General features: G+C 40.9%; 46 protein-coding genes, 1 rRNA gene and 3 pseudogenes. 10 read left to right on the top strand and 40 right to left on the bottom strand.

Features of this window, described 5'->3' with window-relative positions:
* From AB1L08_RS09645 to AB1L08_RS09610, 8 genes are all read right to left on the bottom strand, one after another.
* A 16S ribosomal RNA gene (locus AB1L08_RS09645) occupies nucleotides 1-261 on the bottom strand; the annotation flags it as partial.
* 388 nt (nucleotides 262-649) lie between these two features.
* A complete protein-coding gene (locus AB1L08_RS09640; RefSeq protein ID WP_413064443.1) occupies nucleotides 650-1,498 on the bottom strand; it encodes an ABC transporter ATP-binding protein in 849 nt (282 codons plus the stop codon).
* A 152-nt stretch (nucleotides 1,499-1,650) separates the two neighbouring features.
* The gene (locus AB1L08_RS09635) at nucleotides 1,651-2,697 is read right to left on the bottom strand and encodes a FecCD family ABC transporter permease (RefSeq protein WP_413064440.1); all 1,047 of its coding nucleotides are present in this window, start codon (nucleotides 2,695-2,697) and stop codon (nucleotides 1,651-1,653) included.
* 52 nt (nucleotides 2,698-2,749) lie between these two features.
* The gene (locus AB1L08_RS09630; RefSeq protein ID WP_413064439.1) at nucleotides 2,750-3,820 is read right to left on the bottom strand and encodes a FecCD family ABC transporter permease; all 1,071 of its coding nucleotides are present in this window, start codon (nucleotides 3,818-3,820) and stop codon (nucleotides 2,750-2,752) included.
* Between the two features lie 4 nt (nucleotides 3,821-3,824).
* Complete coding sequence (locus AB1L08_RS09625) at nucleotides 3,825-4,832, bottom strand: iron-siderophore ABC transporter substrate-binding protein (protein ID WP_413064438.1); 1,008 nt, start codon at nucleotides 4,830-4,832, stop codon at nucleotides 3,825-3,827.
* Between the two features lie 273 nt (nucleotides 4,833-5,105).
* Nucleotides 5,106-5,255, bottom strand: coding sequence for a hypothetical protein (locus AB1L08_RS09620; RefSeq protein WP_413064437.1), 150 nt, complete (start codon nucleotides 5,253-5,255; stop codon nucleotides 5,106-5,108).
* A 14-nt stretch (nucleotides 5,256-5,269) separates the two neighbouring features.
* The gene (locus tag AB1L08_RS09615; protein ID WP_413064436.1) at nucleotides 5,270-5,515 is read right to left on the bottom strand and encodes a tyrosine-type recombinase/integrase; all 246 of its coding nucleotides are present in this window, start codon (nucleotides 5,513-5,515) and stop codon (nucleotides 5,270-5,272) included.
* Between the two features lie 3 nt (nucleotides 5,516-5,518).
* Nucleotides 5,519-5,656 (bottom strand): hypothetical protein, encoded by a 138-nt coding sequence (locus tag AB1L08_RS09610; RefSeq protein ID WP_413064435.1) that lies wholly within the window; start codon nucleotides 5,654-5,656, stop codon nucleotides 5,519-5,521.
* Between the two features lie 195 nt (nucleotides 5,657-5,851).
* Between AB1L08_RS09610 and AB1L08_RS09605 the strand changes: the two genes are divergently transcribed.
* Complete coding sequence (locus tag AB1L08_RS09605; RefSeq protein ID WP_413064434.1) at nucleotides 5,852-6,292, top strand: LysE family translocator; 441 nt, start codon at nucleotides 5,852-5,854, stop codon at nucleotides 6,290-6,292.
* A gap of 294 nt (nucleotides 6,293-6,586) precedes the next feature.
* Here AB1L08_RS09605 and AB1L08_RS09600 read toward each other — a convergent pair whose 3' ends face one another.
* The 5 genes from AB1L08_RS09600 to AB1L08_RS09580 form a co-directional block, all read right to left on the bottom strand.
* Nucleotides 6,587-7,327 (bottom strand): ABC transporter permease, encoded by a 741-nt coding sequence (locus AB1L08_RS09600; protein WP_413064433.1) that lies wholly within the window; start codon nucleotides 7,325-7,327, stop codon nucleotides 6,587-6,589.
* Nucleotides 7,324-8,238: an ABC transporter ATP-binding protein gene (locus AB1L08_RS09595; protein WP_413064432.1), complete on the bottom strand. Its 915-nt coding sequence runs from the start codon at nucleotides 8,236-8,238 to the stop codon at nucleotides 7,324-7,326. The genes AB1L08_RS09600 and AB1L08_RS09595 overlap by 4 nt, the downstream gene beginning before the upstream one ends.
* A gap of 67 nt (nucleotides 8,239-8,305) precedes the next feature.
* Nucleotides 8,306-8,911: a response regulator transcription factor gene (locus tag AB1L08_RS09590; protein WP_413064431.1), complete on the bottom strand. Its 606-nt coding sequence runs from the start codon at nucleotides 8,909-8,911 to the stop codon at nucleotides 8,306-8,308.
* A complete protein-coding gene (locus AB1L08_RS09585; protein ID WP_413064430.1) occupies nucleotides 8,908-10,011 on the bottom strand; it encodes a sensor histidine kinase in 1,104 nt (367 codons plus the stop codon). The genes AB1L08_RS09590 and AB1L08_RS09585 overlap by 4 nt, the downstream gene beginning before the upstream one ends.
* A 57-nt stretch (nucleotides 10,012-10,068) precedes the next feature.
* Entirely contained in the window at nucleotides 10,069-10,479 is a 411-nt protein-coding gene (locus AB1L08_RS09580) for a hypothetical protein (RefSeq protein ID WP_144463655.1), read from the bottom strand.
* 487 nt (nucleotides 10,480-10,966) lie between these two features.
* On the opposite strand from AB1L08_RS09580, the gene AB1L08_RS09575 reads away from it, so the two are divergent.
* Complete coding sequence (locus tag AB1L08_RS09575; RefSeq protein WP_413064429.1) at nucleotides 10,967-11,098, top strand: hypothetical protein; 132 nt, start codon at nucleotides 10,967-10,969, stop codon at nucleotides 11,096-11,098.
* A 140-nt stretch (nucleotides 11,099-11,238) separates the two neighbouring features.
* Nucleotides 11,239-11,874 carry a LysE family translocator gene (locus AB1L08_RS09570; protein WP_413064428.1) on the top strand — a complete coding sequence of 212 codons (636 nt, stop codon included), beginning with the start codon at nucleotides 11,239-11,241 and terminating at the stop codon, nucleotides 11,872-11,874.
* 199 nt (nucleotides 11,875-12,073) lie between these two features.
* On the opposite strand, the gene AB1L08_RS09565 is transcribed toward AB1L08_RS09570, so the two are convergent.
* On the bottom strand, nucleotides 12,074-12,649 hold the full coding sequence (locus AB1L08_RS09565) for a hypothetical protein (protein ID WP_413064427.1): 576 nt from the start codon (nucleotides 12,647-12,649) through the stop codon (nucleotides 12,074-12,076).
* A gap of 175 nt (nucleotides 12,650-12,824) precedes the next feature.
* Between AB1L08_RS09565 and AB1L08_RS09560 the strand changes: the two genes are divergently transcribed.
* A complete protein-coding gene (locus tag AB1L08_RS09560; protein WP_413064442.1) occupies nucleotides 12,825-13,427 on the top strand; it encodes a TetR/AcrR family transcriptional regulator in 603 nt (200 codons plus the stop codon).
* A 534-nt stretch (nucleotides 13,428-13,961) separates the two neighbouring features.
* A complete protein-coding gene (locus AB1L08_RS09555) occupies nucleotides 13,962-14,285 on the top strand; it encodes a hypothetical protein (RefSeq protein WP_413064426.1) in 324 nt (107 codons plus the stop codon).
* Between the two features lie 198 nt (nucleotides 14,286-14,483).
* Here the strand turns inward: AB1L08_RS09555 and AB1L08_RS09550 are convergent, their stop codons facing one another.
* The 8 genes from AB1L08_RS09550 to AB1L08_RS09515 all read right to left on the bottom strand — a co-directional run bounded on the left by AB1L08_RS09550 (nucleotide 14,484) and on the right by AB1L08_RS09515 (nucleotide 22,567).
* On the bottom strand, nucleotides 14,484-15,059 hold the full coding sequence (locus tag AB1L08_RS09550; RefSeq protein WP_413064425.1) for a PadR family transcriptional regulator: 576 nt from the start codon (nucleotides 15,057-15,059) through the stop codon (nucleotides 14,484-14,486).
* A gap of 150 nt (nucleotides 15,060-15,209) precedes the next feature.
* Nucleotides 15,210-16,604 carry an MDR family MFS transporter gene (locus tag AB1L08_RS09545; RefSeq protein WP_413064424.1) on the bottom strand — a complete coding sequence of 465 codons (1,395 nt, stop codon included), beginning with the start codon at nucleotides 16,602-16,604 and terminating at the stop codon, nucleotides 15,210-15,212.
* 43 nt (nucleotides 16,605-16,647) lie between these two features.
* Entirely contained in the window at nucleotides 16,648-16,998 is a 351-nt protein-coding gene (locus tag AB1L08_RS09540) for a VOC family protein (protein WP_413064423.1), read from the bottom strand.
* Nucleotides 16,999-17,528: 530 nt separating this feature from the next.
* A complete protein-coding gene (locus AB1L08_RS09535; RefSeq protein WP_413064422.1) occupies nucleotides 17,529-17,960 on the bottom strand; it encodes a LysE family translocator in 432 nt (143 codons plus the stop codon).
* Nucleotides 17,961-17,983: 23 nt separating this feature from the next.
* Nucleotides 17,984-18,586 (bottom strand): hypothetical protein, encoded by a 603-nt coding sequence (locus tag AB1L08_RS09530; protein ID WP_413064421.1) that lies wholly within the window; start codon nucleotides 18,584-18,586, stop codon nucleotides 17,984-17,986.
* Nucleotides 18,587-18,734: 148 nt separating this feature from the next.
* On the bottom strand, nucleotides 18,735-19,496 hold the full coding sequence (locus AB1L08_RS09525; RefSeq protein ID WP_413064420.1) for an ABC transporter permease: 762 nt from the start codon (nucleotides 19,494-19,496) through the stop codon (nucleotides 18,735-18,737).
* Nucleotides 19,493-20,464, bottom strand: coding sequence for an ATP-binding cassette domain-containing protein (locus AB1L08_RS09520; protein WP_413064419.1), 972 nt, complete (start codon nucleotides 20,462-20,464; stop codon nucleotides 19,493-19,495). Before AB1L08_RS09520 ends, AB1L08_RS09525 begins: the two co-directional genes overlap by 4 nt.
* A gap of 69 nt (nucleotides 20,465-20,533) precedes the next feature.
* Nucleotides 20,534-22,567, bottom strand: coding sequence for a multicopper oxidase family protein (locus tag AB1L08_RS09515; RefSeq protein WP_413064418.1), 2,034 nt, complete (start codon nucleotides 22,565-22,567; stop codon nucleotides 20,534-20,536).
* Nucleotides 22,568-22,803: 236 nt separating this feature from the next.
* On the opposite strand from AB1L08_RS09515, the gene AB1L08_RS09510 reads away from it, so the two are divergent.
* Nucleotides 22,804-23,274: a MarR family winged helix-turn-helix transcriptional regulator gene (locus tag AB1L08_RS09510; protein ID WP_413064417.1), complete on the top strand. Its 471-nt coding sequence runs from the start codon at nucleotides 22,804-22,806 to the stop codon at nucleotides 23,272-23,274.
* Between the two features lie 249 nt (nucleotides 23,275-23,523).
* On the opposite strand, the gene AB1L08_RS09505 is transcribed toward AB1L08_RS09510, so the two are convergent.
* The 4 genes from AB1L08_RS09505 to AB1L08_RS09490 form a co-directional block, all read right to left on the bottom strand.
* The gene (locus AB1L08_RS09505) at nucleotides 23,524-23,955 is read right to left on the bottom strand and encodes an SRPBCC family protein (protein ID WP_413064416.1); all 432 of its coding nucleotides are present in this window, start codon (nucleotides 23,953-23,955) and stop codon (nucleotides 23,524-23,526) included.
* Nucleotides 23,956-23,991: 36 nt separating this feature from the next.
* A complete protein-coding gene (locus tag AB1L08_RS09500) occupies nucleotides 23,992-25,629 on the bottom strand; it encodes an FAD-dependent monooxygenase (RefSeq protein WP_413064415.1) in 1,638 nt (545 codons plus the stop codon).
* Nucleotides 25,630-25,655: 26 nt separating this feature from the next.
* Complete coding sequence (locus AB1L08_RS09495; protein WP_413064414.1) at nucleotides 25,656-26,291, bottom strand: PadR family transcriptional regulator; 636 nt, start codon at nucleotides 26,289-26,291, stop codon at nucleotides 25,656-25,658.
* Nucleotides 26,292-26,971: 680 nt separating this feature from the next.
* Nucleotides 26,972-27,511 (bottom strand): dihydrofolate reductase family protein, encoded by a 540-nt coding sequence (locus AB1L08_RS09490; protein WP_413064413.1) that lies wholly within the window; start codon nucleotides 27,509-27,511, stop codon nucleotides 26,972-26,974.
* 218 nt (nucleotides 27,512-27,729) lie between these two features.
* On the opposite strand from AB1L08_RS09490, the gene AB1L08_RS09485 reads away from it, so the two are divergent.
* Nucleotides 27,730-27,801 carry a hypothetical protein gene (locus AB1L08_RS09485; RefSeq protein WP_235870412.1) on the top strand — a complete coding sequence of 24 codons (72 nt, stop codon included), beginning with the start codon at nucleotides 27,730-27,732 and terminating at the stop codon, nucleotides 27,799-27,801.
* 533 nt (nucleotides 27,802-28,334) lie between these two features.
* Here AB1L08_RS09485 and AB1L08_RS09480 read toward each other — a convergent pair.
* From AB1L08_RS09480 to AB1L08_RS09465, 4 genes and pseudogenes are all read right to left on the bottom strand, one after another.
* Entirely contained in the window at nucleotides 28,335-28,598 is a 264-nt protein-coding gene (locus tag AB1L08_RS09480; protein ID WP_283903081.1) for a GNAT family N-acetyltransferase, read from the bottom strand.
* A gap of 174 nt (nucleotides 28,599-28,772) precedes the next feature.
* Nucleotides 28,773-31,384 (bottom strand): annotated as a pseudogene (ppsA, locus tag AB1L08_RS09475) (phosphoenolpyruvate synthase).
* A 212-nt stretch (nucleotides 31,385-31,596) separates the two neighbouring features.
* Nucleotides 31,597-31,716 (bottom strand): annotated as a pseudogene (locus tag AB1L08_RS09470) (TnsA endonuclease N-terminal domain-containing protein); the annotation flags it as partial.
* A 317-nt stretch (nucleotides 31,717-32,033) separates the two neighbouring features.
* Nucleotides 32,034-32,627, bottom strand: a complete 594-nt coding sequence (locus tag AB1L08_RS09465; protein ID WP_120075554.1) for a TetR/AcrR family transcriptional regulator — start codon at nucleotides 32,625-32,627, stop codon at nucleotides 32,034-32,036.
* A 321-nt stretch (nucleotides 32,628-32,948) separates the two neighbouring features.
* Between AB1L08_RS09465 and AB1L08_RS09460 the strand changes: the two genes are divergently transcribed.
* The gene (locus AB1L08_RS09460) at nucleotides 32,949-33,701 is read left to right on the top strand and encodes an alpha/beta fold hydrolase (protein WP_413064412.1); all 753 of its coding nucleotides are present in this window, start codon (nucleotides 32,949-32,951) and stop codon (nucleotides 33,699-33,701) included.
* Here the strand turns inward: AB1L08_RS09460 and AB1L08_RS09455 are convergent.
* Complete coding sequence (locus AB1L08_RS09455) at nucleotides 33,670-33,882, bottom strand: hypothetical protein (protein WP_158323961.1); 213 nt, start codon at nucleotides 33,880-33,882, stop codon at nucleotides 33,670-33,672. The genes AB1L08_RS09460 and AB1L08_RS09455 overlap by 32 nt on opposite strands.
* A gap of 686 nt (nucleotides 33,883-34,568) precedes the next feature.
* Here AB1L08_RS09455 and AB1L08_RS09450 point away from each other — a divergent pair.
* Nucleotides 34,569-35,171 carry a hypothetical protein gene (locus tag AB1L08_RS09450; protein WP_413064411.1) on the top strand — a complete coding sequence of 201 codons (603 nt, stop codon included), beginning with the start codon at nucleotides 34,569-34,571 and terminating at the stop codon, nucleotides 35,169-35,171.
* A gap of 351 nt (nucleotides 35,172-35,522) precedes the next feature.
* On the opposite strand, the pseudogene AB1L08_RS09445 reads toward AB1L08_RS09450, so the two are convergent.
* The 4 genes and pseudogenes from AB1L08_RS09445 to AB1L08_RS09430 all read right to left on the bottom strand — a co-directional run.
* Nucleotides 35,523-35,750, bottom strand: a pseudogene (locus tag AB1L08_RS09445) (LOG family protein); the annotation flags it as partial.
* 657 nt (nucleotides 35,751-36,407) lie between these two features.
* The gene (locus tag AB1L08_RS09440; protein ID WP_413064410.1) at nucleotides 36,408-36,854 is read right to left on the bottom strand and encodes a GNAT family N-acetyltransferase; all 447 of its coding nucleotides are present in this window, start codon (nucleotides 36,852-36,854) and stop codon (nucleotides 36,408-36,410) included.
* A 115-nt stretch (nucleotides 36,855-36,969) separates the two neighbouring features.
* A complete protein-coding gene (locus AB1L08_RS09435) occupies nucleotides 36,970-37,617 on the bottom strand; it encodes a DUF2306 domain-containing protein (RefSeq protein WP_413064409.1) in 648 nt (215 codons plus the stop codon).
* A gap of 703 nt (nucleotides 37,618-38,320) precedes the next feature.
* A complete protein-coding gene (locus AB1L08_RS09430; RefSeq protein WP_120075926.1) occupies nucleotides 38,321-38,776 on the bottom strand; it encodes a VOC family protein in 456 nt (151 codons plus the stop codon).
* Nucleotides 38,777-38,853: 77 nt separating this feature from the next.
* Here AB1L08_RS09430 and AB1L08_RS09425 point away from each other — a divergent pair, with 77 nt between their 5' ends.
* The gene (locus tag AB1L08_RS09425; protein WP_120075918.1) at nucleotides 38,854-39,762 is read left to right on the top strand and encodes a helix-turn-helix transcriptional regulator; all 909 of its coding nucleotides are present in this window, start codon (nucleotides 38,854-38,856) and stop codon (nucleotides 39,760-39,762) included.
* Nucleotides 39,763-39,831: 69 nt separating this feature from the next.
* On the opposite strand, the gene AB1L08_RS09420 is transcribed toward AB1L08_RS09425, so the two are convergent.
* The 5 genes from AB1L08_RS09420 to AB1L08_RS09400 form a co-directional block, all read right to left on the bottom strand.
* Nucleotides 39,832-41,559: a multicopper oxidase family protein gene (locus AB1L08_RS09420; RefSeq protein ID WP_120075920.1), complete on the bottom strand. Its 1,728-nt coding sequence runs from the start codon at nucleotides 41,557-41,559 to the stop codon at nucleotides 39,832-39,834.
* 83 nt (nucleotides 41,560-41,642) lie between these two features.
* Nucleotides 41,643-41,732 carry a hypothetical protein gene (locus AB1L08_RS09415; RefSeq protein ID WP_373284649.1) on the bottom strand — a complete coding sequence of 30 codons (90 nt, stop codon included), beginning with the start codon at nucleotides 41,730-41,732 and terminating at the stop codon, nucleotides 41,643-41,645.
* 212 nt (nucleotides 41,733-41,944) lie between these two features.
* Nucleotides 41,945-43,018: an MFS transporter gene (locus AB1L08_RS09410; protein WP_413064441.1), complete on the bottom strand. Its 1,074-nt coding sequence runs from the start codon at nucleotides 43,016-43,018 to the stop codon at nucleotides 41,945-41,947.
* Nucleotides 43,019-43,253: 235 nt separating this feature from the next.
* On the bottom strand, nucleotides 43,254-43,838 hold the full coding sequence (locus AB1L08_RS09405; protein ID WP_120075924.1) for a TetR/AcrR family transcriptional regulator: 585 nt from the start codon (nucleotides 43,836-43,838) through the stop codon (nucleotides 43,254-43,256).
* Nucleotides 43,839-44,313: 475 nt separating this feature from the next.
* Nucleotides 44,314-44,919 (bottom strand): TetR/AcrR family transcriptional regulator, encoded by a 606-nt coding sequence (locus AB1L08_RS09400; protein WP_221835865.1) that lies wholly within the window; start codon nucleotides 44,917-44,919, stop codon nucleotides 44,314-44,316.
* Nucleotides 44,920-45,070 lie beyond the last annotated feature (151 nt).

Here is a 45,070-nt window from a genome sequence, read left to right as displayed (position 1 = left end):
TCCGGTATTAGCTCACGTTTCCGCAAGTTATCCCGGTCTTACAGGCAGGTTGCCCACGTGTTACTCACCCGTCCGCCACTCCGGATGTCAGGTATCGGAAGCCGGAAGCCTGATGAAAGCAGTTCACTGATGCTTTCAGCTTCCCCGAGAGGTCTTTCTCTCCGACCTCTGGCCTCTGATACCCGACATCCGGCGTTCGACTTGCATGTATTAGGCACGCCGCCAGCGTTCGTCCTGAGCCAGGATCAAACTCTCATATAAAGTAGTTTGTTTAGCTCATTATTTAAAGCTGGCAATGGTCTTAAACCATTATCAAAGTATTATTGACGTTTCGTTTCGTTCAGTTTTCAAAGATCAAACATTAGCCCGCCGCTTTAGAGGCGACTTTATTAATATAACACGCAAATTAGATACTGTCAACTAATTTTGAAATTCTTTTCCTGAGATCACTGGATTGTTCCCAACAGGATTATACTATCACCGTTGTCGGTCTTGGTCAATATATTTTTTATTAAATTTATGTTTTTTGGTCTTTAAATCAGGAAAAACACTTATCCACACTTGTGCATTTTTGCCAGTCATTTTTTCTATGATTAGTCAAAAATCTCCGGGGCTTTTTATGTTTCGCCCCCTAAATGGTTGTCTTTTTTCACTGCCGGACCTTTTTAGAACGGTCTCGACCTAGTGGGACGATAAGCGGCGTTTGGGTTACCGGGTCATTGATGACCTTGCACTTTAGTCCGAAAACCTCTTCGATAAGTTCTTCCGTCACGATGTTGGCTGGATTCCCTTGGGCGATAACCTTGCCAGCTTTCATGGCGATCAGATGAGTGGCATAGCGGGCAGCATGATTTAAATCATGGAGCACTGCCACTAAGGTCTTTCCTTGTTCATTGAGCTCTGTAAATAATTCGAGTAACTCAATTTGGTGTGCGATATCCAAGTAAGTGGTTGGCTCATCCAAAAGAAGCAATGGGGTTTGTTGGGCAAGCACCATCGCGACCCAGACACGTTGGCGTTGACCTCCGGAAAGCTCATCTACCAATCGGTTGCCAAGCTCGGTTGTATTGGTCAGCTCCATCGCCGTCATAACGGCTTGTTCATCTGCCTCAGTCCATTGCTGAATGAAGTTTTGATATGGATAACGTCCATGTGCCACCAAATTGGCGACGGTGATTCCATCAGGTGCAGTTGATGATTGTGGCAGAAGACCAAGTTTTTTTGCCACCTCCTTTGATTTATATGTACTAATTTTTTTCCCATCCAATAACACATGACCTGCTGAAGGTTTTATCATATTCGAAAGGGTGCGTAAAAGGGTGGATTTCCCACATGCATTAGGACCGATAATGACCGTAAAAGATTGGTCAGGAATCTCAATCTTGAGATTTTGGTAAATCACTCGATGATCGTATTGGATGGTAACATCTTCTGCTCCCAGTCGCGAACGTATAGGCGAAATCGTTTGGCTTTGAATATCTGCTTTTGTAATGGCCATAATCAATGACAACCTCTTTCAAGTCTATCGGTATATTTTATTGCTTTAAAAAGATGTTTATTTGCGCTTCCTATACTAAAAAAACCTGTCCTGGACCAATAGAATGATTTTATGCGCGTGGTTCTGCTTGTTTAAACGCCGCAGTTTTCTCCTTACGCGGCAGAACGTGCTTGGTGAAATAATAACCAAACTAAATACAACCCCCCAAGGGATAAGGTTAGTACCCCTACAGGAAGAATCGTTCCGGGAATCATTCTCTGTGCTAACACATCGGCACTTAATAAAATAAATGCACCGACTGCTGCTGTTGGAGCCAGACTTTCTTTCGTATTTGTTATGCGAAAGGCAATTTGCGGAGCAGCTAATGCCACAAAGGTAACCGGTCCCATAACAGCTGTCGCAGATGCTGTTAGAGCCACGGCAATCATAATCAATAAGAATTGCGACCATTCAACATGGACACCATGGGACTTAGCAGCATCCTTTCCCAACTCCATTTCGCGGAGAGGTCTATTCATGATTAGCGCTAATATAAGTAGAACCAATACGAACAGGGTTGCCGGCAACACATAGTACCAATTAACTCCGTTTAAAGACCCTACTCCCCAAGCACCCGCTGTTAATGCAACCTCAGCCTGACTTTGAAGAAGCAGCATTGAATTGAAACTGCCCAAAACGGTTGAAATGGCAATCCCGACAATAATTAATCGGAAGCCCTGTGTTCCTTTGCGAAAGGCAAATAAGTAAATGACAAATGCCGTTGCAAAACCGCCAATAAGCGAACCGATTGCGATAGAAGTATAGGACATCGACTTGATTACGAGCATCACGACCAAGGCTCCTGTATACGAGCCTGTAGTAAAACCAAGAATGTCAGGCGATCCTAAAGGATTTCGGGTAATCGATTGAAAAATCGATCCACTTACCGCCAGACCCGCACCAAAAACAATGGCAGCTAACACTCGCGGCAACCGCCAATCGATCACAACCGTCCTTTTAAATCCCGACATTTCACCAAAAAGTGAAGAAAACACCTCAGCAACACTTAATTTAAGTGTGCCAACCATGAGGGAAAACAAGGCAAGAGCTATTACAGCTATTAGGAAAATCCCAGTAACACTCATACTTCTTACATCTATTCGCAGTTTCACCGGTCCTTTTAGCTGTATATATTTCCGGCCAAAATCAACTCGACCCACGAAGTTCACTCCTTTTATCGTTAAATCTGATATCAAGGTTCTTGTCCCCACATCATAAACTACTCACTTTACGTCTCCTCATAAGGATAATAAGAATGGGGGCACCGACAAATCCCGTGATAATACCGACCGGAACTTCTGCTGGAGATATGACAACTCTTCCAATAATATCAGATAGAAGCAAAATCAATGGGGCTATGACCAAGGAATATAGAAAAATCCATGGTTGATCCGGGCCAATAAACCATCTCACACAATGGGGAACCATTAAACCGAGAAAAACAATTGGACCTGCAATTGCCGTTGCTCCACCCGCTAATAGCGTGACGGAAATCAAACCAAGAATTCGAATCATCTTCAGATTCACACCAAGAGAAGCGGCACGATCGTCACCATAGGCAATAGGATTTAACGCCGGGGCAATGGCCAAGGCTATTAAGATGCCGACAAGGAGAAACGGAATAATCGGCCAAAGATCTTCAAGACCTTTTCTTGCCAATGAACCAACTCTCCAGTTCAGCATCCCTGCAAATGCTCGGCTATTCATCAAAGATAGCGAAGTAGTGATTCCACCCAATGCTGCGCCCATTGCCACTCCTGCAAGGGTAATTTGTTCAGGCGATGGAGATTTTTTACCTGCACCACCACCAATGAAATATATGGCAACAGTTGTGGTTAGCGCCCCAGCAAGTGCAAACCATATATAAATTGACATCGATGTAATTGAAAAAACACCAACTGCCAATGCAACAGCAAAGGCTGCCCCTGCATTTACGCCAAGAATGCCGGGGTCAGCCAGTGGATTTCGTGTTAAAGCCTGAATCACAGCTCCTGCAAGACCAAAGGCTGGTCCAACCGCAAGGGCGATGATGGTACGCGGTATGCGAGACTCATGAACGACCGTATAGTCATAGCTGTTGGCGGAAGAAAACAGTGCTTCCCAAACGAAACCAAAGGAAAGCGGCTTTGCTCCAATCATGAGACTTAGAAAAATCGCCACCGATAAAAGGAATAGTGCGACGACTAATCCTATCATCCGTTGCAACCGTAAGGCAGTAATTGGCTTCATTTTCTTTTCAACTACTTTTTTTGGTTTACCTATTGGCTGCTTACTTGCTGTCACTATTTCACTCCCCGCCTTCTAAAGCTTGATGAAACATGGGTGGTAATTTTTCAATTGCCCAAAGTAAGGCAGGTGCCGTACCTGATGAAAAGGCATTTGCATAATCGCTATCAATAATAATCGATCGTCCATCAACAACTGAAGGGATTTTTTTATAAAGAGCATTGCCAGTTACCTCTTTTGTGTCTACCCAAATTGGTAAAACAACTGTTAAATCAGCATCTAAAAGCTCTAATTGCTCGTCTGCTATTTTAATATAGAAATCATCGTTTGCTTTTTCTTCAATTTCTTTTTTATTTGTAAAACCAAGCTTAGTCATAAAATCAACACGGGAATCTCCCGTGACATACGCCCCCCAGCCTTCAGACGTGTATGCGCCTACTGCAACAGTCTTGCCAGTAAATTGCGGGTATTTCTCCTTTGCTTTTTCAAAAGCAGCGTCAACATCCTTCAATAATTTTTCGCCTTCTGCTTCCTTTCCCAAGGCTTTCGCGATCATTTGAACTTGTTGTTGATAGGAGGTCAAGTAATTATCGCCGCCTTCAGGAACACCTACGGTTGGGGCAATCTCGGAAAGACGATTGTAACGTTCCTGATCACCGGAGGATCTTACATCGAGTATTAAGTCCGGCTCAAGTGAAGCAATTTGCTCATAATCAAGTTCCGTAGTTCCGAGAATAGTTGGGGGAGTTTTATAGGCTCCTTCTAACCAAGGCCCTACACCTTCACCGCCAAAAGCAAGCCAATCACTGGCACCAACAGGCTCTACTCCAAGGGCTAGAGCGGTTTCTGCATCACCCCAGCCAAGCGCAACAATACGTTCGGGCTGTTCTTTAATCTCTGCTTTGCCAAACTTTGTTTCAATTGTAACAGCTGAAAAGCCATTTGTTTCGTTATCTGATTTTTTCTCAGGCTGTTCACTTGTTTTAGAGCCACATGCAGCTAATCCAATCGCTACAAAAGCAACCATCACAAAGCTTAACAAATGAGTGAAGCGCAATTTTTTTCTCATTGACACATTTTCTCCCTTAACTCTTTTTTATAATTGCAAGCATTCATTGATAATGATTATCATTTTCTTTAATTATTGCCAGAACCTAAATATTTTGTCAAGAGTTGTTTATAGAGCCTAGGCATTTCCCGACAAGGAAAATACTGGTTTTCCCAGTTTGCAATTTTAATTTGAAGTGGATATTAGCAGCAAAATACTTCGTAAAGTGAATCAAAATGGAGTCATCCAATAAATAAAAGGCTATAAACCATTGGGTTTTATAGCCTTTCTTCATTATTCCCACTCAAAGATCTTTATAAAAGGATCCAGACAAATAGCCGAAATAATCTTCTCAAATTCTGTTTTTGTCCAATAAGGAACAACTGCTTTTCCTTTGGCGATTGCTTTCACCTTTTTAGAAACATTCACTTCAAAATATTGCATATCAACTGCCCTATCTAGACTTTTACAAAACATACAAATACCAAACTTGCATATGCCTGAGAATATCCGGCTCCTTTATCTGAAAGTAACCAGGTCCGATAACGTTGGACATCTTCTACAGCCAAAGAATGAAGGTCAATGTTTGAAAAGCGATCTCTCATACTTTCTATGGTTCGTTTGCGAACAGAAAAAGTACTTTCTTCTACCTCCGTTTCATAAGCAGGAATGTATACAATATCCATGAATTGACCATACGTCATATGTTAATTTCCATAACCATCTGCTTTATGATATTCATTTTTCACCTGTACCCATTCTTTAAAAGCTTGTAAAGCAGAAGCAACTTTTTTTCCTTGTTGATTTGTACGCTCTTTTTTCGAAGTCGCTTGCCAGTAATGCAATCTGTTCCCCGTTCCGTTTCATAGAAGTATCGTCCCGAGCTATATATACACCAGCATATTTTTAGCCATGACTGTCTTCCTCCAATTCTAGTTCACAACCTAGAATCGACTCGTGGGTACACGCCCTAAGCGTTTATTATGATCAAATTTGATTCGTATAGAATTATACTTGGGGTATCCAAGCTGGATTAAATCATGCTTTCTGAAACCTCTCCCCATTTCAATGGGGAGAGGTTTCAATTAGGGATTCAAATGTTACTTACAAAGACTAAACAAGAAGAAAAATCTAACCTTGAACAAACGTCTGTGAGTATAGATAAAAGCTCGAGTTGGAAATCAGTCAAACAAGGCTTTTTAGCGGAAATATTGAATCCTAAAACAGCATTATTCTTTTTAGCATTTTTACCTCAATTTATCCAAAATGACGGAAGTAGTGTGACATTACAACTTTTTGTTTTAGGGATTGTATTTGTGCTAATGAGTATTGTATATACCACTTTTTTGGCTTATTGTACAAGTTTCATAGGAGCAAAAATTTTCAAAACATCAGGTGTTTTTTCTAATAAAATCGAAAAAATTGTTGGTTTGATTTATATTGGATTAGGCATACGTTTAGCCCTTCAAACTCAAGAATAGATGGCGAATACAAACTATTCGTTTTCCAAAACCTAACCTGCTTTATGATTCTTATAAAATTATAGAATGAAAGAAAACACTTGTTTTTAAACAACCTTAGTAACCATCTATCAGTGTAACAGATAGATGGTTACTTTACTTCCGGGCACAAAATCAACAAACCTCATTTTCGGGGTAGTACCAGCGAAGCTGACACCACCCGCAATAAGAAAATGTCAAGGCTTGCCATCACAGCCCATGATATTTACCGAATAAAAAACGTATTTTTGTAAAGATTTCTCAAACATGATCATCTTATTCTACGCTCCAGCGGAAAAACCATGAGGACAAAATGATCGACACGATGGCGACACCAATGAGGACCGCGACATCCACGCCATTCTCCCAAATCGGTGTGAAATTCCATGTTTGCCTTATTAAATGAATGACGTAGTAAAGCGGAAGGATGTGGGCGATAACACGTAATACGTTTGGCATCCATTCAATCGGAAAGGTGGCTCCCGATAGAAAAATCATCAAATTCAAGGCAAGTGAACTGATGGCTGAGGCCGTTCGCACGGTTTTGGCAATTGAATTGATCAACAGGCCGAACGGGAAGAAGGCAACCAGGCTTAATAGGATGGCCAACAAGGTACTTCCCAAATATTTCGGTACATGTAAATTGAAGACGAGGAATCCAAAAATGAGAATAATTCCGGCGCTGATGGCAAAAATGACGGTTCCCTGCACGGTTTGCGCCGTTAACACCATCCAGGGCCTTACTGTTGTGACCTGATAGCGTCGCAAAATGCCTTTTTCACGATAGTTGGCCATCACCGTTCCGATTCCGAAAAACGCAGTGGTCAAGATATTCACGGCAATCCAGGACGGGATGTAAGCATTGCTGTAAGTCATCCCGCCGATTTCTGCGCTTCCGAACATCGCCCCGAATAGCCAGATCATCAGTACCGGAAACAGAAAGGTCCAGAACACGGCCATTTTTTCTCGAAAAAATAACTTGGTTTCCATTACCGACAGTTTCACAATTTTATTCACACTGATCGCTCCTTTAACAGGTGGACAAACAAATCATCCAGCGTGCCCCTCTCGAAACGGAATGCAGCCACTTTCCAACCGCGTTCTTCACATTCTTTTAAAACCAGGTAGGCAGAACGCTGGAGATTTTCCGTTTGAATTCTCACCCGATCCGCGGATTTTTCCACATGAATCACGCTGGGCAGGGCGATCAATACATCGGGATCCACATCAAAACTCTCAAACGCCAGGTAGTTTGTCGCCAGGTCTTCAAGCAACACATTCGGTTTTCCAAGTGCCCTGATTTTGCCATCGTACACCATGGCGATCCGGTCGCAAAGTTTTTCTGCTTCTTCCATATAATGCGTTGTGACCAGGATGGTGGTTCCTTGTTTCTTCAGGGTATGGATGACTTCCCACAATTCGCGGCGTGCTTGCGGATCAAGCCCCATGCTCGGTTCATCCAAAAACACGATTTCGGGTTGATGCAAAACGGATAAAGCGAGCGTTACCCGTTGTTTCCAGCCACCGGAAAGATCCTTGAAATACGAATTGAGTTTGTCTTTCAAATGTAATTGTTCAATAATGTCCATCAGGTTATGATGTGTGTCATAAAAAGAGGAAAACAGATTCAGCGCTTCTTTGACCTTCATTAACTCCTGTATGGATGTGGCCTGGAACTGCACCCCGATTTTTTTATTTAATTGATAGCGGTCGGATTCCTTGGCGGGGTCAAAGCCGAGTACGTGCACGTTTCCGGAATCTCTTTTCCGCAGTCCTTCCAGAATCTCAATGGTGGTGGTCTTACCGGCTCCGTTCGGACCGATAATCCCGAAAATTTCGCCTCTTTCGACTGTAAACGAAACCCCCTGTACGGCTCGAGTTTCCCCGTACTGTTTGGTCAAGCCTTCAACTTCAATGACAGGTTTCATCTTTTTTCTCCTTCTTTCAAAAAAAATGAATGGATTTTTGCTCTTCAGTCTTGCATGACAAAAAAGGTTATTCCGGCAGCCACCCTTTGTTTTCGGCAATTGAGACGGCATCCATCCTGTTTCTCGCTTCAAGCTTCTGAATAATTTCGGAAATGTAGTTGCGGATCGTAGCTGGAGAGATATATAGAGCCTTACTGATTTCTTTGACGGAGTCGCCCTTCTTCAAGTGCAACAAAATCTCGGATTCTCGTTTCGTGAGTGGATTGATTTCTTCCATCATGGAAAAAGTAAGGTGCGGGCTAAAGACACGCTTGCCCGCGTGAATTTTTCGCAGTGCTTCCGCCAATTCGGACACGGGCGTATCTTTTAGCAAATAACCCATCACTCCGGCCTTCACGGCACGTTGCAGGTACCCGCTTCGGGCGAAGGTGGTCACGATGGCGACCCGGCATTCACTGACTTCATCCCTCAACTTTTCCGCTGCCTCCAGTCCGCTTAACAATGGCATCTCTATATCGAGCACGGCAATATCGGCGTTTTTTTCCTGGACCAGCCGGAGAGCCTGTTCACCGTTGTCGGCTTCCCCGACAATTTCAATATCTTCTTCCAGGGCCAACAACTGGCTGACCGCGGATCGAAGCATTCCCTGATCTTCCGCAATGACGATTCTCATTGGATTCCCTCCTTCTTGATCGCCGGTTTCTTGACTTTCGGCACGATAATCGTGATTTTCGTCCCTTTTGTTTCCCCGGTTTCCACTTCAAGTTTCCCTTCGATCAGCAACAACCGTTCTTTCATGCCCAACAAGCCGCTGCCGAACCGGTCGTGATTTTCCTTCCCAATACCAACTCCGTCATCCTCCACCTGAAGAATGTATTTTCCTGGTCCTTCTTCGAGGCGGATTGTGCATTTGTGCGCGCCGCTGTGTTTCACGACATTGGTGACACATTCGCGGAGACACAGGCTCAGGATATTTCGAATAATCGGCGGGGCCCCACCAAGTTCATCATTGCGTTCCAATTTGAATGAAATTCCGGCGGACTCGCACATTTGGGCCGCCTGCTGGCACTCCTCGCCGAGATCGATGGACTGCATATCACTGATCAGTTCCCGAACCTGCAACAAAACGGATCTTGAAATATTCTGGACCTCACGTGCTTCTTTTGAGGCTTGGTCGGGATTCCTGGGAATCAGCCGCTCCACCAATTCACCTTTCAACGTAATTAGAGACAGGGTATGGCCCAGCGTGTCATGAAGATCACGGGCGATTCGCTGGCGCTCTTCATTTTTAATCAGTCGGGAAATTTCATCATTGGCATGTTGTAACCCCAATTTCATTTCATGTGATTTCCGGATCATTCTCACCATGTAGGGCAACAAGAAAAGAATGAGGAGAATCGAATACCAGCCAAGGTACAATGGATTCGACTCTTTCCAGAAATAGAACCCAACCGCCCCGGCAAAGAGCACAGCCATGAGTACGGTCATCCCGGTAATTTTACGGTAGGATGGGTACTTGCCGATCACCAAAGCCGGATAAAAGCCGAAGCTCAATTCCCACGGGCTCAAGAAAGCCCCCCATAAAGCAATCGCGACCAGTTGAACAATGATGAAAAAGGTTCGGTGTTTCGCATTCATAATGCTGATCAAATGAGCTGTTGCGATTATAAAAAACAAAAGATAGTTGTACCCAGTCGGTTGCGGAAAAATAATCATAGAAATCAATGGAGGAAGCAACATCATTGTTTCCCACGGCAGTCTGGCGTGAGCCATTTCTTACCACCTTCCTCATTTTGCTCTATCATACCATATGGCTTTGAGCCATTGACCTTAACCTTTTTCGTTGGTAATCGAGGCCCCGGGAATTTGGGTCTGCTTCCAGTGTTTCAGCCACATCGGAACCAACCAGATCGAAAGTAAGAAGACCACGACATGCACCGGCTGTGCAATAACCCAGAATTTATCTGCGGGCGGATTGGCCCAAACATTCAGTGAAGACAACAGAGTGACACCCCCGGCCAGCAGAACATAATAGAGTGAAGGTTTGGCAGTTTTTTGAAACCACTTTACGAAAATCATTGCCCCGGCGATATTTGCGATGATCGAAGCAACCGCAATGGAGATCCAATTTAACTGGGAGAACCACAGGCCTGTCACAGCACCTAACAGGTAAGCCGCAGCAATACCTGCCGCTCCTGAAATAACCCCTGCATATAAACCGACTAATATACCTTTTCTCATTGTTCTTTGTGCCTCCTTCATTTAATTTATTAAAAGCATATCGAAAAGCCGACAGGGGCCGGTAGTTATGTATATCACTTTTTTGAAATGATAAATATCATTTTTTAAAGGTTTTTCGGATCGGTTCATGTTATTAAAAATGACTTTTTAAGGAAAAATGGCGGCAACATCTACGGACTGGCCCGATTACATTTCTAATTTTCTTCCTTATTGCTGGTACCCCCCATTTAACCTATATAAATCCGGACAGTTTTATTTGTTGACAAATTCTAATTATTAAAGATACCATTTAAACATAAATATTTAAAAAATTGAGATGAATCACTTTGGAAGGAAAACCTTCCGTGAGCAACTCGCACAGTTCCTATCGTAATGTCGATATTAGGCAGTGATGAACGTTATGATCATATTCTTATGTATAAACAAGTGCCCACCTTTATTTGGAAGCTATACATGCTAAACCAAATAAAGGAGGATGCTTATTATTATGAACATGAATCGATCGATGGTTATGATCTTTATCTTTGTCGCTACCTTTTTAGCGGCTGCAGAGTCATCGATTGTTACGACGGCTATGCCGAAAATTGTATATAATTTAATATTGGGTAGATATTCATAAGCTGTAGAATGTTTGTTTTTACAACTAATTAATAAAAAAGAGTATTCCGATATTCATTCAGTTTAAATTGGGTAGAAAATCAGCATATCATAATAATGAAAATGTTATGATTTTTTATGGAAGAAAGGTGGAGTGACAACATGTTTTCATTTATTGTCGTTGTGTTTCTTTTATTTTTAGTCCCGGGTCCTGCAGTGATTATTACAATTTCTCAAACGATAAAAAGCGGGAGAAAAAATGGTATTATGACTGCTTGTGGAATCGCCTTAGGGGATAGTATTCACGTGTTGTTCGCTGTTTTAGGGTTATCAGCGATATTATTAAGTTCTGCTCTAGCATTTGAAATCGTCAAATATATCGGAGCTCTTTATTTATTTTACTTAGGAATTCAAATATTACTGACAAAGGCTAAACAAGAAGAAAAATCAAACCTTGAACAAACGTCTGTGAGTACAGATAAAAGCTCGAGCTGGAAATCAATTAAACAAGGCTTTTTAGCGGAAATATTGAATCCCAAAACAGCATTATTCTTTTTAGCATTTTTACCTCAATTTATCCAAAATGACGGAAGTGGTGTGACATTACAACTTTTTGTTTTAGGTATTGTATTTGTGCTAATGAGTATTGTATATACCACTTTTTTGGCTTATTGTACAAGTTTCATTGGAGCAAAGATGTTCAAAACATCAGGTGTTTTTGCTAATAAAATCGAGAAAATTGTTGGTTTGATTTATATTGGATTAGGCATACGTTTAGCGCTTCAAACTCAAGAATAGATGGCGAATACAAACTATTCGTTTCCCAAAACTTAACCTACTTCATGATTCCTATAAAATTATAGAATGAAAGAAAACGCTTATTTTTAAACAACCTCAGTAACCATCTATCAGTGTAACAGATAGATGGTTACTTTACTTCCAAGCACAAAATCAACAAACCCCATTTTCTCTGAGCAATGATCTCGAAATATTAATTCTAGCCGGGGTATTCTTTTTTAGTACTATGTTTGGTATTTCCATAATGATCGACTGCGAAGCTAAACAACACTTTCATCAAAAACAGTAAGCTAATGGTCAACATATATGGAGTTATTCCTGGCAGCATCGGCACGACCCCCAGACCAACAGACAAAAGCAAGCCCGCTACAAATAATTGCACATGCTTCCCAATAAGGGAGTTTACGATAAAAGCCCCGATGATCGTATAAGCCCATATCCCTACTGAATACCCAATATTTGTATTGAGAAGCAGGGCAATAAGCACGATATGGACGTGGATCGCGATGAATACGATCCGATTTTTTTTCCGCACCGCATAAAAATTGCTAGTTGATGCTGTAAAATTCGCTATAACGCCCGCAAAAACATCGAAAATCAATAATAATGCCAGGGCGCTGCGCCACACCGGCAAATCGTTGGCCAATTCAGGGAATCGGTAATATAACGCAGCCGCCAATATACCGCCAAAAAGCAGTATCGCTAAAATAGATCCAACAGACTGTTTCTCACCAAATACATCATGCAAAAAAGAAGGAATTCGAAGCTTTCTCATTTCACGCCACTCCCATCATCAATAAATAACACCTTTTTATAAAGTTATGTATTATGTATAGCATTTATCTCTAAAACTATTATATCTACATGAACTTCATTGTTCAATATGTTTTGTACTGTTTTTATTGAATCAGTCTAAAACTTTGGTTACACTACATATGAGGTGAACGATGATGAACGGTTACGAACGACGGAAACAGAAAAAAATGGAGCAAATATTCAGCGCATCGATTGAATTATTTTTCAAATACGGCTTTCAGAAGGTTAGCATGAATGAGATTGCGCATAAAGCGAATGTTTCTCCTGCAACCATATATAATTACTTCGGGACAAAAGAACAGCTTTATACTGATTCTCTGATGAATTGGCTGGACAAGCAGTTGGCACAGTACGAGGACATACTGAATTCCGAGTTATCTTTTCTTGAAATAACTAAAAAAATCATGCTGTTGGAGGCTAAAAATTTGAAAATTTTAGCAGATGAGTTTCCGAAATTCCCATCTTCTGATTTAAGAGGGTTGATACAAATGATGGACGGTTATAGCGAGCAGAAGGTCGTACCTTTTTTTAAGAAGTTTGTCGCACTTGGAAAACAAGAGGGGTATATTCGAAAAGATCAATCTGAAGAGATGATGATGCGTTATTTTACAATGTTCCAAAATGAACTGGTCCGGAATTGGGAGGGATCGAATCAAAAGTGGACAACCGAGAATATGGATCAATTGATGGAATTGTTCTTTTATGGGGTAGCTGGACGGGCACAGCCTCAGGAATAGTACAAACCGAATCCCTTTTTTGCGAAATTAACAATACTTTTATTAGTGATCGTCTTGTAGTTGTGTGTCAGTATTTCCGTCAAACAATACTGCTTGTAGAGTGATAAGGGTCTCGCCTTCACCAAAGAAGTCTAACACTTTTTCGTTAATGGTAGAGACAATATTATATCGCGCAGTATCCAAGAGTGAAATAATCGGTAAAGAAGCTTTGGCTATTATCCGCCACCATTGACCTAGCTTTTGTCCGTGTTGTGAAACGTAACGCAGGATGGCTAAAAATAAAGCCTAGAGACTCATCCTGCATTTGATGGTAACACGGACAAATCGATTCTAAGTATTCGCTGATGGGGCCCCGACCCCTTCCACCGCATACTAAGAATCGGGCACTACGGTCAATGGCAAGCAGCTATCGCTGTGGCTTTGAGCAAACATTAAATTTGATACTTCTATTTACAGCCGAAGTTAACGCAAATATTTAATTGTCAAAGATCAAATTTTTGTTTTTGAATTATATAATACAAGGGAGTGTTGAAAATGATAAAACAGGAAGAACTACTTGCCCGCCAACTGCAGCTGCAAGCTGAAGCAGATGCAATTGTTGAAGAAATGCACCTTAAGCAATTGCTGGAAGAAGCCGGTACACCACTAAAGGTAGGGAGTGCGGCTCTAGGTTTAATGGTTTGGAGAGACCTCGATATGACAGTCGTTTGTTCTAAGTTAAACATCGCTACAATTTCTGGAATAGCTTCGCAATTGATGTCCAATCCTCAAGTCCGCGATTTGAAATTCATCAATGGATCCAGCCTATCCCGACGGTTATTTTCTAGGTATCATCGCCCCTTCCGTAACCTTCAATAGCGAGTAGATCACTGACAAGTCATCGACAGAAAACCATATATTCCGATTTTAGATCACTATGTTATATTGAATGACTTTCAACCAAATTTTCCGAAGAGACAGAAAATAAAAGCCGCGTGAGGAATAAGCAAAGGGGCCAAGCCTTTTTAGCTCGCCCCCCATCCTATTAATGATCTGCTATCCTTAAGCCTTTCAATTTCACTCCCGCTCAATCCCTTGTCCATCCACGCGATGGCTCTCGATTAACTGCATAACCCACGTTTCATCAAATCGAAGCTTTTCCAGCCGATGCCGGAAAAAGATCTGAATATATTTCTGCTCCCCGCCGGGAATCCGTTCGTCTTTGCTCGCATATTCCAACCGTTCTTCCTCGTGGCGGATTTCATAACGCAGGTAATCTTTGTATTGATGCAAAATTAAAAACTGCAATTCCTTGCTGATCAGTTCAAAATTTTTCAGTTTCGTATAAAAATGCAGCTCGTAATCCGGCGAATATGGAATCGGTTCTTCCATCAATCGAAAAAAACGTATTCTGCCTTCGTCCGTAAGTTTATAAGTCTTTATTTTTTTTCCTCTTCCTTTTTTGGCACCCTCCGGTTGCTCATCGGGAACCTGTTCGATCAGCCCGTCCGCAAGCATGCCGTGGATCAGCGGATAAATCGCCCCCCAGCTGACTTTTCGCGTAGGACCAACGATCCCGTTCAAAATCTGATGCAGCAAATAGCCATGCATTGGGTTATTCATCAATTCGCCGAGTATGAACAATTCGTACAAACGAAAGCCCCCCTTGTAGGTTTACTGCTTTTAAGCAAACAACAGTATAACATACGGCTGCCTGAAAAAACAGAAAATCCGCAGGTCGCGACTTTTCCAGGCCGCATCCGTTTGCGGCCGGTTCCGGTATTTCGCTTTATTACCCTGCCGTTACGCCGAATGCTGCTGCGCCATCACTTGGCGGTGTTTCGGCAGGAATGATACGGCGAGCAGGTTCGCAATCGCGATCCCCAACATGAGTAGAAAAACGGCATGCATTCCGGCAGTCAGCTCCGTTTTGGAGCCGATTATGGTTACATACTGGTTGTAAATCGTGCCGAATACCGCGATGCCGACCGTTTGGCCCAGCGCACGGGCCAGCATGCTGGAAGCGTTGGCGACGCCGCGTTTTTCCCAGCCGACGACCGATTGCACGACAACGGTGGAGGGCGTCGCAACGAACCCCATTCCCAATCCGATTAGCACGAGGATACCGATCCAAAATACGTAGGGCGAGTTCATCTGAAGCGCAATCAACCAGATGGAGCCTGCCATGACCAGCGAAGAGCCGAATACGATCGATGCCTTCACCCCGACCCGGTACATGAGCCGGCCGGCGATGTTGGAGGCGAGCGGCCAGGCCAGCGACATCGGCATAGCGATCAGGCCCGAGCTTGTCGCGGAATTACCGAGCACGGATTGAATCCAGATCGGCGAGTACACCGTCAACCCCGACGTAATGCTGAACGTCAGAAAACCGCTGATATTGGTGACGTTCAATACGCGGATCCGGAAAATCGATAACGGGATCATCGGTTCCTCCGCCCGTTTTTCAATCCAGAGGAACAACATAAAACATACGGCCGATGCCGCGAACAGCCCCATGATCACCGGGGAATCCCAGGTATGCCGTGACCCGCCGCTCAGCAGCGCATACAACAGCGCGGAGAAGGCAATGGTAAACATAATCGCGCCGAGGTAATCGATTTTTTTCGCCTGACGTTCGATCGGCTGGTGCAAAAATACGACGACCAGCAGCAGGGCGATGATGCCGATCGGCACGTTAATGTAGAAAATCCATCGCCAGGAAACTTGATCGACGAAGTAACCTCCGATTAGCGGGCCGAGAAGGCCAGCCACGGACCAAACGGACGAAAAGACACCCATCATTTTGCCGTGCTGCTTGCCCGAGAACAAATCGCCGATGACGGTAAAGCACACGGGCGCAAGCGCCCCGGCACCAAATCCTTGCAAAGCCCGGAACCAAATGAGCCCCGTCATCGATTGCGCGGCTCCGCACAAGATGGAACCGAGCACGAATAAACCGATGCTGGAGGCGAACACAAGTTTGCGCCCGAACAAATCGGCGAGCTTGCCGAAAATGGGCGTCGCCACGCAGGTGGTCAACGTATAAATCGCAAACACCCAACTGAACAGCGTCTCGCCGTGCAAATCCTTGATCATATGCGGGGTAGCGGTGGCGACGACGGTCGCATCCAAAGCGCCAATAAACATCGCCGCCAGCAGTCCGGCGACAACCATGTTGACGTTGGTTTTCGAGGCCATGCAGAAAACGCCTCCTTACATTTTCTTTATGCCGCCCTTTGGTTTAACGATTGCAAACCAAGTAAAGGGTATTGCCTTCAGGATCGTTGAAATGCACGACATTGGCCGCCTTGCCTTCCACGGAATCTTGGAATTGAACGCCGCGGGATTTCAGCGTTTCGATGGCTGACTCCATGTCCTCCACCTCAAACCCTATGGACATGCTGCCCGATTTTTCCGGAAGGGAACCTTGTTCTCCGGCAAGATGCAGGAGACCGATCGTCAATCCAGGTGCCGCGATTTGCGCAAAATGCCCGTCACCGTGCTGCAGCTCCAATCCCAAGGTTTCGGCGTAAAATTTTACCGCCTTTTTCATATCCGCTACCATTACAGTCACATTGCCGCTTTTGAACATCTTATATTTCCTCCTTATTCGTTTGATCTATTTTATTATATCAAATTAATATAATAAGTAAACATATCTTATTGATATATTTTTATAAAAAATGGTGAGGAGCTACGTAAAAAAGAGAACGCCAAAGGGCGCTCTCTCTATCCGGGCAGCCTTGCGTCGCCCTCGATCCTGCCGCACGTGATGTGCCTTTCTCAATGATGGGTGAAGTATGCTAGACTAAAACAGCCTTAGCCCGATGAGAAGCTCGAGCTAAGGCGGCTTAGACATTTTGTTTTATTCCACCGTCTACTTGACGATATCACTAAAGGGCGGCTTTCAATCTTGACGTTATTGCATCATTACTGTCTTTGGAATGCAACCTTTAGGCCTAGTCCGGTATAGATTGTTCCGACGAATTTGCTACCTAGGCGGCTTAAACGGCTTATCCATGTCCTCCGTTTAACCAGTTTTCCAAGTGCAGAGATACCTAGTACAATCGAGGTTGTATACAATGCACTTAAAATCACAAAGACGACACCAAGGATCAAAAACTACATGGTGACTTGACCTCGTTCGTGATGAACAAATTGAGGCAAAAAAGCCAGAAAAAACAGCGCTGTCTTTGGATTAAGAACTTCTGCAACAGTTGCCGAAAAGAATGACTTTAAAGCTCCTCCCGATTTAACCTTTGGAAGTTGCGGTTCTGATGGCTTACTCATCATTTCGCGAACTCCTAAATATAGTAAGTATACCGCTACTAAATTGAAAGCTAGAGCAGAGGTCATCAATATAGTGGAGAGCCCGACAGTAGCAAATAAGGTGTGAAGAAAATCCCCGATTGCGATGCCAAGCCCTGCCATAATGCCTCCTTTTCGCCCGTTTTGAACGGTACGAGTAATGGTAAGAAGAATGGCTGGTTCTGGAATTAAAAATAGAAGAATGACAACGATCACATACGCTAGTAAAGTTGAAAAATCCGACATCAGGCTTCCCCCTTCAAAAGCATTCAAGATGATATATTGTTGTTACGGTTTTGCAGCCATTGTTCAAATTCAGCGGGTGTGCTCACTTTATGATCTAATACAGCCGTATAGATATCAAAGCTTTTCACCTGTTTACCATACTCGGCTCTCGATGCCCAGACAGTTTTGATCCGCAGGATAGAGAGAACCGCCTCTTCATGAAGACGACCGGGCAACGTACGAATATGCCGCAGATCAGGTTGTTTCTCAGGATCATCAACGAACCAAATATCTAGCGACCATTGGTTCTCGCTTTTAGATAAGTAATCCAATCCAATAAAATACCCGTCCGTGTAAGCCGGATCGGTGTTCCAGCTACCGGTATCGTTCATAAATTTCATCTGCCGAATCTTGGGATTCAATATCAATTGCGAAGCAATTCGAGAGATTACAGCAATGTCCAACTTGGAACAAACGACCGTCATATCAAGGTCTCTCCAAGTCATTAAACCGAGTGCCGCACTTCCAACTTTGACGGGCATGCCGGCTGCTTTTAGCGATTGGATAAGGTTCAATTCTTCCACCACTGCAGCGGCCTCCGCTTGCAGCTGAAATTGACAAGCAAGCAGATCTTCACGTTTTATCATTTGTTCGCTCCCCTCTTGACGCGCTCATGCCAATTGTTCCTATAGTTTTTTCTATAGTGGTCAACCGCAAAGCCAAAGATGACTTTCAACATAAATAATGGAAAAAAGAATTATTCAATTCATTTACTTTTGCCACTCCATTAAAATCTTATGCAATGGCCTTGTTATAAACGCGAGTTGACCAAATCAATGTGATAATTGTAATAACCGCAATGACAATAAATCCTGCGAAAACTGATTGGTTTATAATTGATCCTTCCGCTAATTTTTTGGATGCTTCTACTCCATAATATAGCGGATTGAAATGGGCGAGTACTTGTAACCACTTTGGTCCAAATGACATTGGTAATAAAATTCCGGAAAGTAAGGTTAACGGTAATTGTAAACTTGTTACTACGGCAGCAACCCCACCCACATCTTGGAAAATTAAACCCAGACTTCCAGACCATGCTGAAACCATCATCGTAAGAACCGAGAGTAATATTAATTGTAATAAAATACCAACAAAGTGCATTTCATAACCAAATAAACTTGAGATTACTAAAACGATAATTGCTGGAATAAGGAACGCTACGACATCTTTTAATACCCCTCCCATTAACATAGCGAACCGACTGGCTGGGGTTACACGTAAACGTTCAATAATCCCACTTTTTAGGTCAAAAACCATTGACCATCCAGCACCCATTCCTGAACTAAACGCTAAGAGAACTAAAATTCCCGGCACAAACATATCTAAAACCTGAGCTGTAGTCATAGCAGGATGGGTAATGTTTTTCAATAATGGACTAAATAATAAGATATATAACAAGGGAGTCATCAAACCTGAGATTACCCAAACAATTTGGCGAGCTGACTCTTTTAATTTACGAACAAAGAAAATATTCGTTTCCCGTACAACCTGCATCATTGTTCTTCTTCCTTTCCGCCATCACGCAATTCTTTACCAGTTAATGTTAAAAAGACATCATTTAAGGAAGGCATTGATAACGATAAATTGGCTAATTCAATCTGATGTTCTTTTGTGAAGTTAATAATATCAGTAATTAATTCTTCACCTATGTCAGTGTAAATGGAAAATTTCATATTTGCTTCTGTCACTTTATCAAGTTCTAATTGTTTAAAAAATAGTTTCATTTTTTCGCTGTCATGCAGATGTTTCATTTCCATTGAAACAACTTCACTCGAAATCTTTTTCTTTAATTCTGTAGGTGTTCCTTCAGCGATAATATTGCCGTGGTCTATGATAATTAAACGGTCACATAACGCGTCCGCTTCTTCTAAATAGTGAGTCGTTAGGAAAATGGTCATTCCATTGTCACGTAATTTTTTAATGTGCTGCCATAAATTAGCGCGGTTTTGTGGATCAAGTCCTGTCGTTGGTTCATCAAGAAATAAAACTTTTGGTTCATGTAAAATTCCTTGAGCAATCTCTACACGACGTTTTTGCCCGCCAGACAATGTACGAACAAAGCGCGGAAGTAATTCATGAAAATCTAGCAATTTACTCAATTGCTCAATTCTTTGCACTGTAACATCATTTGATAGCCCATATAATTTTCCTGATAGTTCCAGATTTTCCCGTACTGTGGCGTTTGGATCAGCACCACCAAGCTGACTAACATAGCCTATATTTGCACGGACTTTTTTGGCTTCGGTTAACACATTATATCCAGCTATATAAGCTGTTCCGCTACTAATGGGCAACAATGTTGTCAGTATTCTTTGTGTAGTAGTTTTACCTGCTCCGCTCGGTCCAAGAAAACCAAAAATTTCTCCTTGATCGACTGTAAAGCTAATATTATCAACGGCAATAATTTTTTCCTTTTTGCTCACATAAGTCTTACTTAAACTTTCAACACTTATTAATTTGAACATAATGTTTATCCCCTTCTTTCTTTGTTTTTCAGCTTCTTTTAATACCCAAGCTTTACGATAGCATCAAGCCTATTCCGGACTATTACCCGTCTCACTTCCTATCGCGAAAGGAGTGTATACATTTTCATAAGCCACATGCATCGTCATCCCTCTTAACGCATGATCCAAATTGTGGCAGTGATCCATCCATAGACCAGGATTATTTGCCAGGAAAGCAACTTCAAACGTCTCGCCGGGTTCAATATTTACAGTATCTAGGACAAGTGGGCTACCACTAATCGGTTTTCCATTTTTACTAATGACTTGGACATGGTGTCCATGAAGGTGCATCGGATGATCGGCAAAACTCCGGTTTACAAATGTTGTCTTCACAAGATCTCCCTCCTTGACCATAAGGGTCGGAGTATCAGGGAACGTTTTTCCGTTAATAACCCACTGTTGTCCTGCCTCACCGTTATAGACACCAAAATAGGTCTGATCAAGAATGAGTGTAAACGTTCTGTCGAACACGGTCGAGGTATTGAATGGAGCCTGTGCCGGTGATCCATATTTAGTGATATCTAAAATCTCTCCCTCATCGAGCACATTTCGTTCCCCATGTCCGTCTGGGCTATACACTATTCCTATTGGTTTGCCTTCCATTAGCATTGCCAGCGTAACGGCAGTGTCAGGCATGATGAATTCGATATCGTAACGCCCCCCTCCTCCGATTCGTAATAAACTAGTCGTCAGAGTACCTGGCTCATTCAACTCATACCCATCGATGGCTACAACCTTGAAAGGCACGCCGTTCAAGGAAAACGTACGAGTTAAATTACCCGCATTTACGAGACGGAGACGTACGGGTGTTCCCGGATTAACCATTTTCCTTTGGAATGTATCTGCCGTATCCAGGGCTGGAATATTCCTGCCGTCCGGAGTGATCCAATCATGGGCCACAATCGTCGTATCCATCGTTTTTGTTTCACGTTGACTGGATGGATGTATGATAAAGGCCCCGAATAGCCCCTTTTGCACTTGGATGGAGGACTGCTGGTGGGAATGGTACCAATGAGTTCCCGCCTCTTTTACAACAAAACGATAGGTATACGACTCTCCAGGCATTACGGCATCCTGCGTCATCCCGGCAACTCCATCCTCACCATTAGGGACATCTACTCCGTGCCAGTGAATGGTAACCCCACTATCGATATTTTTATTCACCAATCTTACTTCCACCAAATCCCCTTCGTTGGCGACAAGCTCTGGGCCTGGGCTCTGACCATTAAACGTCCACGCTTCAATGGTTTCACCGGAAGCAAGACGAATCTTCTTTGTCTCTGCGTAGAGGACGTATTTTTTGTCAGGAACGTCTGTTTGAGGTCCTTTCAACTCCACAACACTAATCGGCTTACTGTCTGAATTGGAATCATGACCGTCATGGTGGGCATTTGTATTTTTATCTAAGCTGTAATCTCCACCCCCAAAATCGGCAGTATGGTGATGGACCATATTCATCCTGCCAGGAAATTCACTCATCTGTTGAGAAACGACTAATCCTGTTATGGCTACTACAAACACCAAAACGAAATATACAGCTCCTCTTATGATTCTTATGCTAAATCGTGGAAGCCGATTTTCAAGTATCCTTATCCTTCTTCCATGGTAAAGCCATAGCAGACCTGCTGAAATGATCAGTGCCCCACCATAAATCAAAAGATCTTTTGTATTAGGAATTGCAGGTATGTCTATCGTTACTAAAAAAAAGGCAAGTACTGCTCCCACAGTCATTACATGTACAGACACAATAAAGAACAGTAAAGACTTTTTATTGGTTTCCCTCGATAAGTTAGGCAGCGCAAAGATCAACACAATTGCCGCTGGCAAGCTTAACAGAGGCAATAGGTTCAAGACCCGGTCCATGATAAATAGCCATCCGTAATTTACGAAAATTATCATGATGTCCAGTGCCCAAACCATGATTAGGGCGGTACCGATATAGACGCCAACTTTGGCTGCTTTTAGCCATAATCGGAAGCTCGATTCACTCTCTCCCACATATTTGAGGTGATTCGCGGCATAGCCAGTAGCCCCTGAGACACCCACTAGTACCAGTAATAACAAAAATTCTACTCCCATAAGGAATTCGAACACGACTGTTCCCTCTTTTCCTGAAATTTATCTTAATTATTAAGATAAATGGATGAATCATGTTTATGTCATAATATCAATCAGTCGTTACCTTTACCTCAGTCTTAAGGCTGATTAAGAGTTCTGACTGCCCCAACATATATCGCTCAGTGAATGGATCCCTTATGTTATACTTTATGAATCGAGATAAATTAAAGGTAGTATGTATTATGCGACCGACACAAACAGACCTTCATCTGTCACTTTTAGAAGCTTCCAAACAGTTATCCACTCAAACTATCATGTTTCATCAGGCGATAGCCGGGCATCTTGGCCTTAACATTACAGATCATAAGTGCTTAGATTTGATTCTAAGCAGAGGAAGAGCCACTGCAGGACAGCTAGCAGAGTGGACCGGACTAACCACGGGTGCTATTACAAGCGTGCTAAATCGCTTAGAAAAAGCGGGCTATATCCGCCGGACGAAGGATCCTAACGATCTCAGAGTGGTCTATGCCGAGCCGCTCTATTCACAATTGCATACGATTAAAAAGGCATTCGCTCCGTTAAACGATGCCATGCTCGAACTCTACTCGAAGTACAGTCAAGAGGAGTTAGAGACCATACTCGATTACTTGATTCTCTCCTGTCACTCTCTTCGAAAGCTTACCGACGACCTTCGTAAACCGACTATAGAGTAATCAGTTAAGCCGATGTTGTTAGAACATCGGCCACCTGTACTAGCATGGTTGGGGCAAGTGTAATATTCTGGATTGAACGAATCCCCGCCTTCAATCGTGACAGTCCAATCCCATTTATCTTAATTATTAAGATAAATGGCGAAAAAATGACGTATTACCGTTACAAATTTAGAACTAGTTTTAGTCCTGGACTTGGCAGGCTATGCTGAAACCTATACCACTCTCGCACTGCAGCAAACTGTACGGAGGTTAACCCTTAAGGACAGCCTTCAAGCCAGCAGCTGTTTGCGGCTGCTCTTTCTTCATCGATTGACGCATGAAAAATTCAGCTACCTTCGGAACGTTGTCAACTTGAATGGAGAAATGAACACGGCAAGATTGATCCGAGATCGGCTCAATACGATAGCTTTCGCGAAACGATTGTTTTTCATCAGGAACTGTCTCCAGCGTCAACAATTGATCCTGAACAAGCTCGGTCACGATCATGTTTTTTTCGCTCTTGAAGCCTGAGTATTTTCCACTTTCGAAATACTTGGTCCCCAACTGAGCCGGTCCTTCAGGAGTAACTCGAGCCTCCATAATGCCTTTAATCCAGGAAGGTCGCCCTTTTAGATCAATGAGGCGTGAAAAAACGATAGATGCGGGATAATCATAGATTTCGGTATATTCAAATGTAAGCATAATTCTTATTTTCCTTTCCTTTTTGATGTAGTTGATTTAACGAAAAAGGATGGTCGACAGAGCATTGGTCAACACTTTTTCCATTTCTTCCTTATTCTCCTCAGTACCCGGTTTTCGCCATCCGATATACCCGTCAGGCCTCACGATGATAGCCCCTGTGGAAGTAATTCCGTATGCGTCAAGAAAATCGTTCCCGGGATTGTTGAAATCAGCATTATGCCCGCCAATCTGATAAATATCGATCGGGAGATGGAGTGTATCTTTAACATGTTGAGCAGCCTCCACCCAGTTTTGTCCGTTTGATCCAACGAGTAAGACGAATCGAGAACCAAATAGATCTAATGAAGAAATGCTATTGCCATCACGTTCGAGAACGATGTGCGCTGCGCGGGTTCCCGGCTGTCCCTTCCATAACTCGGGCGACTGTACAATCGGAAGGTTCTTTCCGTCCGCTTCCGGTACAAATGCGCCATCTTGATAACGATATCCCATATTGACATGCAGGGTGCTTACTGTAATCCCATCCGACCCTTCATGTTCGCGCTGCTGGGAAAGCGTGACTATCTGCTCTACCGTGTAATCTGCTACGGGGCGCCGTTCAGCATCGTATGTGGCAAGCAAATCCGAACCGGCTTCACCACGTAAGACAGCGGCCAGCTTCCAGGCAAGATTCTGCGCTTCAGCGATGCCGGTATTTCCTCCCAAACCGCCGCTTGGAGGTTGAACCCTTGCAGAATCGCCAACTAAAAAAATCCGTCCTTCTTGGAAACGATCAGCAACGCGACCGGCCATTTCCCAGGTTAGTACCTTTTTAATCGTAACAGGAATGTCAGGAATTCCGATTGCTGCTCGAACTAATGACATACAACGTTCTTCTGGATAATCCTCAATGGTTTCCTCTTCGGGATCATATATAACATCCAACCGATATATATGCGGTCTTCTGAGAGTTCCAGGGTACAGAACAAGACTTCCGCTTACAGTATCATTGGCGAAAAAACACATATGCGCGTTTTGGCTTCTGAACAACTCGTGAATTTCTGCATCAAAAACTATGCTGATCAGATGGAAGAGCGTACCTTCTCCGTGTTGGCCAATACCTAATTGTGTACGGATCCCGCTCTTACTCCCATCCGCGCCTACCATATACTTGGTTCGAACACGGTGCGTTTTGCCGCTGACTCGATCACGAATCATGGCCGAGATGCCATCCTCATCAGTTTCAAACTCGATCAACTCCGTATTGTAGCGCAAATCAACACCGGCTTTCTCGGCCTGTGCCCGTAGAACCGGTTCAAGCAGATCTTGTGCAATGCCGTTTCCTTCAACAGGACTAGTATCCGTAAAGTAGGCACTCATGTCTTCCATCAAGTTGTCAAATAATTGCCCAGCCAAGCTCTCTACAAACATGATGCCAAACTCCCGGGGAAAAGGGGGTTCTTCACGGCGAATCTCCTCCTCGATCCCTGCTGAACGGAATATTTCCATCGTTCGGGCGGTTAGACTCGAAACGCGCGGGTGAATAGCTGTTCCTGGATGACGCTCTACCACTAATGGCTTAATTCCCTGGCGAGCCAGGAAAATGGAAAATGACAGGCCCACCAGACTTCCTCCCACAACGAGGACAGGCACCGTTTCATCAAGTGATGAGGATTGATTTAATTGTTTATCCATTAAAAATACAACCTTTCGTATATAGGTTAGTTTTCTTTCTCGCGCAGCTCTTCCATGCTCCATTTCAATTTTTTAGCATCGATATCTGCGATGATGGATTGGATCCATTCCATTTCAGCCGCAAGCACTTTTTGTTGATATTCGGACTCAAGTAAAAATAAGCGCGGCAGGCCCAATGATGCTCCTTTCTGAAACTGATCTTCAAGATGTGCGAGTGTATTTTCAAGAGCGCTTAATCTTTGTTTGAAAAGCAATGCAACATCTTCAGGCGTTAATAATGCCAGAAAAGAAACGGCAGCAGGGAACTCTAAAAACTCCTGAGCCGGTGTAGAAATCATTTCCCGGATCCATGAATAGGCAGCATTTCGACCCAGGTCCGTGATTTCATAAACAATTAAATCGGGTCTCCCTTCATTCTTTTTCTTTTCTTGGATGGCAATGGCCTTGTCTCGATGCAAACGATCAATCGTTTGGTAAATACTCGTTCGATGACGAACGTTAATAACCTCATCTTTCCCCCTCTCTTTAATAAGCTGTTGCATACGATAAGGATGCATAGGCTCCTCAATAAGAAAACAAAGTATGGCTAAAGCGACAGGTGACTTTTTAATCATGTTGTTTTTCATAGTAATAATATTACTATTAATAATATGACGTGTCAAGATGGACACCACATATTTTTTGATAAGCGGAGCAGTAAGGATTTCGAGCAGCCGCGATATCAGCCAAGCACATGGTGCTCCGCGAGGGGGACCTGGTGTATTAGGACGCATTGAATCGGCTCGGCCGGGATTACGATGGGATCATTAGCGAATGGAAATAATCACGCGAGGGATCGGGGCAGACATTGTATGCCTGGATATCGAAACATTATCCGATTTCCGGAAGTTCAAAACGATCCAGCGACTTTGGGAAAGTCATGGAGGACCAGTTTTTAAATTTGCTTGCGCATGAGATAGAACAGAAGCGGAAGAAGAACCGACAGCGGTAAGCGGAAGGGATCGAGGTTGCCCGTATGGAAGGCCTCACAGCAGATCTTGACGTCAGGAGATTGGCTACCAAACATGAGTAAATAATCTACCGTACAAATCGAATAGCTTACCGAAAATCAATACAGTAACGTTAGAAGCCACCTTGTATGACGGAGCCAAAACGAATAAACAGCTGACAATAGCCTAATCCTTTCTGTACAATGACGGCGGATTAGGCTATTGTTGTTTGCAAAAAGGAATGATCCCAGCCCTTTGTGAGGACCTCGGGAGCATCTGCACTACCTATGTTAAAAGTACTTTATTTCGGTCTTGCAAGGCTTACTTGCATATTATTTTATCTGTCAGACGTTTTACCTCTTAACCTCATAATGCAATTCTACAAATTGATTAAACTTCCTTGTCCCTTGTAATAACAATTCTAAGTGATAATCCCCATTCTTAAACAAAGGAATCCCACTTCCAATGAGCGTTGGTGCGATAGTTATGATGAGCTCATCAACAGCATTCTCTTTTAGGAAGGAATATAGCAGTTCTCCTCCTCCAACCATCCAAATATTTTTCCCTTCCTGTTTTTTTAATTCATCTACAAAGTCCGGAATACTGGGACAAATAAATTTCACCTGCTCCGTATCATCAGCAATCGAAGACCTTGTAAACACATAAAAATTTTTATCAGAATACAGCCAGCTATTGTCACCCTCATGTTCCATAATCCAATCGTAAGTTGTTTTCCCCATTAAAACGGTATCAATCGTGTCAAAAAACTCAGAAGTGCCATTATCTCCTTCTCCCTCTACTTTAAACAACCATTCAAGTGACTCCTCTTTTGTCGCAATATACCCGTCTAAACTTGTTGCAATAAATAATACCACTTTCCGACTTTCAGTCATCAATCATTCTCCTTTCCGTTTCTACAGATTAAGTATAAAACATTAATATGACATCTCTTGTCATATAAAAAATAAATTTGCACTTCGAAAGAAGGTTAAAAGATTATGCGGGCTGATCGGTTACTCAACATAATGATATTGCTGCAAAATAGAGGGAAAATGACAGCCAAGGAGTTGCAAACAAACTTGAGGTTTCAGAAAGAACAATTCTAAGGGATATGGACGCCTTAAGTCATGCGAGAATACCGATTATTCGGATCGAGGGAAAGACGGAGATTGGCGTCTGTTAGATAATTTTCGCACTCACTTAAGCGGGTTGAACATTGGCGATGTCAAATCGCTCTTTCTTTTCCCTTCGGAAGAATTGCTGAAAGACTTAGGATTCAATAAACAAACATTGGATACGAGACAAAAAATTATTAGCCCATCCCAGAAACTTTTCAAGAAGAGGCACAAGTGAGCTGGGAAAGAATTCATATCTACTCAGGTACTTGGCGACAAACTAAGGAAAGCGTTCATGCACTTAAAACAGTCCAGCAAGCAGTGTGGGAAGGCAAAAGGCTAACAATCGTCTATAAACAGGCGAATGGAGAACTGCGTAATTACAGGGTATCACGCATACACACAGCAAAGATTGAAGATGAAACTTTTAGAGGGCCGCTGAAATGAACCTCCCCTCCTTAACCGATTAAAGATTGAATCAGCTAAGGAGGGGTTTCCGCTGGCGTGCACGGAATCCAGCTTTCGCCGGCGGTTCTGAGATAACGGCCGTTGCCCGGAGGGCTATCGCCGTTTGAAGTGGGGGACTTCTTTTAGAAGTTCGTTAAAGATTAAAATGAAACTGGCGTGTTTTAAAAGATTCGCCTCCCAATTTCTGATAAAATTGAACTGCATGTGCGTCAGCTTCCTCCGCTTGGACAAATAGTTCCTTTATTCCTTTTTGCCTGCAATCCACTAATAACTCAGAAACCAATCTACTGCCAATGCCGCTTCGCTGATGGATATTTTGAACTGCTAAATCATAAACATACATCACGGACCCAGCCTTATCATACGACATGAGCTCATAAGCAGTTATTCCCCCAATTACTTTAATTTTTGGGGCAATTGCTGGTAACAGTCTACAGATGGTTACAATAAAGTCGTTACATTAGGTTGTTCAACAATCGCGCCCATTAATGGAATAGTCTTTTCTGATATTAGCTGGTATAGTCGAACAAAAATCCTTAAAACATCTTTCTTACTGTAAGGTATTTAGCAATTATAATATTTCGATATACCCTTCAGTTCCATTTACTCTGATCCTTTGTCCATCCTTGATCAGCTTGGTGGCATTTTCTACACCGACAACTGAGGGCAAACCGTATTCACGTGCAATAACTGCTCCATGGGTCATCAATCCACCAACTTCAGTGACTAGGCCTTTTATGGATACAAACAATGGTGTCCAACTAGGATCAGTAAAAGAGGTAACTAATATATCTCCATCTTCTAAATCAGCATCTTCCATGTTTAAGATGACACGTGCTTTTCCCTCTATAACTCCGGAAGACACAGGTAGACCCACAATCGCATCAGCTGGGAGATTTTCTCGCTTGTACTGACCTGCAATGATTTCACCATCGGACGTGATCACACGCGGCGGAGTTAGTTTTTCAAATAATTTGTACTCGTCTTTTCGTTTGCTGATGATCCGGTCATCCAGTTTCTTTGTGAGGACGACTTCGCGAAGTTCTTCAAAAGTGAGATAGTAGATATCTTCTTTCTCATGAATCACGCCTGCTTGTACGAGTTGTTCGGCTTCTGTCAGCAAAGCCTGCTTATAAACGAAGTAGCGATTGACCATGGCGTATTTCGGATATTCCCTAAACCCGCTGAAATTCCGGATGAAGTCGATCCTTTGTTTGGTTTCTTTGGCTTTTTGTTCACCATCCGATAATAGCTTCAATCGATCCAATAACTCTTGTTCTTTTTTCAAAGCTTCCCGTCGCCCTTGCTCAAATTTCCGCTTGCCGGCATTCGGCTCAAAGTTTTTGATATTACTGAGAATAATGGGGACAAGTGTAGTCGGATTTTCGCTCCATCGGGTTCTCGTAATATCGATTTCTCCGGCACATCGCATTCCATATTTGTCGAGATAAGCACAGATCGCGTCTCGGGTTTCCTGTCCACCATCAAACTTCACCAGTTCATCCAAAAAGCGTTCGTCTTTTACATGTTGTAAATAATCAATGACTTTCGGATAAGGGCGAATCACATCTGCGACATCCAATAGCGCCAGACCCATCTCCGAAGTAATATTGTTTGGTACCGATTGAGACAGCGTGTCTGCTGCGTTTTTTTCACCTAACCACTCGTTCATCTTTTCATTAATCCATGATGATGCATCCATAGCAGCTATAATAACACCCAAACTTTGTGGGTCGGATAACATCTTCGTTAATTGCTGGATATCTTCTTGAATAAAATCGAATAAATCCGATCCCGATTTCGTTTGGATATTTTGTTTTAATGCCTCGATCGATGTTTGACTACGCTGAATCAAATCAGAAACGATTGTCGGATCGATTTCTGTGCTTGAGAACCCGCAGGCGGTATAGCTTCTTTGCTTTTAACGGCACTCTGTTCTTTTTTGTCATTTGGTAATGATTTTATAAAATCTCCTCGCTCGATGACGGTCATCAGTGCGTCTTTGATTAGCGGATCGGATTGTCCTAGGTTATTTAATACCATTTCTCTGCTAGCAGGTGAAGCCAGCATAGGTGTTACATCAACAAACAACCTTCCGCCAGCGTTACGCATGGGGGCACGAGTCGTTAACAGCCAAAAAGATAATCCCAATGGTTTCATGGGGTCGATCATCATTTGTTGATGACCAACAGATACATAGACGTGATTTTCCTGATCATTATCTTCAGGGATGGGGTATAAAGTCGTGATTGGCCGACTCTGGACAATGTAGAATGTATCTTGGGCCAAACACCATTCGATATCTTGCGGCTGGCCGAAATAAGCTTCGATCTGTCTGCCGATGCGTGCCAGTTGCAAAATTTGTTGGTCAGTCAAGGTCTGAGTCTTTTGCTGATCTGGATCGATCTCGTGTGTCTCTGTTCCGCCTTCTTTTCGTCCATAGATAGCCAATGTTTTAGTTGCGATTCTCTTCTCGACGATTTCCCCATCACGCACTTTATAACAATCGGGAGATACCAAGCCAGAGACGAGTGCTTCTCCAAGTCCAAAGCTAGCATCGATGGATAGCAGCTTTCGGTTAGAAGTAATCGGATCAGCGGTAAATAAAATCCCTGAAGACTGTGGAAAAACCATCCTTTGAATGACAACGGATAAATATACTTGACTATGGTCGAATCCATTTTGAATGCGGTAAATGACAGCACGATCCGTAAATAGGGATGCCCAACATTTGCTGATATGCTTCAATATTGCTTCTTTGCCAATGATATTTAAATAGGTGTTTTGCTGACCGGCAAAAGAAGCATGAGGTAAATCTTCAGCCGTTGCACTGGAACGCACTGCATATGCATGTTCATCGCCAAGTTGGGAGAGATAGTGAGCAACTCCGCCCGCAACATCAGAAGGAATTTCTGTTTCGATAATGGTTTGTCGAATCCTTCTGCTGATTTCACCAATTTGATCTCGATCTGTTGCATTTAGCATTGTCAGTTGGTCTAACAATGCATGGAAGGCTACATTTTGTTCAAGGGCTTTTTGATAGGCTTCTGTCGTAACACAAAAACCTTCTGGCACTTGTATTCCTTGAATTTTCAATAACTCCCCTAAGTTAACCCCTTTTCCCCCAACCACCATTTGTCTCGTTTTATCAATCTCTTGAAACTCTAGCACATATTTCTTCATTTCTTTCCCTCCTTTTATTGATTCGATAAATCATTTAACAAAAAAGCTCATCTGACCATGTTAAATGTCTCATCGAAGCTTCTACACCGCTGGATTAATACTAGCAGGTAAAAAAATTAAAAAAAGACTGAAAATTTTTGATTAATCATGATATAATTAAGTCAAGGAAAGGGACAGTTACTGATTATTTATCGTAACTGTCCCTTTTTTATGGACGGCACATCTTGGATCGTCAGCCAAGGCTTATAATTTCCTAATTCTCCTTGGCCACGGCCTTCTTTATAATATCGGTCAATTTTCTTTTCGGTCCAACCAGTTTGGCGTTTAGACATAACTACACCTCCGAAATTATTAATTTACTTTTCAAGTATGATATTCAGACGAGATTTTTCCTTGATGTCATTCCCGGTGTCATGAATTCCTCTCCTGTTAATTCAGATGCTATTTCGTCTATAAATTGAGTTGAGGCATTTTTAATAAACTCCGAATTCGGATGAAGTCCCTTTAGTTAGCCATTTACTAATTTCTTACTTTTAAAATCATTTTAATTTAAAATGGCTCTTCGGATTTTATGGTGGGATCCTACTTCTTTTCATTGTCGAGTAATTCCAGAGGGTTTATTTAGAAAACAAATGTTTAACTTAATATATTATTGGTTGCAAAGTTCATTTAAGTGGTGAGTAATAATTTGTTCCGTTTTTTCAATTGTGAATATATCCGGTCTTAATAGAGCATGTATGGATAAACCTTCAATGACGGCCGAAAGCCTTAATTTTTCTATTTTAATATTTATGTCTTTATTTACATAGCCTGCTTTTATCAATATTTCAAGCAGTGCCTCCATTAAAATATATTCTCCTTCAGTTAGTTCATCTTTTTTTTTATTCAAAGCTACACTTGTAAGTGAGCGAATGGCGAAAACTAGCCAAATGCAAGTTTCAGTTTGTTTATCCCGATCCACAGGAACTAATTCTAACAACGTTTCCTGTACCGCAATAAGAGGGTTTTTTGACCATGATTTATTCTCCGACCTTTCTTTCCCACGAACAAGAAAATATTCCATAATAAATAATAGTAATTCATCTTGGTTTGAGAAATAATGTCTTAGTGCTCCGGTAGACATTCCAGCTTCAGATGCAATTCTTCGGATAGATGCTTTTTCAATGCCTTCCGTTTCAATAATTTTCCAAGCTGTTTCAGCGATCATTTTTCTTTTGTGATCATTATCAACTATTTTCGGCACTCAAATCACCTCTTGCTTTTATTTCACACACTGTGTTATTATCATTTCATCACAGTGTGTGAAATAAATAAGGGGGGATGTTAAGGTTCTTGAAATCACTCATTGGAACATTAAAGCGGATGGACATTATCAAAGTGGTGAAATAGGACCTTCTTGAACAATTAAATCATTTGTAAGGTACATTAAACTTCCTTATTAACCGAATAAGTTTAATAAATGGTTTTATGAACAGTTTAGGGGATAAGGGAAGGAATCTTAGAAATGAAACGAAGATAGTCATGGGCAGTGCCTACTTTTTTCAGGGAAAGGAGATTGAAATAGATGGATCTTCATTACGAAATTAAAGGAAACGGAAAGCCGGTTATACTACTTCATAGTGGAGCTATGGATTCACGTGACTGGGAATTCATCACACCACATCTTTCAAAGTCGTTCAAAGTAATCACTCCTGATGTCCGGGGTGCAGGGAAGTCACCTGTTCCGAATAAACCCATTGATTATGTTGAGGATCTTAGAAAACTCTTGGACCATCTTAAAATTAAGAAAGGTGCCCTCGTTGGACATTCCCTAGGTGGACAAATTGCAACTGATTTTACTCTGACCTATCCAAAAAGGGTGTCTCAATTGGTATTGGTCGCTCCAGGCCTGTCGGGGTTTAAATTTTCTTCCGAACATGCGGAATTAGAGAGCCGAGTTTTTAAAGCTGCACCAGATGTCGAGAAAATGACTAATATAACATTAAGCGAGCCTTCCTGGAGTGTTTCTTTCGGAAAAGCATACGATTTATTGCGCGAAATGATGATACACAATATTCAAAAGACTTTTGATTGGAAAACATTCGAAACTGTTTCCTCCAATTCAGCGATGGAAAGATTGGGAGAAATTAAAACGAAGACACTTTTTATCATAGGCGAGAAGGACTCAGGAGATCTCTTTAAAATCGCACAATTATATAAGGAAGTTCCCAATATTAACTTTGTGCGTATACCTGGTGCTAATCACATCATCACTTTGACCCACCCTAAGGAAGTTTCCGACCATATCAGTCTTTTTTTGAGCTTACCAGAATGGTAATCAGAAATGACATCTTATCACCATAGACAAATAATTCTAAACCACTTGCGCCAAAACTAGCAAAATCTAAGGATTTCCATTCACCTAATTCTGTATTTTCATTAAGTATATCTATGATTTTTATATTTTCTTCATTGAAGTTTTTAAAATTTTTATCATACTCAATAAAATAGAGTGCCATGTTACCCCTGTTCCAGTCAATGAATCCATGGGGCTGTCTCCACCTAAAGAATATTGATAACTTATGACACCTTCACGTCTTTATATCAGTTGGTGAGAAATAAGTAATGGCTATTCTCAAACAGCATGACTAGAGCCAGTGGTACCACTGTTTCTTTTTTATACATTAAAAGAGATTAAAGGATTTCCTATTAATAAGGAGTGTTTATGAATGCTCGAAACTATCACGGTTTGCATGCTGTTGGAATAAAGAAAATTATTGAGGAAGCAAATGTAGCTACTATGACGTTATACAAAACCACTTTACATCGAAGGAACAACTAATCAAAGAGGTTCTTATGCAATGTGAAGACATTGCTTTCCAAATGATGCTTTTATTAGAAGGGCAACTTCGATGGCAGAAACCGTTGGATCTTAAAAAGCAGAAACATGCCATTCATATGTTGAAATCACTTTTAAAAACATGGGACAAGTAGGTGCAGGTCTATGTAAATATCGCACCTTACCAGAAAAGTCAGTCAATTATTAAGGAGGTGAAAATTAAGTCATATTATTACAAAAAGGAAGGTGAGGTTCAAGCGGAAAAAGTTAAAGAATATCGTGTTGTGGATTTAAAATAAAGTTTAACCGTTTTGAAAAAAGTTGCACTACAATAGATTGACTTTTAATTTAAGAGGAGGAACTTTGATGAAAAGAAAAATGATACGTAATCTGTCTTTAGCTTTAATAGCCCTAGTAGGAGTTTTCTCTTTAGTTTTTAGCTTTGAAGGTAGAACAAATGCAGCTAGTTTAACATCGAATCCAGATCAAGATCTAAAAGTTGACACAGTAGATGGAATAAAATATGCACCAGGTAAACATAAAAAAATTATTGGAATGGTAGTTGAAGCAACTGATCAAGGAGAAAAGGTACATGGCTTCTCAACTCCAGAAAAATATGAAGCATATCATCAAAAAGTTACAGAGCAATTATCTAGTCAGTCAATAGGTATAATGGCAAGACCAACTTATTTATATGAACATACTTCGGGTCATGGATATGGAAGATCATTAATTGCGTATCCTGGAACTCAGGTCACTTCTCTGAGTACTGCATGGGATAACAGAATATCTGCTGTATCCGTAGCTCCTGGTTCTTGGATTAGGCTCTATCAAAATCGTTATTATGGTGGTCGTTATTTAACTCTTGTAAGTTATCCAAACAAATACTTTACCACCAATTTAACTTCTTGGGGAATGTCTGGTACTACTTCTTGGAACGACCAAGTCTCATCTTATCGAGTTAGATGAGAAAAATGGTAACGTCCACGAAAAAAAGGGAATCTTAAAACAACCATTCAACATTTCTGTGTTTGGATGGTATCATAAACTCACAGTCCTAATTATTGATCTTAGTTCAACAAACAGGCTACTTTGTGAATAATCAGTCACCTAAAACTTCTAGAGTAAATTATTATTTGTTTATTTAACCAGAGCAAAGAGGAATATGAAGTTTAGAAAAACCTGGGACATTATGCATCATGATCGAAAGGGTTTAATGTCCTTCTATAAGCCTAATTTCTCAATTTTAATGTTGAGAAATTAGGCTTTTATATTTACTTAATGCAAAATAGCGTTTAAATGGTGTGCAATATATCTCCTAAAGTGACATTCTAATGTTCCTGGTCCACCTGGTAAAGCGACAAAGCCATCTGCAAGCTCTGCCATTTTAGCCTTTCTCTCAAGCATAGATTCGACAACTATCAGCTTGGATAATCTTTTATGCGATATTTCTCTCTGCTCTAAAAAACTAGGCATAATTCCAATAACTTGTCTACCTTCATCTAAGACAGCATCCGCAACTGCTCCCATAACACCAACACTTGCTCCACAGTGTTCGCATGATGTGGCTAGTTCAGGGTTACGAACTAAGCTATCGCACGATTAATCGCTTTCGTTCTAATCCCCTCATTGAGAATATTCTACAGGAAAGTTTTGTAAGAATGATGAGAAGATTGACATTTACACGATATTAAAGAGAGTTTTATTTATACCGGAAAAACTTATCATAATCATCAATTTGATTCGGACTTATTCCAGTTTTATTAATAGCTTCTTGTTGAAATGAATTATTGCAACTTTTACATATATAGTATTTATTTTCTCCTTTTTTGATTTTATAATATTGTGAATCAGAATGATTAATCGTAAATTTATTTTTGCAGAAAAAACATATAGTATCCAACATATTTTCACACTTCCTATCAGATTTTTATTGAAAAGTAACTATTTTTTAAACCTATGATTCAAAATGTGAATTTTTCATCTAATTTACTGCCATTCTAAAATAATTTATTTTTAACTTCAACAATTTGTTACAAGCTTATCCGTGAACCTCCCCTCCTTAACCGATTAAAGATCGAATCGGCTAAGGAGGGGTTTCCGCTGGCGTGCACGGAATCCAGTTTTCGCCGGCGGTTCTGAGAAAACGGCCGTTGCCCGGAGGGCTATCGCCGTTTGAAGTGGGGGACTTCTTTTAGAAGTTCGTTAAAGATTAAAATGAAACTGGCGTGTTTTAAAAGATTCGCCTCCCAATTTCTGATAAAATTGAACTGCATGTGCGTCAGCTTCCTCCGCTTGGACAAATAGTTCCTTTATTCCTTTTTGCCTGCAATCCGCTAATAACTCTGAAACCAATCTACTGCCAATCCCGCTTCGCTGATGGATATTTTGAACTGCTAAATCATAAACATACATCACAGATCCAGGCTTATCATATGACATGAGCTCATAAGCAGTTATTCCACCAATAACCTCATGATGATGAAAAGCGACCAAACATACAAAACTTGGATTGTTCAGCAATCGTCTGATATTCTCCTTATTTACGTCATTTTCAGTCTCAAAAACATCATTGAATAACAAGACTAAATCATGAAAATCCTTTTCATTGCCAGACTGTAACTTTTTGTAGGTAACATATTTATTATTCATTTGTTTCTCCTCATACTTTATTTTTAAAATAGAGTTTAAAAAAAATTGTACCGATATTCATAGGGAAATAAAAGGGGTTCACTGATTGATTATTGGAAATATTCTTTTCACACGATCAAGATGCAGAACGTTTTCCGTCCATTTTATTTGTATAATAGGTAGTGAATCCAATAATAAGCGGAACAAAAACAACGATTGGGATGACCCATACGACCAGACTTACGGATTCAACGTGAAGAAGCCTCGGCGCACCAAATACAGTAAATGCAGTTACGGTAGCAATACAGCACGTCAGCATACCTATAATATGTTCTACTATCCAATGCGACCTTCTAGTCGGAGATGACAACCAATATTGCAGTTGAGCCCCTCCCAAGAACACACCTACAATAGGAAAAAACTTCAATAAGGGAAAATCTATTTTCCAACCATATATACTAATGGCGATACCAGAGATAAGTAATAGTATCGGCAGCAATAGATCCATTGCTTTTCTATGTCCTATTCTGCGCGTTTTATAACGAAGGACACGTAAACCATACCATACAGCCCCACCACTTAAAATAGCAATAAAAATCAGAAACCAAGAAAAGGGAACATCATCTGCATCAAATGACGAATCCCACGCAAGACGATAAATCCCCATATATAATGCTGAAACGGACACAATGCTCATCGCAACTACATATATCCAGCCACTGCGTCGATGAACCTTTCTCCCCTTTCTCGTAACGATTGGAATCCAAAACACAAATAATGCCAAGAAGCCCCCTATAATATGGGACCACCGAGCAGCCATAAAAATATATTCCACAAGTCCCCACCTCCCTGCACCATAATTTTTTTAAATCTAAATCTGTTCCAATATACGTAAAGGAATAATAAAAAATATCACAGATCTATTTTGTAAATGTTCTTCGTCTTCTTTAACGAAAATCGGAATGATATCAAACGAGCTCTAAGATTGCTTTATTAGTTTTAATGTAACATATATGCCACTGAAATTTGTTCGTTCCATTAAATTTTTTTCAAAAGAGATGCAAAATAAAATTACGAAATGGTTCACTTTCTTCTTGCTCATACAGAAAAGTCCTTCTTCCATTCAAGTGTCTTCATTGGACCGGCCTATTGCAAAAAGTCGAATAAACAGCAAAATCTCCACAACGCCTTTTAGGGACACAGCAATGGCCATAATCTTCATCCAAAGAATTAAATCCGGCTGATAGATTGTTAGGACATGCCAGATGAGTACGACATCTGTTACAGTCATTCCAAAAATGGCGACAGGGCATATAAAATGTAGCGCGAAAACTAGAATGAAGCGCCAAATTGCAGCGGCCAAATTCGATTAAGAGCGCTAATGTCTAAAATTTCGGGGTTAATCCGACCTGAAATCCCTTATCATAAAGGAATTTCAGGGTCTGATAATAAAAATATTGGAGAGTCTTAATCCCCACAATACAAATTTAACTTACAAAACTATCTAGAAATTTACTTGCTTCACTATTAAACTTCCACATTACACCAAATTTATCGATTAACATTCCAAAACTAGCTGACCATGGAGTAGAAGATAACGGCATGATCACAGTACCACCTTCTGATAGCTTTTCGAAAATTTGTTTATTCATCTCTGGATCAGCATCAATGATACTAATTAAGAGAGCATTTCCCTTTATGACTTCGCCAGTCACAGCTTGCATAGAGGGCAGAACATCAGAGAGCATTAAAACATTCCCTGAAAACTCAATACGAGATTCCATAATCATGTTTTGCTCCTCTTCTGTTAATGGAGCATTTGGGTCTTGATCAAAAGCACCAAATCTCACTTTTTTTACGCTTGTTGCTTGTAACGCCTTTTTATAAAAGGCTAACGCTTCTTCTGCTTTTCCATCAAATTGTAGATACGTTATTGCTTTCATCATTTATTTCCTCCTTTTCATATTTGCAGTATAATAGCACATAGGTGACATATGTATGTCGTATATAGGAGGAAAATATGAAAAAAATTGAGAGACTTATCTCGATCGTGATGATCTTATTACAAAAAGAGGTTGTTTCGGCATCAGAATTTAGTCGACTTTTTCATGTAACAAGACGAACTATTCAGCGTGATATGGAAACACTAAGTTATGCAAACATCCCTATTTATGCCAAATATGGTGTTGAAGGCGGATACACACTGATGGAAGAGTATAAATTCGATAAACGATTATTAAATAACAAAGATATTGAAAATATACTCGTAGCTTTAGGGGGTTTTGAGCAACTGATTACGAATCAAGAAATTCAAACGACTATTCAAAAAATCAAAGGAATGACCAGCACAGATATAGCTCCAAAACTTGATTTATCTTTTTATGATTGGGCAGGGAGAAGTCAAATTAAAGAAGATATTTTATTTATCAAACAAGCCATTGAAAATAATTGGTTATTAAAGTTTGAGTATGTAGACCAAAAAGGAAACATAACATATAGAGTCGTAGAACCCTATATGATGTATGTAAGTGAAATGCATTGGTATCTTTATGGTTATAGTTTAGAACGGGAAGATTATCGAACATTTAAAGTGACGAGGATAGCAAATATCCAAAAAGACGGTTTTTTTGTTCCAAGACCTGATAAAGTTTTGGAAGAAGAAAAGCAACATAATAAACAGTCAAATTTGGTTAGTGTACAGCTATTGATAGATGTTGTTGTAAGAGATCAATTTATCGAGAGATACGGAAAAAATGTCGTAACAAAAGTGACTCCAAGAAGTTATCTTGCGACTATTGAATTACCTGAGAATCAATTTGCCTACCAGTTTTTAGCGGGATTCGGCAATAAAGTTAAAATTATAAAGCCAAAAAGCTTTATTGCTAAATATTTGAATATTTTGGAGGAGACAGTGAAACTTTACAAATAAAATGTTCACCGTTTGGTATCTCTCTTTAGTATGGGTATCCTGATTTCAAATCTCTTTCTCTGTCTCCCATCAAAACCTTTTTATTATACGCTCCCCTATTTTCACTATGATATCAGCCTCTTGAGCTGACTCCTTAGGATAGTCTCGACACATTCCATTATTGAAGCATTGTGCAAAAGAATCATCTGCACATACGGACGGAATCGCTGCACACGGATCAAACGATGGGTTCCTCAACACTTCGTAGGGTCGCATCATATCATGGTCTTCATGCTCAAGCATATGGCAATGCCATGGGTAGATTCCAGTGTAAGGGCCAAAACGGGCAATGATCCGTGTGACCATTCCCGGGTCAACACGTACTGTGTCTTTCCAGCCACGTTCATTTGGTAGAGGTGGGATTCGATCTCCTATTACCAACGGTTCTTTTGGATTTTCTGGATGAAGGGGATTTCCACTAAACTTCGCTTGGTCTAGGATTTGAAAATGGACGAGATGCAGGTGAATCGGGTGCGAATCGTTAGTCATATTGTAAAACTCCCAAATTTCAATTTTGCCGTTGGAAGGCGTCTCTGTAATAGGCTGCTCCCCCCACATCATTTTATTGAGCAATTGGAATGGACGACCATACTCATCCGTATCCTCATCTAATGTGTTCACTCGAGTATAAGTAGATTCTATGGGATTTAATATTTCCATACAGCTTAGTTTCGCGGGAATTATACTAGAATCAGCAATTTCCTGATGTTCGTTAACTCGAAACTCCATAATTTGTGAGGTATCGGCTGTTGGAGCATCACCACTGCCCCCCGGGAATGGTGCATTCGCACTATTGGTAAGAATAATTTGTTCTCCCTTACTTTTAGAAAAGTCAATAATAATATCGGCACGCTCTGCAGGCGAAAGCAGAATCGTATTTACTTCGACTGGAGACCCTAGTAAGCCGCCGTCTGTACCAATTTGAATAAATTGTTGTCCATTGTTTAACCGTAGCTCATAAAAACGAGCATTTGATCCATTTAGGATGCGAAAACGGTATTTACGAGGTTCTACTTCAAGATAGGGCCAAACTTTGCCATTGACTAGAATTGTATCACCAAAAAACTCTGGCACAATAGAGGGATTGGGCATAGGCGGCGAATTGGGTGCAGTTGCTGGTGGTTTATCTGGTTTAGCAGGATAATAGAGCTCTCCGTTAGGATAAAAAGACTTGTCTTGAATCAGCAAAGGGATTTCATAATCCCCGCTTGGCAGATTCAACTCCTCTTCTTGCTGATCACGAATTATATAAAACCCGGATAATCCGGCATATACATTCAAACGAGTGATTCCCAGGGCATGGTCATGATACCAAAGAGTTGCAGAACGCTGACAATTTGGATAATAGTAGATCTCTTTAACAAAATTTGGACCTTTTTTTCCAAAGTCACGTGTGAACCATGCATCGGGTGACCCGTCATTTTCAGGTCGATTACGCCCCCCATGTAAATGAACAACCGTACGGACGGAAGGTTGGTCAGTTCCAGCACCCATAAGGCTTCGATCAACAGGTAAGAGATGCTCAAATGGAAGCTTATTCTTCCATTTCACATAGATCGGCTGATTCCTGATCGCTTCAAATGTTGGACCAGGATAGATACCGTTATATCCCCAAACAGTCGTTGGCGGCAAATCACGATGCAGCTTCTGCTTTATCTGTCGCATGGACACTTCAAAATAGGGAACTCCTTGATATGTCCCAATTGGTTTATGCGTTGGAATTATCGGCAATTTATCGACAAACTTTGTTAAAGACATGACGACCAGCCCCTTTACACATTTCTATATATAGAATGCAGAAAGACTGTTCAGTGTGTGGAAAATTTATTGGAACATAATGATTATTTTCTATGCATGAAATCTCGCAACATATCACCTCTTGGTGGAACTTCCTGATACACAACACGGGTGACCAGTCCGTCTTTTTCCAGCTCTTTGAGTTGTTGCGTTGGTACAGCTTGCGTTAAATTCGGGCATTAAACGTCTTAATTCCCCAAAGCGTTTTGTCCCCTTTTCTATGCGACTTCCATTTACCATTTTATCTTTCGGAATTTGGCAATAATCAAACTAATCCCTCTTTCATTTCATTTTTTTAAAAGGTGCAACTAAACATAAGCTAGTTGGATATAAAAATTTAAACATCCTATTGGATAGTATCTTGCCTATTGGAAAGGGAAATGGAGAGAAAAAAAGAAAATAAACCAACCAAGGTAATAACTCCTGCAAACCAACTTAGTGAGGTATAAGAATAATGATTGCTGATGATTAATCCTCCCATTGCTGATCCTAAAGCAATACCTAATTGCATGAAAGATGTATTCACCGCAATAATCATATCCGCTAATTTTGGAGCCAAAGATCTAAGATATGTTTGATTCGCGGGAGTCGTTGCCCAGCCGGAAGCACTCCATACCATCATGATCAAAAATAAAAAAATAGGATGTTCCCCAACCAGCGGAAGTAAAAAGAATGTAAGTACCCTACTACCTATCGTTACAAATAACGTCTTCTTAACACCCCACTTATCTACGCTATAACCACCTATATAACTTCCTAGAATACCAAATATGCCTAAAACAAAGAATGCGATGGTAATTTTTCCCATATTAAAACTAGCCAGATGATGCAAGAAGGGTGTGAAATACGTATACAGAGAAAATTGGCCAATAAATACGAACGCACTCACCAATTGCCCCATAACCATTGCGGGTTTTCGTAAGATAGAAAACTGTGTTTTTAGCGGTACTGGATCCTCTCCTTTTACTTTCTGAGTAAATAGCCAAATTCCAAACACAGGAAGAAGAGTAACAAGTGCCACAAAAGTGAACGTCATTCTCCATCCAAATGCTTCTCCTACAACTGTTCCTAGAGGTACCCCTAAAACCAATGAAGAGCTAAATCCCATAACCGTTGTCCCGATTGCTTTCCCTGCTTTTTCGGGAGGGACTAGTTTGGCAGCAAATGCAATGGAAGATACGCTAAATATCCCGGCACTAATGGCTGCAATCATTCTTGAGATCATAAGAAAGATATAATTTGGACTAATGGCTGCAATGACGTTACTGAGGATAAAAGCGAATAACGAAAGTAATAACAGCTTTTTCCTCTCTATGCGGGAGGTTAACGAAATGAGAATAGGTGTACCTATTGCATAAATAACAGCATAAATGGTCACGAGCTGTCCCGTAGTTGCGACCGAAACTCCGAGGTCAGTGATATCAGTTTCAACACTCCAGCAAAAACTAATTCAACTGTCCCAACAACAAACATTCCTATAGCAAGCATCAAAATGCCCAGATTCGTTTTAGAATCAATCCTTTTGTTGTTTTCCACAATATCTCTCCTTTTTTGACCATTCGGTCTAATATAATCGCAAAAACCCCAGTGAAAAATGGTTATTATAGACTGATCGGTCTAAAATAATCATAAATAAGAAAAGGGTCAGCAAAAGGTTAATCTAAGACCGAGAGTGTAATTTTAACAATATCATTTAAAACAACGGGATCTGAAGTGGATTTAGATGCAATAAACAAACTATATCGAGCATGGTTCAAGAATCGGGCAAGTGCCATAAGATCATTGTGCCGCTCACTTAATTCACCTTCTTTTTGTGCGCGGATTAATGCCCGATAAAATGCAGACACTTCATTCTCCATGTTCGTTTCAACCAATCTCGAAATTTCCTGATCATGTGGCGCCAGTTCTACTGCCGTATTGATCATAAAGCATCCTTTTTTTCGTTCTTCGTCAATGAGAAATTTTACTAAATCGTAAAAAACAAACATGATGGATTCCTTTGGCGAGTCATATCTTTCAAGCGCGTCATTTAGATACGTTATCTTCTGATCCGCATAATGTTTTAAAGAGGCTAAAAATAAGTCGTGTTTATTTCCATAGGTATCATACATACTTTGCTTTGCAATTCCCAAATATTTCAGTAGTTCTTGAAGAGAAGTACCCTCATAACCCCGATACCAAAAGAATTCCATTGCTTTACTGAGAACCTTTGCTTCATCAAATTCTTTATGTCGTGCCATGTGCCTTTTCCCCCTTTCTTTTAAAAGAATAACATTTTCAGAATGAATGGTCAAAAATTATAAGGATTGCAACTTTTACATATATAATATTTATTTTCTCCTTTTTTGATTTTATAATATTGTGAATCAGAATGATTAATCGTAAATTTATTTTTGCAGAAAAAACATATAGTATCCAACATATTTTCACACTTCCTATCAGATTTTTATTGAAAAGTAACTATTTTTTAAACCTATGATTAAAAATGTGAATTTTTCATCTAATTTACTGCCATTCTAAAATAATTTATTTTTAACTTAGTTACAAGCTTATCCGTGAACTGTATTTTTACTAAAAATATGACGGCTATGCCTGTAATGGAAGGAAAAGCTGTAATATACTAAAGCCTACTTCATGCAACTGTTCAACAAAATGCCCCTTTGAAGTGCATCTCGTTATAACACAAATGGACTATAACTTCAGATACATGATCAATTAACTCAATTTACTTTCATCGCAGAGTGTTTCTAAATGATAACGGATTACTTCCTTCACCTTTTCTGGAGAGTAGACATCAGGTCTTAACAGAGCATGAATGGACAATCCATCAATTAATGCCGCTAGCCTACTTTTTTCTAATTTTACATTAGTTGAATCAGATAAAATCCCTTGTAGGACTAATATCTCGATCATTGAATTTGCTAATTCATACATACCGTTAGTCATTTCATCTTTTTTTTCTTTTAATGTATCACTTGTAAGTGACTGAAGTGCAAGGATCCACCAAACGCTCGTTTCGATTTTCTTTTCTTCATCAATTGGTACAAGCTCCAATAAAACTTCTGCGACTGCCTGCAATGGATTGTCTGACCAACTTTTACTTTGAGAACGTTTTTTCCCTTCTTCCAGATAATAATCCATGATAAATAATAACATTTCATCCTTAGTTGAAAAATAATGTCTTAACGCTCCAGCAGACATGCCTGCTTCAATAGCAACTCTTCTTATAGATGCCTTTTCGATTCCCTCTTCCTTAATAATACTCCAAGCGGCCTCAGCAATTGACTTCCTCTTTTTTTCATGATTAACAATCCTTGGCATGAAAAATCACTTCCTCTTTTTAGCACAGTGTGTTATTATGTTTTTAATACGATGTGTTATTTAAATTATAACATAATATACTCTCGGCATTCCAAACGAGTAAATTCCTGAATTCCCAAAAATTTACTGGAAATGGAGTGTAATCTGATGA

The organism is Siminovitchia jepli, from assembly GCF_047228825.1.
Classification (GTDB): domain Bacteria; phylum Bacillota; class Bacilli; order Bacillales; family Bacillaceae_C; genus Siminovitchia.
This window is presented reverse-complemented; position numbering and strand designations above follow the sequence as displayed.

Excerpts from the sequence above, each read along its gene's own strand:
- AB1L08_RS09640 (WP_413064443.1), bottom strand. The coding sequence starts at position 1,498 with ATGGCCATTACAAAAGCAGATATTCAAAGCCAAACGATTTCGCCTATA.
- AB1L08_RS09625 (WP_413064438.1), bottom strand. The coding sequence starts at position 4,832 with ATGAGAAAAAAATTGCGCTTCACTCATTTGTTAAGCTTTGTGATGGTT.
- AB1L08_RS09620 (WP_413064437.1), bottom strand. The coding sequence starts at position 5,255 with ATGCAATATTTTGAAGTGAATGTTTCTAAAAAGGTGAAAGCAATCGCC.
- AB1L08_RS09615 (WP_413064436.1), bottom strand. The coding sequence starts at position 5,515 with ATGACGTATGGTCAATTCATGGATATTGTATACATTCCTGCTTATGAA.
- AB1L08_RS09605 (WP_413064434.1), top strand. The coding sequence starts at position 5,852 with ATGCTTTCTGAAACCTCTCCCCATTTCAATGGGGAGAGGTTTCAATTA.
- AB1L08_RS09595 (WP_413064432.1), bottom strand. The coding sequence starts at position 8,238 with ATGAAACCTGTCATTGAAGTTGAAGGCTTGACCAAACAGTACGGGGAA.
- AB1L08_RS09590 (WP_413064431.1), bottom strand. The coding sequence starts at position 8,911 with ATGAGAATCGTCATTGCGGAAGATCAGGGAATGCTTCGATCCGCGGTC.
- AB1L08_RS09585 (WP_413064430.1), bottom strand. The coding sequence starts at position 10,011 with ATGGCTCACGCCAGACTGCCGTGGGAAACAATGATGTTGCTTCCTCCA.
- AB1L08_RS09580 (WP_144463655.1), bottom strand. The coding sequence starts at position 10,479 with ATGAGAAAAGGTATATTAGTCGGTTTATATGCAGGGGTTATTTCAGGA.
- AB1L08_RS09575 (WP_413064429.1), top strand. The coding sequence starts at position 10,967 with ATGAACATGAATCGATCGATGGTTATGATCTTTATCTTTGTCGCTACC.
- AB1L08_RS09570 (WP_413064428.1), top strand. The coding sequence starts at position 11,239 with ATGTTTTCATTTATTGTCGTTGTGTTTCTTTTATTTTTAGTCCCGGGT.
- AB1L08_RS09565 (WP_413064427.1), bottom strand. The coding sequence starts at position 12,649 with ATGAGAAAGCTTCGAATTCCTTCTTTTTTGCATGATGTATTTGGTGAG.
- AB1L08_RS09560 (WP_413064442.1), top strand. The coding sequence starts at position 12,825 with ATGAACGGTTACGAACGACGGAAACAGAAAAAAATGGAGCAAATATTC.
- AB1L08_RS09555 (WP_413064426.1), top strand. The coding sequence starts at position 13,962 with ATGATAAAACAGGAAGAACTACTTGCCCGCCAACTGCAGCTGCAAGCT.
- AB1L08_RS09545 (WP_413064424.1), bottom strand. The coding sequence starts at position 16,604 with ATGGCCTCGAAAACCAACGTCAACATGGTTGTCGCCGGACTGCTGGCG.
- AB1L08_RS09540 (WP_413064423.1), bottom strand. The coding sequence starts at position 16,998 with ATGTTCAAAAGCGGCAATGTGACTGTAATGGTAGCGGATATGAAAAAG.
- AB1L08_RS09535 (WP_413064422.1), bottom strand. The coding sequence starts at position 17,960 with ATGTCGGATTTTTCAACTTTACTAGCGTATGTGATCGTTGTCATTCTT.
- AB1L08_RS09530 (WP_413064421.1), bottom strand. The coding sequence starts at position 18,586 with ATGATAAAACGTGAAGATCTGCTTGCTTGTCAATTTCAGCTGCAAGCG.
- AB1L08_RS09525 (WP_413064420.1), bottom strand. The coding sequence starts at position 19,496 with ATGATGCAGGTTGTACGGGAAACGAATATTTTCTTTGTTCGTAAATTA.
- AB1L08_RS09520 (WP_413064419.1), bottom strand. The coding sequence starts at position 20,464 with ATGTTCAAATTAATAAGTGTTGAAAGTTTAAGTAAGACTTATGTGAGC.
- AB1L08_RS09510 (WP_413064417.1), top strand. The coding sequence starts at position 22,804 with ATGCGACCGACACAAACAGACCTTCATCTGTCACTTTTAGAAGCTTCC.
- AB1L08_RS09505 (WP_413064416.1), bottom strand. The coding sequence starts at position 23,955 with ATGCTTACATTTGAATATACCGAAATCTATGATTATCCCGCATCTATC.
- AB1L08_RS09500 (WP_413064415.1), bottom strand. The coding sequence starts at position 25,629 with ATGGATAAACAATTAAATCAATCCTCATCACTTGATGAAACGGTGCCT.
- AB1L08_RS09490 (WP_413064413.1), bottom strand. The coding sequence starts at position 27,511 with ATGACTGAAAGTCGGAAAGTGGTATTATTTATTGCAACAAGTTTAGAC.
- AB1L08_RS09460 (WP_413064412.1), top strand. The coding sequence starts at position 32,949 with ATGGATCTTCATTACGAAATTAAAGGAAACGGAAAGCCGGTTATACTA.
- AB1L08_RS09455 (WP_158323961.1), bottom strand. The coding sequence starts at position 33,882 with ATGGCACTCTATTTTATTGAGTATGATAAAAATTTTAAAAACTTCAAT.
- AB1L08_RS09450 (WP_413064411.1), top strand. The coding sequence starts at position 34,569 with ATGAAAAGAAAAATGATACGTAATCTGTCTTTAGCTTTAATAGCCCTA.
- AB1L08_RS09440 (WP_413064410.1), bottom strand. The coding sequence starts at position 36,854 with ATGAATAATAAATATGTTACCTACAAAAAGTTACAGTCTGGCAATGAA.
- AB1L08_RS09430 (WP_120075926.1), bottom strand. The coding sequence starts at position 38,776 with ATGAAAGCAATAACGTATCTACAATTTGATGGAAAAGCAGAAGAAGCG.
- AB1L08_RS09425 (WP_120075918.1), top strand. The coding sequence starts at position 38,854 with ATGAAAAAAATTGAGAGACTTATCTCGATCGTGATGATCTTATTACAA.
- AB1L08_RS09420 (WP_120075920.1), bottom strand. The coding sequence starts at position 41,559 with ATGTCTTTAACAAAGTTTGTCGATAAATTGCCGATAATTCCAACGCAT.
- AB1L08_RS09405 (WP_120075924.1), bottom strand. The coding sequence starts at position 43,838 with ATGGCACGACATAAAGAATTTGATGAAGCAAAGGTTCTCAGTAAAGCA.
- AB1L08_RS09400 (WP_221835865.1), bottom strand. The coding sequence starts at position 44,919 with ATGCCAAGGATTGTTAATCATGAAAAAAAGAGGAAGTCAATTGCTGAG.